53 protein-coding genes and 3 tRNA genes (2 of these 56 cut by a window edge) are annotated in these 55,921 nt (G+C 70.8%); 38 read left to right on the top strand and 18 right to left on the bottom strand.

The genetic code is table 11. The features are described from left to right. Positions 1-734, top strand: the 3' portion of a protein-coding gene (gene gltX, locus ACIBH4_RS20585; RefSeq protein ID WP_362508261.1) for a glutamate--tRNA ligase. The gene continues 598 nt to the left of window position 1, outside the view; only the last 734 of its 1,332 coding nucleotides appear in the window; the start codon falls outside the window, past its left edge; its stop codon occupies positions 732-734. A gap of 216 nt (positions 735-950) precedes the next feature. Here gltX and ACIBH4_RS20590 read toward each other — a convergent pair whose 3' ends face one another. Both ACIBH4_RS20590 and ACIBH4_RS20595 read right to left on the bottom strand, forming a co-directional pair. Continuing rightward, a complete protein-coding gene (locus tag ACIBH4_RS20590; RefSeq protein WP_362765719.1) occupies positions 951-2,657 on the bottom strand; it encodes a carboxylesterase family protein in 1,707 nt (568 codons plus the stop codon). Positions 2,658-2,874: 217 nt separating this feature from the next. After that, a complete protein-coding gene (locus ACIBH4_RS20595) occupies positions 2,875-4,857 on the bottom strand; it encodes a M3 family metallopeptidase (protein ID WP_362765716.1) in 1,983 nt (660 codons plus the stop codon). Between the two features lie 175 nt (positions 4,858-5,032). On the opposite strand from ACIBH4_RS20595, the gene ACIBH4_RS20600 reads away from it, so the two are divergent. The 3 genes from ACIBH4_RS20600 to ACIBH4_RS20610 all read left to right on the top strand — a co-directional run bounded on the left by ACIBH4_RS20600 (position 5,033) and on the right by ACIBH4_RS20610 (position 5,328). Further along, positions 5,033-5,104 (top strand) — tRNA-Gln (locus ACIBH4_RS20600). A gap of 62 nt (positions 5,105-5,166) precedes the next feature. Next, positions 5,167-5,242 (top strand) — tRNA-Glu (locus ACIBH4_RS20605). A 13-nt stretch (positions 5,243-5,255) separates the two neighbouring features. Continuing rightward, a tRNA-Glu gene (locus ACIBH4_RS20610) sits at positions 5,256-5,328 on the top strand. A 268-nt stretch (positions 5,329-5,596) separates the two neighbouring features. On the opposite strand, the gene ACIBH4_RS20615 is transcribed toward ACIBH4_RS20610, so the two are convergent. Together ACIBH4_RS20615 and ACIBH4_RS20620 are read right to left on the bottom strand one after the other, a co-directional pair. Next, positions 5,597-7,336 (bottom strand): hypothetical protein, encoded by a 1,740-nt coding sequence (locus ACIBH4_RS20615; protein WP_362765713.1) that lies wholly within the window; start codon positions 7,334-7,336, stop codon positions 5,597-5,599. 164 nt (positions 7,337-7,500) lie between these two features. After that, the gene (locus ACIBH4_RS20620; protein WP_350949369.1) at positions 7,501-8,217 is read right to left on the bottom strand and encodes an IclR family transcriptional regulator; all 717 of its coding nucleotides are present in this window, start codon (positions 8,215-8,217) and stop codon (positions 7,501-7,503) included. 70 nt (positions 8,218-8,287) lie between these two features. Here ACIBH4_RS20620 and leuC point away from each other — a divergent pair, with 70 nt between their 5' ends. The 4 genes from leuC to ACIBH4_RS20640 all read left to right on the top strand — a co-directional run bounded on the left by leuC (position 8,288) and on the right by ACIBH4_RS20640 (position 10,961). Then, positions 8,288-9,664, top strand: coding sequence for a 3-isopropylmalate dehydratase large subunit (gene leuC / locus ACIBH4_RS20625; protein ID WP_362507847.1), 1,377 nt, complete (start codon positions 8,288-8,290; stop codon positions 9,662-9,664). 12 nt (positions 9,665-9,676) lie between these two features. Continuing rightward, positions 9,677-10,264, top strand: coding sequence for a 3-isopropylmalate dehydratase small subunit (gene leuD, locus ACIBH4_RS20630; RefSeq protein ID WP_362507850.1), 588 nt, complete (start codon positions 9,677-9,679; stop codon positions 10,262-10,264). Beyond that, positions 10,243-10,497, top strand: coding sequence for a hypothetical protein (locus ACIBH4_RS20635; protein ID WP_362507853.1), 255 nt, complete (start codon positions 10,243-10,245; stop codon positions 10,495-10,497). The genes leuD and ACIBH4_RS20635 overlap by 22 nt, the downstream gene beginning before the upstream one ends. Positions 10,498-10,661: 164 nt before the next feature. Further along, positions 10,662-10,961 carry an HU family DNA-binding protein gene (locus ACIBH4_RS20640; protein WP_362507856.1) on the top strand — a complete coding sequence of 100 codons (300 nt, stop codon included), beginning with the start codon at positions 10,662-10,664 and terminating at the stop codon, positions 10,959-10,961. A gap of 151 nt (positions 10,962-11,112) precedes the next feature. Here the strand turns inward: ACIBH4_RS20640 and ACIBH4_RS20645 are convergent, their stop codons facing one another. After that, on the bottom strand, positions 11,113-11,316 hold the full coding sequence (locus ACIBH4_RS20645) for a hypothetical protein (protein ID WP_362507859.1): 204 nt from the start codon (positions 11,314-11,316) through the stop codon (positions 11,113-11,115). A gap of 9 nt (positions 11,317-11,325) precedes the next feature. After that, on the bottom strand, positions 11,326-11,985 hold the full coding sequence (gene cofC / locus ACIBH4_RS20650; RefSeq protein WP_399172596.1) for a 2-phospho-L-lactate guanylyltransferase: 660 nt from the start codon (positions 11,983-11,985) through the stop codon (positions 11,326-11,328). Between the two features lie 78 nt (positions 11,986-12,063). Between cofC and ACIBH4_RS20655 the strand changes: the two genes are divergently transcribed. The 4 genes from ACIBH4_RS20655 (at position 12,064) to ACIBH4_RS20670 (ending at position 16,494) form a co-directional block, all read left to right on the top strand. Beyond that, a complete protein-coding gene (locus ACIBH4_RS20655; RefSeq protein ID WP_362507865.1) occupies positions 12,064-12,786 on the top strand; it encodes a lysophospholipid acyltransferase family protein in 723 nt (240 codons plus the stop codon). Between the two features lie 285 nt (positions 12,787-13,071). After that, a complete protein-coding gene (locus ACIBH4_RS20660) occupies positions 13,072-14,082 on the top strand; it encodes an NAD(P)H-dependent glycerol-3-phosphate dehydrogenase (protein ID WP_362507868.1) in 1,011 nt (336 codons plus the stop codon). A gap of 28 nt (positions 14,083-14,110) precedes the next feature. Then, a complete protein-coding gene (locus ACIBH4_RS20665) occupies positions 14,111-15,325 on the top strand; it encodes an aminotransferase class I/II-fold pyridoxal phosphate-dependent enzyme (protein WP_362507871.1) in 1,215 nt (404 codons plus the stop codon). Positions 15,326-15,375: 50 nt separating this feature from the next. Further along, on the top strand, positions 15,376-16,494 hold the full coding sequence (locus ACIBH4_RS20670; RefSeq protein ID WP_362507874.1) for a D-alanine--D-alanine ligase family protein: 1,119 nt from the start codon (positions 15,376-15,378) through the stop codon (positions 16,492-16,494). On the opposite strand, the gene ACIBH4_RS20675 is transcribed toward ACIBH4_RS20670, so the two are convergent. Beyond that, complete coding sequence (locus tag ACIBH4_RS20675) at positions 16,477-16,923, bottom strand: DUF3515 family protein (protein ID WP_362507877.1); 447 nt, start codon at positions 16,921-16,923, stop codon at positions 16,477-16,479. The two genes, ACIBH4_RS20670 and ACIBH4_RS20675, sit on opposite strands and share 18 nt — an antisense overlap. Positions 16,924-16,996: 73 nt before the next feature. After that, entirely contained in the window at positions 16,997-17,230 is a 234-nt protein-coding gene (locus ACIBH4_RS20680; protein WP_350949356.1) for an Lrp/AsnC ligand binding domain-containing protein, read from the bottom strand. A gap of 51 nt (positions 17,231-17,281) precedes the next feature. Between ACIBH4_RS20680 and ACIBH4_RS20685 the strand changes: the two genes are divergently transcribed. The 3 genes from ACIBH4_RS20685 to thiD all read left to right on the top strand — a co-directional run bounded on the left by ACIBH4_RS20685 (position 17,282) and on the right by thiD (position 20,511). Further along, a complete protein-coding gene (locus ACIBH4_RS20685; RefSeq protein ID WP_362507881.1) occupies positions 17,282-18,238 on the top strand; it encodes a thiamine-phosphate kinase in 957 nt (318 codons plus the stop codon). A 224-nt stretch (positions 18,239-18,462) separates the two neighbouring features. Beyond that, entirely contained in the window at positions 18,463-19,425 is a 963-nt protein-coding gene (locus tag ACIBH4_RS20690; RefSeq protein WP_362765710.1) for a hypothetical protein, read from the top strand. 273 nt (positions 19,426-19,698) lie between these two features. After that, positions 19,699-20,511: a bifunctional hydroxymethylpyrimidine kinase/phosphomethylpyrimidine kinase gene (thiD, locus tag ACIBH4_RS20695; RefSeq protein WP_362507887.1), complete on the top strand. Its 813-nt coding sequence runs from the start codon at positions 19,699-19,701 to the stop codon at positions 20,509-20,511. Between the two features lie 247 nt (positions 20,512-20,758). Here the strand turns inward: thiD and rpmB are convergent, their stop codons facing one another. Further along, positions 20,759-20,944 (bottom strand): 50S ribosomal protein L28, encoded by a 186-nt coding sequence (gene rpmB / locus ACIBH4_RS20700; RefSeq protein WP_012894387.1) that lies wholly within the window; start codon positions 20,942-20,944, stop codon positions 20,759-20,761. Positions 20,945-21,243: 299 nt separating this feature from the next. Here rpmB and ACIBH4_RS20705 point away from each other — a divergent pair, with 299 nt between their 5' ends. From ACIBH4_RS20705 to ACIBH4_RS20750, 10 genes are all read left to right on the top strand, one after another. Next, on the top strand, positions 21,244-22,830 hold the full coding sequence (locus ACIBH4_RS20705; protein ID WP_362507891.1) for a DAK2 domain-containing protein: 1,587 nt from the start codon (positions 21,244-21,246) through the stop codon (positions 22,828-22,830). A 92-nt stretch (positions 22,831-22,922) separates the two neighbouring features. After that, positions 22,923-25,094, top strand: coding sequence for an ATP-dependent DNA helicase RecG (gene recG / locus ACIBH4_RS20710; RefSeq protein WP_362507894.1), 2,172 nt, complete (start codon positions 22,923-22,925; stop codon positions 25,092-25,094). A 406-nt stretch (positions 25,095-25,500) separates the two neighbouring features. Beyond that, positions 25,501-26,115 (top strand): 16S rRNA (guanine(966)-N(2))-methyltransferase RsmD, encoded by a 615-nt coding sequence (gene rsmD, locus ACIBH4_RS20715; protein WP_362507897.1) that lies wholly within the window; start codon positions 25,501-25,503, stop codon positions 26,113-26,115. Between the two features lie 15 nt (positions 26,116-26,130). After that, positions 26,131-26,607, top strand: coding sequence for a pantetheine-phosphate adenylyltransferase (gene coaD / locus ACIBH4_RS20720; RefSeq protein ID WP_350949349.1), 477 nt, complete (start codon positions 26,131-26,133; stop codon positions 26,605-26,607). Between the two features lie 66 nt (positions 26,608-26,673). Beyond that, complete coding sequence (locus ACIBH4_RS20725; protein WP_362507900.1) at positions 26,674-27,225, top strand: YceD family protein; 552 nt, start codon at positions 26,674-26,676, stop codon at positions 27,223-27,225. 1 nt (position 27,226) lies between these two features. Then, positions 27,227-27,406 carry a 50S ribosomal protein L32 gene (gene rpmF, locus ACIBH4_RS20730; RefSeq protein ID WP_012894381.1) on the top strand — a complete coding sequence of 60 codons (180 nt, stop codon included), beginning with the start codon at positions 27,227-27,229 and terminating at the stop codon, positions 27,404-27,406. A 244-nt stretch (positions 27,407-27,650) separates the two neighbouring features. After that, positions 27,651-28,355 carry a ribonuclease III gene (rnc, locus tag ACIBH4_RS20735; protein ID WP_362508264.1) on the top strand — a complete coding sequence of 235 codons (705 nt, stop codon included), beginning with the start codon at positions 27,651-27,653 and terminating at the stop codon, positions 28,353-28,355. Positions 28,356-28,389: 34 nt separating this feature from the next. Then, a complete protein-coding gene (gene mutM / locus ACIBH4_RS20740) occupies positions 28,390-29,256 on the top strand; it encodes a bifunctional DNA-formamidopyrimidine glycosylase/DNA-(apurinic or apyrimidinic site) lyase (RefSeq protein ID WP_362765707.1) in 867 nt (288 codons plus the stop codon). Further along, positions 29,253-29,528, top strand: a complete 276-nt coding sequence (locus ACIBH4_RS20745; RefSeq protein WP_362507907.1) for an acylphosphatase — start codon at positions 29,253-29,255, stop codon at positions 29,526-29,528. The genes mutM and ACIBH4_RS20745 overlap by 4 nt, the downstream gene beginning before the upstream one ends. A 191-nt stretch (positions 29,529-29,719) precedes the next feature. Next, positions 29,720-29,914: a hypothetical protein gene (locus ACIBH4_RS20750; RefSeq protein WP_089213397.1), complete on the top strand. Its 195-nt coding sequence runs from the start codon at positions 29,720-29,722 to the stop codon at positions 29,912-29,914. An 80-nt stretch (positions 29,915-29,994) separates the two neighbouring features. Here the strand turns inward: ACIBH4_RS20750 and ACIBH4_RS20755 are convergent, their stop codons facing one another. Continuing rightward, positions 29,995-30,795 (bottom strand): alpha/beta hydrolase-fold protein, encoded by an 801-nt coding sequence (locus tag ACIBH4_RS20755; protein ID WP_362507910.1) that lies wholly within the window; start codon positions 30,793-30,795, stop codon positions 29,995-29,997. A gap of 174 nt (positions 30,796-30,969) precedes the next feature. Between ACIBH4_RS20755 and smc the strand changes: the two genes are divergently transcribed. Further along, entirely contained in the window at positions 30,970-34,659 is a 3,690-nt protein-coding gene (gene smc / locus ACIBH4_RS20760; RefSeq protein WP_362765704.1) for a chromosome segregation protein SMC, read from the top strand. A gap of 175 nt (positions 34,660-34,834) precedes the next feature. Next, positions 34,835-36,022 carry a signal recognition particle-docking protein FtsY gene (gene ftsY, locus ACIBH4_RS20765; protein ID WP_362507916.1) on the top strand — a complete coding sequence of 396 codons (1,188 nt, stop codon included), beginning with the start codon at positions 34,835-34,837 and terminating at the stop codon, positions 36,020-36,022. Positions 36,023-36,031: 9 nt separating this feature from the next. On the opposite strand, the gene ACIBH4_RS20770 is transcribed toward ftsY, so the two are convergent. From ACIBH4_RS20770 to ACIBH4_RS20780, 3 genes are read right to left on the bottom strand one after another with little or no spacing between them, the layout of a single operon-like run. Then, the gene (locus ACIBH4_RS20770) at positions 36,032-36,829 is read right to left on the bottom strand and encodes an ABC transporter ATP-binding protein (RefSeq protein ID WP_362507919.1); all 798 of its coding nucleotides are present in this window, start codon (positions 36,827-36,829) and stop codon (positions 36,032-36,034) included. Continuing rightward, the gene (locus ACIBH4_RS20775; RefSeq protein ID WP_362765701.1) at positions 36,826-37,911 is read right to left on the bottom strand and encodes an iron chelate uptake ABC transporter family permease subunit; all 1,086 of its coding nucleotides are present in this window, start codon (positions 37,909-37,911) and stop codon (positions 36,826-36,828) included. The genes ACIBH4_RS20770 and ACIBH4_RS20775 overlap by 4 nt, the downstream gene beginning before the upstream one ends. Beyond that, complete coding sequence (locus ACIBH4_RS20780; RefSeq protein ID WP_362507925.1) at positions 37,908-38,960, bottom strand: iron ABC transporter permease; 1,053 nt, start codon at positions 38,958-38,960, stop codon at positions 37,908-37,910. The genes ACIBH4_RS20775 and ACIBH4_RS20780 overlap by 4 nt, the downstream gene beginning before the upstream one ends. A gap of 94 nt (positions 38,961-39,054) precedes the next feature. Between ACIBH4_RS20780 and ACIBH4_RS20785 the strand changes: the two genes are divergently transcribed. After that, positions 39,055-40,080, top strand: a complete 1,026-nt coding sequence (locus tag ACIBH4_RS20785) for an iron-siderophore ABC transporter substrate-binding protein (RefSeq protein WP_362507928.1) — start codon at positions 39,055-39,057, stop codon at positions 40,078-40,080. A gap of 500 nt (positions 40,081-40,580) precedes the next feature. Beyond that, on the top strand, positions 40,581-41,177 hold the full coding sequence (locus tag ACIBH4_RS20790; protein WP_362507931.1) for a sigma-70 family RNA polymerase sigma factor: 597 nt from the start codon (positions 40,581-40,583) through the stop codon (positions 41,175-41,177). A gap of 117 nt (positions 41,178-41,294) precedes the next feature. On the opposite strand, the gene ACIBH4_RS20795 is transcribed toward ACIBH4_RS20790, so the two are convergent. Then, positions 41,295-42,233: a sensor histidine kinase gene (locus ACIBH4_RS20795; protein ID WP_362765698.1), complete on the bottom strand. Its 939-nt coding sequence runs from the start codon at positions 42,231-42,233 to the stop codon at positions 41,295-41,297. Between the two features lie 69 nt (positions 42,234-42,302). Further along, positions 42,303-43,139 (bottom strand): DMT family transporter, encoded by an 837-nt coding sequence (locus ACIBH4_RS20800; RefSeq protein WP_362507937.1) that lies wholly within the window; start codon positions 43,137-43,139, stop codon positions 42,303-42,305. 85 nt (positions 43,140-43,224) lie between these two features. Between ACIBH4_RS20800 and ACIBH4_RS20805 the strand changes: the two genes are divergently transcribed. The 4 genes from ACIBH4_RS20805 (at position 43,225) to ACIBH4_RS20820 (ending at position 46,138) form a co-directional block, all read left to right on the top strand. Beyond that, positions 43,225-43,803: an XRE family transcriptional regulator gene (locus ACIBH4_RS20805; protein WP_362507940.1), complete on the top strand. Its 579-nt coding sequence runs from the start codon at positions 43,225-43,227 to the stop codon at positions 43,801-43,803. Between the two features lie 253 nt (positions 43,804-44,056). Beyond that, positions 44,057-45,070, top strand: a complete 1,014-nt coding sequence (locus ACIBH4_RS20810) for a polysaccharide deacetylase family protein (RefSeq protein ID WP_362507944.1) — start codon at positions 44,057-44,059, stop codon at positions 45,068-45,070. 91 nt (positions 45,071-45,161) lie between these two features. Further along, positions 45,162-45,689, top strand: coding sequence for a sigma-70 family RNA polymerase sigma factor (locus tag ACIBH4_RS20815; protein ID WP_362765695.1), 528 nt, complete (start codon positions 45,162-45,164; stop codon positions 45,687-45,689). Then, complete coding sequence (locus tag ACIBH4_RS20820; RefSeq protein WP_362507952.1) at positions 45,686-46,138, top strand: hypothetical protein; 453 nt, start codon at positions 45,686-45,688, stop codon at positions 46,136-46,138. Before ACIBH4_RS20815 ends, ACIBH4_RS20820 begins: the two co-directional genes overlap by 4 nt. Here the strand turns inward: ACIBH4_RS20820 and ACIBH4_RS20825 are convergent. After that, the gene (locus ACIBH4_RS20825) at positions 46,080-47,513 is read right to left on the bottom strand and encodes a phospholipid carrier-dependent glycosyltransferase (protein WP_362507954.1); all 1,434 of its coding nucleotides are present in this window, start codon (positions 47,511-47,513) and stop codon (positions 46,080-46,082) included. The two genes, ACIBH4_RS20820 and ACIBH4_RS20825, sit on opposite strands and share 59 nt — an antisense overlap. A gap of 152 nt (positions 47,514-47,665) precedes the next feature. Here ACIBH4_RS20825 and ACIBH4_RS20830 point away from each other — a divergent pair, with 152 nt between their 5' ends. Both ACIBH4_RS20830 and ACIBH4_RS20835 read left to right on the top strand, forming a co-directional pair. Continuing rightward, entirely contained in the window at positions 47,666-48,322 is a 657-nt protein-coding gene (locus ACIBH4_RS20830) for a response regulator transcription factor (RefSeq protein ID WP_362507958.1), read from the top strand. A gap of 2 nt (positions 48,323-48,324) precedes the next feature. Beyond that, entirely contained in the window at positions 48,325-49,473 is a 1,149-nt protein-coding gene (locus ACIBH4_RS20835; RefSeq protein WP_362507961.1) for a HAMP domain-containing sensor histidine kinase, read from the top strand. Positions 49,474-49,754: 281 nt separating this feature from the next. Here the strand turns inward: ACIBH4_RS20835 and ACIBH4_RS20840 are convergent, their stop codons facing one another. Continuing rightward, positions 49,755-50,405 (bottom strand): superoxide dismutase family protein, encoded by a 651-nt coding sequence (locus ACIBH4_RS20840; protein WP_362765692.1) that lies wholly within the window; start codon positions 50,403-50,405, stop codon positions 49,755-49,757. A gap of 264 nt (positions 50,406-50,669) precedes the next feature. Continuing rightward, the gene (gene typA / locus ACIBH4_RS20845; RefSeq protein WP_362507967.1) at positions 50,670-52,523 is read right to left on the bottom strand and encodes a translational GTPase TypA; all 1,854 of its coding nucleotides are present in this window, start codon (positions 52,521-52,523) and stop codon (positions 50,670-50,672) included. Between the two features lie 407 nt (positions 52,524-52,930). On the opposite strand from typA, the gene ACIBH4_RS20850 reads away from it, so the two are divergent. From ACIBH4_RS20850 to ACIBH4_RS20860, 3 genes are all read left to right on the top strand, one after another. Further along, positions 52,931-53,707 carry an alpha/beta fold hydrolase gene (locus ACIBH4_RS20850; RefSeq protein WP_362507969.1) on the top strand — a complete coding sequence of 259 codons (777 nt, stop codon included), beginning with the start codon at positions 52,931-52,933 and terminating at the stop codon, positions 53,705-53,707. 148 nt (positions 53,708-53,855) lie between these two features. Next, positions 53,856-55,901 carry a phosphate acetyltransferase gene (pta, locus tag ACIBH4_RS20855; RefSeq protein WP_362765689.1) on the top strand — a complete coding sequence of 682 codons (2,046 nt, stop codon included), beginning with the start codon at positions 53,856-53,858 and terminating at the stop codon, positions 55,899-55,901. Beyond that, on the top strand, positions 55,898-55,921 hold the 5' end (the start) of the coding sequence (locus tag ACIBH4_RS20860; RefSeq protein ID WP_362507975.1) for an acetate kinase. The gene runs 1,302 nt beyond the window's last position; the window shows 24 of its 1,326 coding nt (coding positions 1-24); the start codon lies at positions 55,898-55,900; the stop codon falls past the right edge of the window. The genes pta and ACIBH4_RS20860 overlap by 4 nt, the downstream gene beginning before the upstream one ends.

Below are 55,921 nucleotides of genomic sequence, written 5' to 3' on the forward strand. Positions count from 1 at the left end.
ACACCCCGCCCACCTGGGCGCACGTGCCGGTCATCGTCAACGAGAAGCGCCAGAAGCTGTCCAAGCGACGCGACAAGGTCGCCCTGGAGTCCTACCGCGAGGAGGGCTACCTGGCCGAGGCGATGGTCAACTACCTGATGTTGCTCGGCTGGGGCCCCGGCGACGACCGGGAGATCATGCCCTGGTCGGAGATGGTGCCGTTGTTCAAGCTGGAGGACGTCAACCCCTCCCCGGCGTTCTTCGACGAGAAGAAGCTCCGCGCGTTCAACGGTGAGTACATCCGGGCGCTGCCCCTGGAGGAGTTCGTCGCCCGATGCGAGCCGTGGCTGGAGCCGGGCTGGGACCGCGAGACCTTCGCCAAGGTCGCCGAGCTCGCCCAGACCCGCATCGCGGTCCTGTCCGAGATCACGGCGAACGTCGACTTCCTCTTCCTCGACGAGCCCGTCTTCGACCAGGCCTCGTGGGACAAGGCGATGAAGAACTCCGCCGCGGAGATCCTCACCGGCTATCTCGCCCGCATGGAGACGGTCGACATGGATCCCGAGTCGCTGAAGACCGCGCTGGAGGAGGTCGGCCTCGAACAGGGCCTCAAGCTCGGCAAGGCCCAGGCTCCCGTGCGCGTCGCCGTCACCGGCCGGACCGTGGGCCTGCCGTTGTTCGAGTCGATCGAGGTCCTCGGCCGTGAGCGCTCCATCGAGCGTCTCCGCGCCGCCCTCGCGAGGCTCCAGGCCTGATCGGGCTTCGCGGCTTCGGACGGGCTTTCGCAGCCGACCCGAGGCTTTGAGGGACCCGGAAGAGAATGAGGCCCCGGGCCCGGCCGGGCCCGAGGCTCTGGAAAGGCTTCCGGCCTGCCCGGCCTGAAAAGGCTGATGGCCCGCCCCGGTCTCTGCCCGGGGCGGGCCGCCGCTTTCTCTCGCCGGTTCCCCGCGACCGCGGTCACGGGAAGGATCTCAGGACGGGGAGCCCGAAGGACGTCCCCGTTCCGTGCCCCGCCCGGCGAGCTCGTCCCAGAAGCCGAGGTTGTGGGCCGAGGCGCGGTCGAAGGGCTTGATACCGCCCTGTCCCGGGGACAGCTCCTGCACGTACGGCGTGCCCTGTCCGGGACGCACACGCTTCCAGACGGGCAGTCCCGGCCGGTTCGGGTCGCCGACGGCGGCGAACCGCGACCAGTAGTCGATCATCGTGTCCCCGAGTCGCCGCTGCGCGGGGGTGAGCGGGGCGGACTCCCAGCCGACCCCGAAGAGGAACGACAGCTCGGAGCCGTGCGAGGCGAGCGGCCTGATCCCGTTGGGCAACGGGAAGAGCTCGGGAGCCGTACGGTCGGTGAACTCGTAGGAGAAGGTCGGCACGTGCCGGGCGAGCAGCAGGTCGGTGTCGCGCGCCGGCCACGCCCAGTCGAGATCGCTCATGACGGCCGAGACCGCCTGGAGGGGCGAGCCGCCGTGGGCGCTCAGCGGGTAACGAGCCAGGATGTCGGGTCCCGCGGCGCCGTACCTGTCGTTGACGGCGGTCTCGTACTCGGCGGCCGTCATCGGCGGGAATATCAGCGAGGTGAACAGCGTGCCCTCGTCCCGGGTGATGCCCGTCAGTACCGGCACCCGGTGGAATCGGCCCTCCTGGAACACCTTCGCGGGGTCCTCGGGCAGCACCGCGTTGCCGTACCCCGGCAGCGGGAGGGACTCCTGGGCGAGCAGGTCGGCCACCGGCCTGCCCCGTAGGCAGGCGAGCGCGGTCGCAGGGTCGGCGCACCCCAGCCCGGTGGCGAGGAACTGTCCGTAGCCCTCGTGGGAGGCTCGGGGCACCCAGAGGGGCACGTCCAGGACCGGCCTCAGCGGAGTCCCCTCGAAGCCTCCCGCGTCGCACGGGGAGCTCTGGGTGATCGCCCGGTGGAACAGCCCGGCCGCCGTGGGGGAGGCGAGCTGCGCGCACACCGAGTGCGACCCCGCGGACTCACCGGCCAGGGTGACGTTGCGCGGGTCGCCGCCGAAGGCCGCCGCGTTGCGCCGCACCCAGCGCAGGGCCGCCTGCTGGTCCTCGATCCCGAACGCCCCCGAGTTCTCGAGCCCGGGATACCCGAAGAACCCGAAGATCCCCAACCGGTAGTTCACCGTCACCACCACGACGTCGCCCCGCACGGCCAGCCTGCGGGCGTCGTAGTCGCTGCCGGCCCCCTTCGTCAGGCTCCCGCCGTGCAGCCACACCATGACGGGCTTGGGGCGTTTCCCGCCGCTCGACGCCGGCGCGGTCACATTGAGGTAGAGGCAGTCCTCCGCCTCGCTTCCCGGCAGTCCCCAGACGTCGGCGGTCTGCGCGCACCGGTTGCCGGGCGCGGTGGCGTCGCGCACCCCCTGCCACGGGGTGACGGCCCGCGGTGATCGCCAGCGCAGTTCCCCGACCGGCGGCGCGGCGTACGGGATGCCCTGAAAGAGCCGGTGATCTCCGGCCTTCACACCCTTCACCCAGCCGGCGTCGGTGCGCACCTTCACATCCCCGCCCGGCCCGCCCGTACCGGCGGGGGCGGTCGAGACGGCGGGGGTGGCCCGCGGTGTCCCCGCAGGCTTCTGCTGTGCCGTCACCGGGGTCGCCGTTCCCAGCAGAAGGGCGCCTGCCAGACCGGCGACGAGCACGACGCCCGTCCTTCGCTGTAGTCGTCTCATGGCGTCCACGATGCCCGTCGCCCGCGTTCTCGCGCATTGGGTCTGTGGTCCCGGCCGGGGTGTGGGAAGCCACACCCCGGCGCTGCGCCGAAGCATAAACCGGCAGGTCATCCCCTCGAAGCCCTCTCGAGGACCTCGGGTGATCCTTGAGGAACCTCCGCGACGCGGACGCCGCACGGGGTGAGGGGGCCGACGGCGGAGCTTCCCGAGGGACCGGTTACGGGGCCAGCAGTCCGCGGCGCTTCAGCAGGGGCTCGATGCGCGGGTCGCGCCCACGGAAGTCGCGGAAGGCGTCCATCACGTCCCGCGAACCGCCGACCGACAGCAGGGTGGAGCGGAAGTGATCGCCGTTCCCGCGTTCCAGGCCGCCGTTCTCCTTGAACCAGTCGACGCTCTCGGCGTCGAGCACCTCACTCCAGATGTAGGAGTAGTAGCCGGCGCTGTAACCGCCCACCCCACTGAAGAAGATGTGGGCGAAGTAGTTGGTCCGGTAGCGGGGCCTGACCAGCTCGAAGGCGATCCCGTTGCGCTCCAGGGCCGCGTTCTCGAACGCCTCGGCGTCCTCGACGCTCTCGCCCGCCGCCAGCTTGTGCCAGGACCAGTCGAGCAGCGTCGCCGCGAGATACTCGACGGTGGCGAAGCCCTGGTTGAACTTCTCGGCGGCCTTCATCTTCTCCAGGAGCTCGGCGGGCACGGGCTCACCGGTCTCGTGGTGCCTGGCGAAGTTGGCGAGGATCGACGGCCAGGTGGCCCACATCTCGTTGACCTGCGAGGGATACTCCACGAAGTCGCGCGGCACCGCCGTGCCGGAGACCCGGGGGAAGCGCACGTCGGAGAAGAGGCCGTGCAGGGCGTGGCCGAACTCGTGGAAGGCGGTGTTGACCTCGTCGAACGTGAGCAGCGTCGGCCCCTCGGTGGGCTTGGTGATGTTGAGGTTGTTCATCACCACGGGCCGTTCGCCGAACAGGTGCGACTGCTCGACCAGGGCGTTCATCCAGGCGCCGCCGCGTTTGGTAGGCCGGGCGTACGGGTCGAACAGGAACAGCCCGAGCGGCGAGCCGTCGGCCTCGAACACCTCGAAGACCCGCACGTCCGGGTGGTATCCGGCCAGGTCGTCCCGCTCGGAGAAGACGACCCCGTACAGCTCGCCCGCCGCGTGGAAGACGCCGTCGCGCAGCACCCGGTCCAACTCGAAGTACGGACGCAGGTCGGCGCCGTCGAAGTCGTACCTGGCCTTGCGCACCCGCTCCGCGTAGAAGGACCAGTCCCACGGCTCGATGGGGAAGCCGGCCTGCTCGCTCAGCGCCTCGGCCTCCCGGCGGGCGTTGGCCACCGCGGGTCCCACCAGCTTGCCGAGCATCTCCTCGACGGCCTCGGTGGTCTTGGCCGTCTGGTCGGCGACGGAGTAGGCGGCGTGGCTGGGGTAGCCGAGCAGCGCCGCCCGCTCGGCGCGGAGCGTCGCCATCCTGGCCGCCAGCTCGAAGTTCTCAGGAGCCCGGCCCGTGGACAGCTCGTACAGCCTTCTGCGGGTCTCCCTGTTGGTCAGCTCAGCGAGGGCGGGCTGGTTGGTGTGGTTGAACAGCGCCAGGACGTACGAGCCGTCCTTCTCGATCGCCTTGATCGCGCTCTCGGAGAGCCCGTCCAGCAGCGTGGCGTCCTCGACGACGAGCGCCGAGTCCGTGGAGGCCGCGAGAAGGTTCTGGGTGAAGGTCGTGGAGAGCTTGGTCAGCTCCTCGTTGAGCTCCCTGAGACGCTCCTGGTCGGCCTCGGACAGGTCGGCTCCGGACCTGACGAAGTCGACGCGGTATTTCTCCAGCAGCCACGCCTCCTCTGCGTCGTCGGTGGTCACCTGCTTGATCCGGGCGTACAGGGAGCGGTTCAGACGGATGGAGTCGGCGTGCTGGGTGAGCCTGGGGGAGATCTGGGTCTCGATCTCCCGGATGCCGTCGGTCGCGTCCGAGGCGGAGAGGCTGGAGAAAACGACCACGGTCCGATGGAGGATGCGTCCCGAGAGCTCCAGGGCCTCGATCGTGTTGGCGAACGTCGGGGCCTCCGGATTCTCGGTGATCTCCCGCACCTCACGCAGTTGGTCGGCCATGCCGCGCTCGAAGGCGGGAAGGTAGTGCTCCTCCCTGACCAGGGCGAACGGCGGCAGCCCGTAGGGCAGCTCGCTGGGGGTGAAGAACGGGTTGTCGGTCAAGGTGGAAACTCCTCACATGCGGCTGGATCTCCCCAGCAGCGTTACACGGTGGACCTTCGTGGCGACAGCCCGGTGATACCGCGATTGGGCCTACGGCAATCGTTTTGGTCTTGACCCCCAACCTGGGCTATTCTTTCGGAGTCGCCAGGGAGCCCCGCAAGGGAGTCCAGTGCGGTGGGGTATGGTGTAATTGGCAACACGGCTGATTCTGGTTCAGTTGTTCTAGGTTCGAGTCCTGGTACCCCAGCTGCATCTTCTCAGGAAGATGTTGCGGGTTCGGTCCCCTCCGAATCCGATGACAGTGTGTAGGGTCCCGTCGTCTAGTGGCCTAGGACGCCGCCCTCTCAAGGCGGTAGCGCCGGTTCGAATCCGGTCGGGACTACCACTGTCTCTCGCAAGGCTCCGTCGTCTAGTGGCCTAGGACGCCGCCCTCTCAAGGCGGTAGCGCCGGTTCGAATCCGGTCGGGGCTACATCACGAACCCCGGAAGCGACCGCTTCCGGGGTTTTTGCATTTCCGGATTTCTCGAATTTCCCACGCACCCGCTCGCGAGCGTGCACGGCGACCATCTCGCCGCCCCGCTCGATTTACCTCACGGATTCCCGGGCCCGCTCCCGGCCCTCGGTCATCCGGGCCCCGGGAACGGGGCCGGCCCCTGGAGGCTTTGAGAGCCTCGGAGAACGAGACCGGGCTCCAGGCTCCGAAACGGAGCCTGGAGCCCGGTCTTCGGGAACGTGGGGTTAGTTCTGCCCGGAGCGGGCCTTGAAGAGGGCCCGCTTGGCGGCCTTGCCCACCTGCTTGTCCGGGTGTGCCTTGCCGATCGCCTCCAGCAGCTCCTCAAGATGCGGGTGCGGCACCTTCCAGATCACTTCGAGCAGGCTGACGAGATTCGGCACGTTGCCGATGTCGTCAAGGCTGCTGACGAACTCCGGGCGGCCGAGACCCGCGGAGATGGTCAGCATGTCGAGGATGAGCCAGTGGGTGTCGGCCTGGGTGGGCGTGGGGGCGTCCTCGACGCCCAGCTGGGCGAGGTGGGTGGCCGCGTACGGGCGCAGGGACGGCTCGTCGAGGGCCTCCCGCCACGCGGGCACGGCCACGTCACCGAGCGAGCCGACCATGCTGGCCGCCTGGACCCGGATCAGCGCGTCCGCGTCGTCCTCGGCCGCGGCCTCCAGCAGGTCCCTGGCGGCCTGCTCGGGGGCGCGCAGCTCCATCCAGGCCGCGAACTCGGCGTCCGCCTCCTCCTCGGGAAGCTCGGCGCCGAAGGAGAGCAGGTCGAGAGCCGTCATCGCGTCGATGGCCGGCCGGGCGTCCAGCTCGATGTCGGCGTCGTCCACGAGGTGGACCACGCCTTCCATACCGAGCGGCGTGAGCCGCACCTGGTCGTGCTCGACCTCGACCATGCCGTATCCGATCAGCCAGTCGAGCACGGGGTTGAGCGGGTCGCCGTACTGCGCGGTGGCGTCGGCCCAGGCGTCGGCGCCCAGGTCGTCGTACTCGGCGGCGGCCTCGGCCAGCTCGGTGCGCAGCTCGGCCAACGGCTTCGAGCCCGTCGCCAGCAGCACCCGGACCAGCAGCGCCCTGGTCAGCCCGGACAGGGCGATCGTGGCCTCCTCGTCCTCCAGCTCGGGGTCGCCGTAGTCGATGGAGTGCAGGCCCGCCATCCACGCGTCGAGGGCGTCGTCGTCCTCCTCGAAGGGCCACTCCGCGGTGTCGGCGTCGACACTCACGGTGTCCTCCCCCTCGGGCTGGAGGAAGTCGAGGTCGATCGCGAGGTTCCAGATGTTCCAGAGCGCGGGGACGGAGTCGGCGAGCGAGGCGCCGGGCTTCTCCGGGACCGGGAGCCCGAGGACCGCGAGGGCCTCGGTGATCTCGGTGTCGTCGAGCAGGCTAGTCTCGCCCACCCGGCGCTCGGAGCCGACCCAGACCGCGAGGTCGCGGGCCTTGGTGATCAGGGCCGCCTCGCGGGTGGCCGCGGCCAGCTCGCTGTCGGGCCGGAGCCTGATCGTCGGCAGCTCGGAGAGCTCGTCGGCGAACGGCTCGAAGTCGCCGAGCCCTTCGGACTCCTCCTCGTCGTACTCCTCGTCCTCGTCCTCCTCGACGACGAGCTCCTCCATGGCGTCGACGAAATCGTCTTCGAGGCGGTCGAGCTCGGAGAGCAGGTCGCTCAGCGAGGCCGAGCCCTTGGTGAGGCGGTCGGACTCCGACAGGAAGGTCAGGTAGGCGCGGATCGCGGGCACCATGCCGTCGGCGGCGGCGTCGGGATCCTCGACGACCTGGGGCATCCGATCGAGGAGCACCGTGCGCAGGTCGGACTGCTTCCACCGGCCGACGTCGTCGGAGGCGATCAGGCGGTGCCACAGGGCGACGGAGCCCACCAGGTTGGAATCGCTGCCGGGCGCGTTCTCACGCGCCCAGAGGATGAAGTTTTGGAGCAGGGGACGCAGTTCAGCCGCGGCTGCCTCGATGCGATCTGTCACCTTCCCAGCCTAGGGGGCCGCGGGGGTGCTCGCCTCCTCATATCGCCCGCCGGTCGGCGGGTGTCAACCGGCGCGCGGCCCGGGCCCGGTCTCCGGTCCCGCGATCCGGCCGTCGAGGGCCGAAACCGCCCTCACCGCGGCGAACGGCGGTGATCCGCTCGCCCTCAGTTGGCGCGGCGCATCGACTCGGTGATCCGCTCGGCGGCGGTGACCACGGGGGCGGCGTGGAGGCGGCCGGGGGTGCGGGTCAGGCGCTCGATCGGGCCGGAGACCGAGACCGCGGCGACCACCTTGCCGCCCGCGCCCCTGATCGGCGCCGAGACGCTGGCCACGCCCTGCTCGCGCTCGCCGACGCTGTGCGCCCAGCCCCTGCGCCGTACGCTCGCCAGCGTGGCGGCGGTGAACTTGGCCCCGCGCAGTCCCCGGTGCAGGCGGTCGGGCTCCTCCCAGGCGAGCAGGATCTGCGCGGCGGAACCGGCGAGCATCGGCAGGGCCGAGCCGACGGGCACGGTGTCGCGCAGCCCGCTGGCACGCTCGGCGGCGGCCACGCAGACCCGCTCGTCACCCTGGCGGCGGTAAAGCTGCGCGCTCTCGCCGGTCAGGTCCCTCAGCTGGGTGAGAATCGGGGAGGCGACGGCGAGCAGCCGGTCCTCACCGGCGGCCGTGGACAACTCGGACAGGCGCGGGCCCAGCACGAACCTGCCCTGTGTGTCGCGGGAGACGATGCGGTGGTGCTCCAGCGCGACGGCGAGCCGATGGGCGGTCGGCCGGGCCAGGCCGGTGGCCTGAACGAGCTGGGCGAGGGACGCCGGTCCCGCTTCGAGGGCATTGAGCACGAGGACGGCCTTGTCCAGTACGCCGACTCCGCTAGAGTTGTCCATACACCGATACTGCAGTCTCGACATATGAGAAAGCAAGTGGGAGTGGGACAGCCGATCGCAAGGAGGCGACATGGGCCGCACGCTCGCGGAGAAGGTATGGGAGCAGCACGTAGTACGACGTGCCGAGGGAGAACCCGACCTGCTCTACATTGACCTGCACCTCATTCACGAGGTGACGAGTCCGCAGGCGTTCGACGGCCTGCGCATGGCCAATCGCCCCATCCGGCGTCCCGAGCTCACCATCGCCACCGAGGACCACAACGTCCCGACCGTGCGCGGTCCCATCGACGACCCGGTGTCGCGGGTGCAGGTCGAGACGCTGCGCAAGAACTGCGCGGAGTTCGGTGTCCGGCTGTATCCGATGGGCGACGCGGGGCAGGGCGTGGTCCACATCATCGGCCCGCAGTTCGGTCTGACCCAGCCCGGCATGACGATCGTGTGTGGTGATTCTCACACCTCCACCCACGGCGCCTTCGGCGGCATCGCGTTCGGCATCGGCACCTCCGAGGTCGAGCACGTGCTGGCCACCCAGACGCTGCCCGCCTACCGGCCGAAGACGATGGCGATCGAGGTCTCCGGCGAGCTGCCGACCGGCGTCACGGCGAAGGACCTGATCCTCGCGATCATCGCCAAGATCGGCACCGGTGGCGGCCAGGGCTACATCGTCGAATACCGCGGTGAGGCGATCCGCAGGCTCTCCATGGAGGGCCGGATGACCGTCTGCAACATGTCCATCGAGGCGGGCGCCCGCGCGGGCCTGATCGCCCCCGACGAGACCACCTTCGAATACCTCAAGGGCCGTCCCCACGCGCCCTCCGGCGCCGACTGGGACGCCGCGGTCGCGTACTGGAAGACGCTGGTGACCGACGAGGACGCCGTCTTCGACACCGTCGTGGAGATCGACGCCTCGACGCTCACCCCGTTCGTCACCTGGGGCACCAACCCCGGCCAGGGCGCCCCGCTGGGGACGTCCGTGCCGCGCCCGGAGGACACCGGCGACCCGGCCGCCGCCGCCCGTGCCCTGGAGTACATGGGTCTGACCGCGGGCACCCCGCTCCGCGAGGTGCAGGTCGACACGGTCTTCGTGGGCTCCTGCACCAACGGGCGCCTGGAGGACCTGCGTGCCGCGGCCGACGTGCTGCGCGGGCGCCAGGTCGTCACGCGCACGCTGATCGTGCCCGGCTCGATGCTGGTCAAGCTCCAGGCCGAGCAGGAGGGGCTGCACGAGGTCTTCAAGAACGCGGGCGCCGAATGGCGCGAGGCGGGCTGTTCCATGTGCCTGGGCATGAACCCCGACACCCTCGCCCCCGGCGAGCGCAGCGCCTCGACCTCCAACCGCAACTTCGAGGGGCGTCAGGGCAAGGGCGGCCGTACGCACCTCGTGTCCCCGCAGGTCGCCGCCGCGACCGCCGTCACCGGCAAACTCACCGCGCCCGCCGACCTGTAAGGAGTCCTCGCGATGGAAGCGTTCGTCACCCACACCGGCCGGGCCGTGCCGCTGCGCCGCAGCAACGTGGACACCGACCAGATCATCCCCGCCGTCTGGCTCAAGCAGGTCAGCCGGACCGGTTTCGAGAAGGGCCTGTTCTCCGCCTGGCGCGAGGACCCCGACTTCGTCCTGAACAACCCCGCCCACGAGGGTGCCACGATCCTGCTCGCCGGACCCGACTTCGGCACCGGTTCCTCCCGCGAACACGCGGTCTGGGCCCTGCAGCAGTACGGTTTCCGTGTCGTGATCGCGGCCCGGTTCGCCGACATCTTCCGTAATAATTCCACCAAGATGGGCCTGCTCCCGGTCGTTCTGCCCGGCGAGACCGTCGAGGCCATGCAGGCCGCGGTGGAGGCGGACCCCACCCTGGAGATCACCGTGGACCTGGGGGAGCGCCAGGTCCGCTGGGGCGGGGAGACCGTCGCGTTCGAGATCGACGACTACACGCGCTGGCGGCTCATGGAGGGCCTGGACGACATCGGGCTGACCCTGCGCAACGCCGATGCCATCGGGACATACGAGAATGGTCGGCAGCCATGGCTGCCGACGACCGTCTGACGCGTTCAGAACACGAGCTGGCGTGGCGGTTGCGCGAGGCGCACCGCCACGTCCGGTCTCTGCCCGTCCCCGCCGAGGAGAGAAAACGTCTCGCCCGGCGTCTTCTCTCCATCTGCGATATGGCCAAACGCGACCTCGAACACGCCGCCGGGCGCCTTGATTTGTTCCTTCTCAGTATTGATGTCGTGGTTTCGGATACGCCGAGCACTGGAAACATTGCGGAAGGTGATTGAGTCATACGGCTCCGTCCCCTAATTTCAAGCGGGCAAGGGGTTTCTCGTCGTGATCGTTGATGAGAGATCTGTGATGAGACCCCTCGCCGTGACAAATCGGGTGAGACGGGTTTTCTGCCTCGTGACCCACTCCCGGACATCGGTAAGCAGGGGGAGCAACCTTAATGAACAAAAAGGAACTCGTCGACGCCATCGCGGATCGGGTGGGCGACAAGAAGACGGCCACCGAGGCCGTGAACGCGGTGCTTGACGCCATCCAGACCGCCGTCGCGAGTGGCGACAAGGTCTCGATCACGGGGTTCGGCGCCTTCGAGATGGTGCACAAGCCGGCCCGCACCGCCCGCAACCCCTCCACGGGTGCCGAGATTCACGTCGCCGAGAGCTGGGGGCCGAAGTTCCGGCCTGGCTCCGACTTCAAGGAACTCGTCAACACCGGCGGCAAGAAGTCGGCGAAGAAGCGGTAGGTCTCGGGCGCGGGCGCCCGGACTCCCGTGACGGGAGTCCGGGCGCCCGGCTTTTCCGCCGTGCGGCCCGCCCACCCGAGAGTTTTCCCGAAGCCCTGTCCTCGTCTTCGCGGCCGATTCGCGACCGAGCTGCGAGGGTCGTCTTTCCGGACTATCCGGGCAGCGGAAAGGTCGAGAGGGTGACGTAGGTGACGTCGTCGCCGTCCATGACGATGTTGACCCGCTGGCCCGACCTGAGCAGCCGCAGCGGCCCCGCGTCGAACGCCGCCGCCTCGAACGGGATCGGGGTCCCGTCGTCCAGGAAGACCGACCCCGACCGGGTCGCCGGATCGAAGTCCCGCACCGTCGCCTGCATCCGTCCAGCCTAACCGCCGTCCCGGTTCGACGCCGAGATCCTCCGCGCCATCGCCAGCGTGCGGGGGCCGACGCCGAGGGCGAGCGCGAGGCGCAGGTCGTCCGGGGTGTCCACGTCGTGGCGGACCGACTCCACGTCCTGCACGGAGAGTTCCTTCGCGCCGCGCCGCAGGTGCCGCTCCCGCGACTCGCCGCCGAAGCCCGGCGTGAACGGCACCGTGGGCCGTACGCCGTAGAAGGTGGTGCCGATCTCGGTGGCGTCGGGCAGGAACGCCTGGTCGAACTCCGCGGCGGCGATCAGCACGCGGGCCAGTTCCGCCGGACGCAGGGCGGGGAGGTCGGCCTGGAGGGCGCCGACGGGGTCGCCGGGCGCGAGCCGCGCCGCCTCCAGGGCTCCGTGCCGCAGGGCGGCGTTCAGTCCCGCCTCCGGATCGCCGACCACGTGCGCGCCGACCTCGCCGAGTGCCTCGGCGGCCACCGGGTCGCCCGTCACCACGACCACCCGCGCGACGAGTGCGCAGCTCAGTGCCGCCTCGACGGTGTCGCAGGCGATCGCCACGGCCAGCGCGGCCCGGTGCGGGCCCGCCGCGGCCGACAGGCGGGTCTTGGCGGCGACCAGTGTCTTGACCGGGACGACGAGGGTCCAGCCGGAGCTATCCGAAGCAGACATAGCCTTAAGCATCCCGCCTCGACATCCCCCGGAGCGAACCGGGAGACTGAGGCGCATCCCGCTCAGATGGAGGAGCCCATGAGACGCCCCGGATGGCCTTCGCGATTCTGGGTGGCCTTCGCCGTCGTCATCGTCAAGCCGATCTCGTGGCTCCTGGTCAAGAAGGACTGGCGTCGCAGCGACCGCCTTCCCAGGACGGGCGGGATCATCATGGTGACCAACCATCTGTCGTGGCTGGATCCCATCCTCGTCGCGCACTTCCTCTACAACCACGGCCGCTGGCCGGTGATCCTCGCCAAGTCGGGTCTCTTCTCCGTGCCGCTCGTCGGTCACCTGGTGAGGGTGATGCAGGCCATCCCGGTCTACCGGGGGAGCGCCGACGCGGCGCGCTCGCTGGAGGAGTCGCGGCGGCGGCTCGCCGCCGGGGCGTGCGTGATGTTCTACCCGGAGGGCACCTGCACCCGCGACCCGGACTTCTGGCCGATGGAGGGCAAGACCGGCGCGGCCAGGCTCGCGCTGGCGACCGGCGCGACGGTGATCCCCGTCGCCCACTGGGGAGCCCAGGAGATCCTGCCGTACGGCGCGAAGAGGCCCCGCCTGCTGCCGCGCAGGACCTTCAGCGTGCAGACGGGGCAGCCGGTCGACCTGTCGAAGTACGCGGGAGATGAGGGGGAGTCGCCCTCCGCCGACGTCCTGCGCGAGGCGACCGCCGACATCATGGCGGCGATCACGGCCCAGCTGGCCGAGATTCGCGGGGAGAAGGCACCCGAGACGCCGTTCAGGCGACCGTCCGACAACTGACTTCGGCGTACGGTGTTGACATCCCCCCTCCGTAAGGGGAGGGGGTTCCCACGGTCGCCCGTGAGAGTTCCTGATTCACCACCGGTCGCCCGCCAGGAGAAATCCCTTGAGGTCCTACAGCAACTCCGCAGGCGTTTCGCCCCTCCGCCGTCCTGGTGGTGAGGGCGCCGCAGGTCTCCCCCGTGGTGGCCTGGTCATCGCCGGACCCGGTGCGGAGCCGTACGGCGCCGCGCCGCGCCTTCCTGCCCGCCCCGAGGCGGAGGTTTCCACGCCCGAGGAGAACCGATGACCAAGGCGGCCGTGTTCGGCACGGGCTCGTGGGGGACGACCTTCGGCATGATCCTCGCCGGGGCGGGCACCCGGACGACGCTGTGGGGACGCAAGCCGGAGATCGTCGAGGCGATCGACCGGCGGCACGAGAACCCCGACTACCTGCCGGGCGCGGTGCTGCCCGAGACCCTGCGCGCGACCGTCGACCCCGCCGAGGCCCTCGAAGGCGCCGACTTCGTGGTGCTCGCGGTGCCCTCCCAGACCCTGAGGGAGAACCTGACCCGCTGGAAGCCGCACCTGCCGCCCGACGCGGTGCTGGTCAGCCTGATGAAGGGCATCGAGCTGGGCACCACCAAGCGGATGAGCGAGGTGATCCGCGAGGTCGCCGAGGTGCCCGAGGAACGGGTCGCGGTGGTGTCGGGACCCAACCTGGCCGGTGAGATCGTCCGGGGCCAGCCGGCCGCCACCGTGGTCGCCTGCACGGACGAGCGGGCGATGGAGCGCCTGCAGGAAGCCTGCTACCTGCCGCCCTGGTTTCGCCCGTACACCAACCCCGACGTCATCGGGGTCGAGCTCGGTGGGGCCGTGAAGAACGTGATCGCCCTGGCGGTGGGCATCTCGGCGGGGATGGGACTCGGCGACAACGTCGGGGCGATGCTGATGACGCGCGGCCTGGCCGAGATCTCCCGGCTCGGCGCGGCGCTCGGCGCGGACCCGCACACCTTCGCGGGCCTCGCGGGCATGGGTGATCTGGTGGCGACCTGCACCTCCCCATTGTCCCGGAACCGTACTTTCGGTGAGAATCTTGGGCGAGGCATGACGCTGACGGAGGTCATCGCCGCCACGAAACAGACCGCCGAGGGGGTCAAATCCTGCGAGTCGGTGCTCGAACTGGCGAGAAAACACGATGTGGAGATGCCGATCACCGAGGTGGTGGTGGCTGTCGTCCACGACGCGATGCCCCCCAGCGAGGCCGCGGTGCTGCTGATGTCGCGGACTCCCAAGCCGGAACGGTACGGCCTGTGAACGGACGGCGTGGTCGATGAACAGACGGATGCGCAGACGCAAGGGCGAGAACACCCGGTCGGTGCACCTGCCCGCTCCCGAGCCGCCGCCGCAGGACCCGCTCGGCCCTCCCGTGTGGCGCAGTTCCGCGTGGTACTTCGGTGACTCCGCCCAGTACGCGGAGGCGTTCGACGACAAAAGCCCCGGATACGCCTACGGCCTGGCCGACAACCCCACCACCGCCTCCTTCGCCTCGGCGGTGGCCTCCCTGGAGGGTGCCGCGGCGCCCGAGGACGTGGCGGGCCAGGCGTTCGCCTCGGGGATGGCCGCCGTCAACGCGGTCCTGATGACGTTCCTGCGCGCGGGCGCGCACATCGTGGCCCCCACCCCGCTGTACGGCGGGACCCACTCGCTGATCACGAATGTGCTGGCCAGGTTCGGGGTCGGCGCGGACTTCGTCGGCTACGGCGAGCTGTCCCGGGTGCGGGCGGCGGTCAAACCCAACACGAAGATCATCTACGCGGAGACGCTGTCCAACCCCACCATGGCCGTCTCCGACATCCGGGGCCTCTACCGGATCGCCCGCGCCGCCGGGGCGCTGCTGGTGGTCGACTCCACCTTCGCGACCCCGATCGTGTGCCGTCCCCTCGAACACGGCGCCGACCTGGTGATCCACTCCGCGACCAAGTATCTCGGCGGCCACGACGACTGCGCCGGAGGCGTGGCGGTGGGCCGTCCCGACCTCATCGCCCAGCTGCGCGAGGTCAGGATCGACACCGGGGGCACCCTTTCTCCCGACGACGCGTTCCTGCTCCGCCGGGGTCTGGAGACCCTGACGCTGCGGGTCCGCCGGATGTGCTCCACCGCGATGGTCTTCGCCGCCGCCGTGGCCAAGCACCCCGCCGTGCGCCGGGTCGACTACCCGGGACTGCCGGGACACCCCGGCCACCAGCTCGCCAGGCACCTGTTCGACTCGGGCCCCGAGGGCACGAGATACGGCGCCTGCGTGACGATCACCCCGCGCGGCGGCTACGACGCGGGAGTGGCCCTCGCCGACGCGCTCAAGCTCGTCCCGATCGCCACCTCCGCCGGAGGGACACGCACCAAGGCCGCGCACGTGGCCTCGGCCGCCCACGGGCGACTCGGTGAGGGATCCGGGGTCGACGCGGCGGCGGTGCGCTTCTCCATCGGGCTGGAGGACGCCGAGGATCTGATCATGGACGTGACCAAGGCGCTCGACTCATTACCCCCATCGGGTAGGTAGGCGCGTCTAACAGCTGGATTGCCCCCTAACAGGGGGTAGATTCGGTCATCATGAGTGAGCAGCACGAACCTCTACCGAGGGTCGCCGTCGTCTTCGGCGGTCGCAATTCCGAGCACGCCGTCTCCATTCTCGGGGCGGGAAGTGTGCTGGGGGCCATCGACAGATCCAAGTACGAGGTGGTCCCCATCGGGATCGCCCAGGACGGCCGGTGGGTGCTCGCCTCGGGGGAGCAGCGCTACGAGATCGAGAGCGGCGAACTGCCCGCCGTCGACGCGGCGGGGGCGACCCTCGCGCTCGCCGCGTCGACGGCGGGCGGCGGCTCGCTGGTGGCGTACGACCCCGGCAGCATTCCCGTCGAGCTCGGCCAGGTCGACGTCGTCTTTCCCGTGATGCACGGCCCCTTCGCCGAGGACGGCACGATCCAGGGGCTGCTGGAGATGGCGGGGGTCCGCTACGTCGGCTCCGGGGTGCTGGCGAGTTCGGTCGGCATGGACAAGTCCTACATGAAGCTGGTGCTCGCCGCCGCGGGCCTGCCCGTCGGCCCGTACGTCACGATCCGCGACCGCGACTGGCAGGCCGACCGCGGCCGGGTCCTCAAGGAGGTCCAGGAGCTCGGCTGGCCGGTCTTCGTCAAGCCCGCGCGTGCCGGGTCCAGCCAGGGCATCTCCAAGGCCGCCAACCTGGAGGAGCTGGAGCGGGCGATCGAGTTCGCCCGCGAGCACGACCCCAAGGTGCTGGTCGAGGCCGCCGTCACGGGCCGCGAGATCGAGTGCGCGGTGCTGGAGTCGCCGGGCGACGAGGCACCCAGGGCGAGCCTGCCCGGCGAGGTGCTGGTCCACGGGGACCACGAGTTCTTCGACTTCGAGGCCAAGTACATCGGGAGCGACATGTCCTTGTCCGTGCCCGCCGACATCCCCCAGGAGACCGCGGAGGAGCTGCGTGCGATGGCCGTCCGCGCCTTCGAGGCGCTGGGCTGCGAGGGCCTGTCCCGGGTCGACTTCTTCTTCACCCCCGAGGGGCGGTTGATCGTCAACGAGATCAACACGATGCCGGGGTTCACCTCGATGTCGGTCGCGCCACAGCTGTGGGCCGCCACCGGGGTGCCCTACGCCGAGCTGGTCGACCGGCTGATCCAGCTCGCGCTCGAACGCTCACCCGGTCTGCGGTAGGGCGCTCTTGATGGGGGCCGCGAGATCGATCAGCACGTTCTGCGGGGTGTGCTCCCGCGCGATCGTCACCTCGACGTAGGCCTCCCTGCCGATCGCCGTGAACAGCGTCGGCCTGGCCGGGTCGGCGTACCACGCCACCCCGTCGATCTCGGGCACCTGGTCGGTCGGTGACATCCTCACCGGTCGCGGCACTCCGCAGCGCAGGGCGATGCGCGCCTCCCCCCACACGGCGACGTAGGGGGAGGCGGGGGTGGACTCCGTACGGTCCGCGCCGTCGAGCGTGCGCGGGAGCCGCTCGGCGAGCGCCCGGCACGCGGCGGCGGCCGGCCCCTCGGGAGTCGGTGGCTCGACCCGGACGGCGCCGCCGCAGCCCGCCAGGATCAGCAGGGCGCAGGCGCACGCCGTCCGGCGGGCGAACCGCAGTGGCATGTCACGTTCCATGGGTCGGATGCGGGAGCCGGGAACCCGGATGTGAGACCGGGCGCCGACTCGATTCGCGAACTCAGATGTGGACGATGGGACACGTCAGCGTACGCGTGATCCCCTCCACACCCTGGATCTGCGCCACCACGAGCTTCCCCAGCTCGTCGACGTTGCGGGCCTCGGCGCGCACGATGACGTCGTACGGCCCGGTGACGTCCTCCGCCTGGGTGACACCTGAGATACCGGAGATCTCCGACGCCACGTTCGCGGCCTTGCCGACCTCGGTCTGGATAAGGATGTAGGCCTGCACCATAGCGACCTCCCGGGCGATTGGATCAGTGCCGAAGGGCCACCGTACCCTGTGATGAACGGGAGGTGTGTCATCACAGTCGGAGATCTCGGCGAATTCGGGGTTGTTGCACGTATTGCCGGACGTTTGCCACAAGGTAGGACCGTATTGCTCGGTCCTGGGGACGACGCCGCGGTGGTGAGCGCTCCCGACGGACGGGTCGTCGTCACGACCGACCTATTGATTGAGGGTAGGCACTTTCGCCGCGATTGGTCCAGTGGCTACGACATCGGCCGCAAGGCCGCCGCGCAGAATCTCTCCGACGTCGTGGCGATGGGGGCCGATCCCACCGGTCTCGTCGTCGGTCTCGGACTGCCCGCCGACGCCACCACCGACTGGCTGGACGACCTCACCGACGGCTTCCGCGACGAGTGTGATCTCGTCGGCGCCGCGGTGGCGGGCGGCGACATCACCCGCTGCGACCTCGTCGTGGTCGCCGTCACCGCGCTCGGCGACCTGGGCGGCCGGGCACCGGTCACGCGCTCGGGGGCCCGGCCCGGTGACGTGGTCGCCTTCGCGGGCCGTCTCGGGTACGCCGCGGCCGGGCTCGCACTGCTTCGCGCGGGATCGACAGGACCGGCGGAGTTGATCGACGCCCACCGCCGTCCGCTGCCCCCCTACGCACGGGGCCCGGAGGCCGCCGTGCTCGGCGCGACCGCGATGCTCGACGTGAGCGACGGCCTGCTCCAGGATCTCGGCCACGTGGCGGCGGCGGCCGGGACCGCGCTCGTCCTCGACCCGGAGGCGTTCGCCGTCCCGCCGGCGATGCGGGAGGCCGCCCGGCTGCTCAACGTCGATCCGCTGGAGTGGATTCTCTCCGGCGGCGACGACCACGCCCTCGCCGCGACCTTTCCGGCCCACCTACGGCTCCCGGAGGGCTGGAACGTGGTGGGTCACGTCGTCGAGGGGGAAGGTGTGCAGGTCAAGGGCCTTCTGCTTGATCGCGGAGGCTGGGATCACTTCCGGGAGTGACATGTACCACTTCCTGTGATGTTTGTGAAAATTGCGACAAACGGTTATCTAACTGGTATGAAGATGGGCGGTCGAGATTCCCTCGAGAAAGGGGCCATATGGGCCGCCACGGCGCGAATGGGGAAGAGGCTCTCCCGAACCGGGGTAAACGCAGGCCGGAGTCCACTCCGGAACCGGGCCCCAGGGACGAGCCGCTCGGGCGCCGGCTCCGTCCCGAGGAGTCGGTGAGCACCGAGACCCGGACGGGTTTCCTGGGATCGGGATGGACTTCGGAGTCCGAGCCTTCCGACACGTCCGCGACGTCCGTGACCTCCACCGCGCTCGACCCGTGGCCCGAGGACGAAGAGGGGGCCGGCGGGCGGGTCAGGAAGGCGCTGCTGATCGTCGCCGCGGTGGCCGTGGTGCTCGGCGGGACCGTGGTCGGCGTCCGGGCCCTGGCCGGTTCCGAGAGCCCTGCCGACTGCCCGCCCGCCGGTTGCGTCGCGGCGTCGAACCAGCCGTTACCGGAGGCGGACGACACCGGCCTCGCCGAGGAGCCCGCCGAGGAACCGACGCCGGACGACGAGCCCTCGGAGACGGGCGACGAGACTCCGGAGCCCGAGGACGGGAAGGCGAGGCCCACAGCCGCACCTGACCGGCCCTCCCCCCGCAGGGGGGACGGAGGCACCACCTCCACCCCCCGGCCCACGCCGACGCCGAAGGCCACCCGCGCGCCCCTGGACGTCGACGCCCGGCCCGACGACTCGTCGCCCACCGACGAGCCCGGCTCCGCCCCCGAGCCCCTCGTCGTCGGCGAACAGACCCCCGCCCCCGCCGAGCAGCCCCTGAGCAGCGCCGGACCCGATCCCGCGCCCAGTGAGACGACCTTCGTCGCGCCCCCGGCCGCGGGAGGCGCCGCGATCACGGTCGGCGCCGGCGTGGTGCGGGAAAGGTCGCGGACCTACACCGTCGAACTCGTGGTCGCCGCGAACGAGAACGTCGCGAACCTGACGGTGAGCGTGCCGGTCAGCGGTGAGGTCTCCTCGGTGAGTGGGGCCGGCTGGGAGCAGGTCGACGGCGACCTGGTGATCGAGTCGCGCAAAAGCCTGAGGGCCGGTGAGAAATTCGTCGTCACCTTCACCGCGAGCGGTGACGCGGAGATCCCGGCGAGTTGCCGGAGCGACCAGGGAGAGTGCTCCATCGCCTGACCGGGGTGTCGCTCATGGCGCAGCCCTCTCAATCGCCCACACAGCCCCAACAGGGCCGTAGACGGCCGTTTGTCTCCGTAAACCGGCAGAGGGGCGCTCGGAGGGCTCTGGGGCGGCGAGAACCCCCAGGGGCAGGGAGCCCTCGGACGTCGAGAGGTCCCGCGCCGGGGACGGGGAAACCAGGGGAGCGCTTCGCGGCCGGAGCGACGCCGCGTGGACGACGCCGCGTGGACGACGCCGCGTGAACGACGCCGGTTGGGCGCGACTGGTTGGATGGGAAACATGACCGTTTTGACTCCCCCTCGCGTGCTGACCGTCGCCGGCTCCGACTCCGGAGGCGGCGCGGGCATCCAGGCCGACCTGAAGACCATGCTGGCTCTCGGCGTACACGGCATGAGCGTGATCGCCGCGGTGACCGCGCAGAACTCGATGGGCGTGCAGGGCTACTGGGAGCTTCCTCCCGAGGCGGTACGTGCCCAGCTCGACTCGGTGCTCGGTGACATCGGGGCACAGGCGATCAAGACCGGCATGCTCGCCTCACCCGTACTCGTGGAGACGGTGGCCGAAGTGCTGGCGAGGCTGGACGTGCCCGTCGTGGTCGATCCCGTCGGGGTCTCCAAGCACGGTGACGCGCTCCTCGCCCCCGAGGCCGTGGAGACGGTGAAGTCGCGCCTGCTGCCCACGGCCACGGTGGTCACCCCCAACCTGTGGGAGGTCCTGCAGCTCACCGGGGTGAAGGTCGAGGACGAGGCCGACCTGCGCCGGGCAGCGGACGCGATCCTGGAGCTCGGGCCGAGGTGGGCGCTCATCAAGGGGGGCCACCTGCCGGGAGCCCCGATCGACCTGCTGACCGACGGCACCCGGGAGTTCCGCTTCGGCGCGGAGCGCCACGACAACCGGCACACCCACGGCACGGGCTGCACGCTGGCCTCCGCGATCGCCTCCCACCTCGCCCTCGGCGAGGACGTCCCGGCCGCCGTGGAGAAGGCGAAGGCGTACGTCACCGGCGCGATCGCGCACGGTTTCCCGCTGGGAGCGGGCATCGGTCCCGTGGACCACGCCTGGCGCCTGCGCGTCTCCCCCTGACCCCCACGCCCTCTCATGCGGGGACGGCCTCGAAAAAGCAGGGCGGCTTCCGAGGCGGGGCGCTCCCGAACGATCGAGTGCTTCTCAAGGCCAAGTGTGGCGAGCCGAACGCGAGGGCTCGCGAGGCGGGGCGTTCCCCGAACGGGCGGCCTCGACCGGAAGGGCCTCGGCAGCAGGAGGGAAGCCCTCGGGGAACGACGAAGCCCGCCGCCCTGTCGAGAGGGCGGCGGGCTTCGCGAAGGTCTGGCTAGCGGGTGACCTTGCCGGCCTTGATGCAGGAGGTGCACACGTTCAGCCGCTTCGGCGTGCCGTTCACCACTGCGCGCACGGGCTGGATGTTGGGGTTCCAGCGGCGGCGGGTGCGGCGGTGCGAGTGGGAGACGTTGTTGCCGAAGGTCGGCTTCTTAGCGCAAACGTCGCAGACGGAAGCCACGGTTCGCTCCTTATATCAGTCGAGAGGCTCGATCCGCCGCACTGGCGGCGGTCATCGGGCACGCCGGGACGACCGGCTGGCCACACGAGGATATCCGATGTCCGGCCCTGCACGCGAACGCGAACCGCGGCGAACGGTCGAACGGGGATAATCTCCGGAGGCAACCGTAGCGCATCACAGGACGAGCGCGAGCAGAAGCGGGTTTTGAGCTGGAACATCGGCCGCTTTCCGCTCTCCAAGGGGCAGAAGGCGCGTTCCAGGACGGGCGTGAGCAGGTGCGGGAGAGCAGGAGGGCAGGAATGCTGCAGGTTCTCGACCCGCCCGCGGTGCGCAGGTGGTCACGGCTCGCGGCGGAGACGCTGGGAAGGGCGCGTGAGGAGATCGACGCGCTCAACGTCTTCCCCGTACCCGACGGCGACACCGGCACCAACCTGCACCTGACCATGCTCTCCGCCGCGGAGGCGCTCGACGGGCTGCCCGCCGACGCCGGTGCCGAGGCCACCTGGCGGGCGTTCGCGCAGGGGGCGCTGCTCGGCGCCCGGGGAAACTCAGGAGTGATCGTCAGCCAGGCGCTGCGCGGCCTCGCCGAGGTGCTCAGGGAGGCCGAGGGACGCGGCGCGGACCTCGGGCGGGGCCTGGTCAGAGCCGCCGAGCTCGCCCGAGCCGCGGTCTCCAGACCGGTCGAGGGCACGATCCTGAGCGTCCTGGCGGCCGTGGCGACGGTGGTGCGCGACGGGCGGGAGGACCTCGCCTCGGTCGCGAGAAGAGCGGCCGGGGAGGCGCGCTCCGCGCTCGGCCGCACCACCGGGCAGCTCGACGTGCTGGCCCGTGGCGGGGTGGTCGACGCGGGCGGCGCCGGTCTGACGATCATCCTGGAGAGCCTCGCCGCCGTCGTCACCGACTCCTACACCGGGCGGGTGGACATCCCGGCTCCGGCCCACCGGGTCGTCCCCGAGACCGTGGCGCGGGCGGGGGAGGGCGCGGACGGGCCCGGCTACGAGGTCATGTATCTGCTGGACGCCGGGGAGGAGGAGGTCGCCGCGCTGCGCGGGGAGCTCGACGCGCTCGGCGACTCGCTGGTGATCGTGGGCGGGGACGGCCTGTGGAACGTTCACGTCCATGTGAACGACGCCGGCGCGGCGATCGAGGCGGCGACGAGGCTGGGCCGCCCTCACCGGATCAAGGTGACGTACCTGGTCGGCTCGGGCAGGATCCACCCGGCCGCGCGGGGGAGGGGCGTGGTCGCGGTGGCCGCGGGACCCGCGCTGGCGGCGGTGTTCGAGGAGGCGGGGGCCGTGGTCGTCCGGCGCGAGCCCGGATCGAGCCCTCCGCTGGCGACGGTGCTCGCCGCCATCCGCGAGGCGGGCTCCGAGGTCGTGGTCCTGCCCAACGACAGCGGGACGCGCGAGGTCGCGGCCGCCGCGGCGGAGATCGCGAGGGAGGAGGGCCTGGTGGTCGGCGTGCTCCCGACCAGGGCCTCGGTACAGGGCCTGTCGGCGCTCGCCGTCCACGACCCGCTGCGCCGCTTCGACGACGACGTGGTGGCGATGACCGAGGCCGCCGCGCACACCCGCCACGGGCACGTCTGGGTGGCCGACCGCGAGGTGATGACGAGCGCGGGCCTGACCTCGCCCGGTGACGTCCTGGGGGTGGTCGACGGCGACGCCGCGCTGATCGGCACGGACCTGGTGGCGACCGCGCTGGAGGTCGTACGCCGTATGGTCTCGTCGAGCAGTGAGCTGGTGACCGTCCTGGAGGGCGTCGACGCGCCGGAGGGGCTCGCCGGCGCCGTGGCGGACCACCTGGCCGAGACCAGGCCGGACATCGAGGTGGTCCGCTACGAGGGCGGGCAGGGCGGCTACCCGCTGCTCATCGGCGTGGAGTGAGACGGCGCCGAGCGGCCTGTGAGCGGCACAGTGAGCGGCCCGGTAAGTCGTGCCGGGTGAATTCTGTCGCCTCGGCACGGTAGAAAACGGGGGTGACGAGCTTCGACGAGCCGCTGGCGAAGGCGCTTGACCCCAAGACGGCCAAGCTGCTGGAGAGCGTTCTCGACCTGCGCACCGTCGGCGACCTGCTGCGGCACTACCCGCGGCGCTACGCCGAGCGGGGCGAGCTGACCGATCTCGACGACCTGCGGGTCGACGACCACGTCACCGTGGTGGGAGAGGTCACCAGGGCCATGCGCAGGCCGATGCGCAACAAGGGCGGCACCTGGCTGGAGGTCGAGGTCGCCGACGCCCGGGGCAGCAAGATCTATCTCTCGTTCTTCGGCAAGACGTCCCACATCGCGGAGACGCGGCTGAAGCCGGGCAGGCGCGGCATGTTCGCGGGGAAGGTCGGCGCCTTCGGCCAGGGCGAGAAGCGCAAGTGGCAGCTCTCCCACCCCGAGTTCGAGATGATCGAGGAGAGCGAGGCGGGTGCGGAGGACTTCGCCGCCGCGCTCGTGCCGATCTACCCGGCGGGCAAGGACGTGACGCCCTGGGCGATCCGCAGGGCACTGGGCGTCGTCCTCGACACGATGGGCGAGCTCGACGACTCGCTCCCCGCGGAGCTGCGCGCCCGGCACAGGCTCCCAGGCCTGTCGGAGGCGCTGCTCGCGATCCATCGCCCCCGTGACCACGCCGACGTGGCCAGGGCGCGCAAACGGCTCAGGTTCGACGAGGCGTTCCTGCTCCAGGCGGTGCTGCTGCAGCGCCGGATGGCCGCGGCCTCCTGGCCCGCCACGCCCCGGCCCGCGATCTCGGGAGGGCTGCTCGCCGACTTCGACGGGCGGCTGCCGTTCGAACTCACCGAGGGGCAGCGCGACGTGGGCGAGGAGATCGCGGCCGACCTGGCGCTGCCCCACCCCATGCACCGGCTGCTCCAGGGCGAGGTCGGCGCGGGCAAGACCATCGTCGCGCTGCGCGCGATGCTCCAGGTGGTCGACGCCGGAGGGCAGGCCGTGCTGCTGGCACCCACCGAAGTGCTCGCGCAGCAGCATCACCGGTCGATCTCGGCCATGCTCGGAGACCTGGCCACCGGCGGCATGTTCGGCGGCACCGCGGTCGCCCTGCTGACCGGCTCGCTGGGCGCCGCGGCCCGCCGCTCGGCCATGCTCGACGCGGCCTCCGGCGCGGCGGGCATCGTCGTCGGCACCCACGCGGTCCTGCAGGAGCGCGTCCAGTTCGCCGACCTCGGCCTGGTCGTGGTCGACGAACAGCACCGGTTCGGCGTCGAGCAGCGCGACGCGCTCCGCGAGAAGGCCGGGGGCGGCCGCCCGCACGTGCTCGTCATGACCGCCACGCCCATCCCGCGCACCGTCGCGATGACGGTCTTCGGCGACCTCACGGTCTCCACGCTCTCCCAGCTGCCCTCCGGCCGTGCCCCGATCACCACGCACGTGGTCCCCGCCGCCGAGAAGCCGCACTTCCTCGACCGGGCCTGGACGCGGCTGCGCGAGGAGATCGAGCTGGGCCGCCAGGCCTACGTCGTGTGCCCGCGCATCGGCGACCTGGAGGGAGACGAGGGCGACATGTCGAAGGCCGACGACGAGCGCAGACCGCCGCTGGCGGTGCTCGACGTGGCCGAGGCGCTCTCCGGGGGGCCGCTGCACGGGCTGCGTACGGAGGTGCTCCACGGCAAGCTGCCGCCCGAGGAGAAGGAGGCGGTGATGAGGGCCTTCGGCAGGGGGGAGATCGACGTGCTGGTGGCGACCACGGTCATCGAGGTCGGCGTCGACGTCCCCAACTCCTCGGTCATGGTCATCATGGACGCCGACCGCTTCGGCGTCTCCCAGCTCCACCAGCTCCGCGGCCGGGTCGGGCGCGGTGGGCTGCCCGGTCTGTGCCTGCTGGTGACCGACTCTCCGGGGGGCACGCCCGCGAGGGCACGGCTCGACGCCGTGGCGGCCACCCTGGACGGCTTCGAGCTGTCCCGTGTCGACCTGGAACAGCGCAGGGAGGGTGATGTGCTCGGTGTGGCCCAGTCGGGGCGCAGATCGTCGCTGAAGATGCTCAGGCTTCTGCGCGACGAGGACGTCATCCACGCCGCGCGCCTGGACGCCGAGGCGATGCTGGAGGCCGACCCCGAGCTCGCGGGTCATTCCGTGCTCCGCGCCGAGATCGACAGGCTCCTCGCGGACGAGCGCGCGGAATATCTGGAGAAGACCTGATGGGGCGGGTGGCGAGGTGTCCGCGGGTTCTTCTCGAAGCCGGGGGCGTGCACCGGCCCCTGTGCCCAACTGCGGGGACGGCCTCCCCCCGAATGCCGTCCCCGCTTGGGCCCACTCCCGGGTCAGGTGCCGAGAGCACCGGCGTGCGGAAGGGCTCACGATCACGCCGGTCGGCCTCCCCCTGGGTCACTTGGAGGCCGCAGGAATCATCATGCAAGGGACCGGCACCGGACGGAACGACCCTTACGCTTTCGTCGCCACTCCTTGCCCACTCTTGACCTAGATCACCTATCAGGACCCTTTTGACCTGCGGTTATGTGATGCGTCGCGACACGCCGGGGTGCGTACGACGCCCCTGGGCCCGCGGCGTGGACGACGGCGGGAACGGCACTGAGAGGATGGCCGGGTGAGCCGAGTCATCGCGGGAAGCGCAGGAGGACGGCGGCTGGCCGTGCCACCGGGGCGGGGGACCCGCCCCACCAGTGACCGGGCGAGGGAGGGGATCTTCTCCACCGTGGGGTCGCTGATCGGCCCGCTGGAGGGGTGCCGGGTGCTCGACCTCTACGCGGGCTCGGGGGCGCTCGGGCTTGAGGCGCTCTCCAGGGGAGCGGATCACGCGCTCCTCGTGGACTCGGACGCGAAGGCGATCCGGACGATCAGGCAGAACATCGCCTCGCTGGGACTGCCGGGAGCCGAGGTCGCCGCCGACAGGGTGGAGCGCCTGCTGGCGAGGGGCCCGGGGGGCACAGGAGACGCCGGAGACGCCGGAGACGCAGAGGGCGCCGGGAGACCTTACGACCTCGTCTTCGCCGACCCGCCGTACGCGCTGGTCGCCGAGGAGGTGGACGCGATGCTCGTGTCGCTGCGCGACCGGGGCTGGCTGGCCGAGGACGCGCTGGTCGCGGTGGAGCGGGAGAGCAGGGGGAAGGGTCTGGTCTGGCCCGCGGGGTACGAAGAGGAGAGGGTCCGTCGTTACGGCGAAGCGTCCGTTTGGTACGGTCGCGCCGCCGGGAATCCTTAGAGCAGGGGGTCCACCTTGCGTCGCGTTGTCTGTCCGGGATCCTTCGATCCCGTCACGAACGGTCATCTGGACATCATCGGCCGGGCTTCCCGGCAGTACGACGAGGTTGTCGTGGCCGTACTGATCAACATCGAGAAGAAGAGCCTCTTCACGGTGGAGGAACGCATCCAGACCCTCCAGACGGTCACCAAGGAGTACGGGAACGTCCGCGTGGACAAATTCCACGGCCTCCTGGTCGACTACTGCAGGCAGCAGGAGATCCCCGCCATCGTGAAGGGGCTGCGCGCGGTGAGCGACTTCGACTACGAGCTCCAGATGGCGCAGCTCAACTACCGGATGTCCGGGGTGGAGACCCTGTTCATGGCCACCGGGCCCGAGGTCTCCTTCCTGTCGTCCAGCCGCATCAAGGAGATCGTCAAGTACGGTGGGGACGTGGCCGGGCTGGTTCCTGATCTTGTACAGGAACTCCTGGTCGAACGGCTCAGGGGCTAGGCCCTGCTATTCTCTTGTTTCGGCCTTGCACGACGGCGATGATGCGCCATGCCTAACGAGAGCGAAATGACTCAGCACCTTGACCCCCGCGCCCCATGGGTGATCTCCACCCATGATCTTGGGCGGCGACCAGGGTCGATGCGCCGGATGAATCTCGCGCTCCCGGCACCGGCGGACATCGGCGTCGACATGATCGGCGTCCCCAAGGACGCCGACGTCGAGCTGGACATCCGGCTTGAGGCGGTCATGGAGGGTGTGCTCGTCACGGGCACTGCGCAAGCCCCGCTGCGGGGGGAGTGCGCACGCTGCCTGGAGCCGGTCATCTCGCGCAGCGAGGTGGACTTCCAGGAGCTGTTCTTCTACTCGGCAGAGGATGCTGCCGAGAGTGACTCGCTTCTCGACGGTGAGCTTCTCGACCTCGAACCCGTGTTTCGCGACGCGGTGGTGCTCACACTGCCGTTGAGCCCGGTCTGCAGTGAAGACTGCGCCGGGCTCTGCGTGGAGTGCGGTGTCAGGCTGGCCGATGCCGAGCCTGACCACGGCCACGAGGTGATCGACGCCCGCTGGGCGAAGCTGCAAGGTCTGGTTCCGGAACATAACAACGATCAGGAGAGCTGACGTGGCTGTCCCCAAGCGCAAGATGTCGCGGAGCAATACTCGCTCCCGCAGGTCGCAGTGGAAGGCCGCCGCGGTTTCGCTCGTGAGCTGCCCCCAGTGCCGCTCGCCGAAGCGTCCGCACGTGGCGTGTCCGACCTGCGGCACTTACAACCGCCGTCAGGTGATCGAGCCCTCCGCCTGATCGCATTCTGACCGACGGATGCCGACCGGGCCCTCCACGGGTCCCGGTCGGCGTCAACGTCTGCGCCCTCTGCGATGGCGGTCCGCCCGCGGCTGTGGTGGACGCCGGGGTTCGCGGTAGAACGCGTGCCCTCCCGGCGCCCACCACATCTTCGGGCATCTTCCTTTCCCTACCTTCGCCATCGCGCATTCGCTGAGAGAACGTGCGAGGAGAAGTCGTGGGTACAAGCGTCAAGCCTGTCGCCGTGGAGTTCGTCAAGGAAGAGCTGGAGCGCATCCTTCTGGTGCGCCTCGACATCGCGATCCTGGAGCGGGCGCTGACGCACCGCTCCTACGCGTACGAGAACGGCGGCCTGCCGACCAACGAGCGCCTGGAGTTCCTCGGCGACTCGGTGCTGGGCCTCGTCGTCACCGACACCCTCTACCGCAACCACCCTGACCTGCCCGAGGGGCAGCTCGCCAAGCTCAGGGCCGCGGTGGTCAACATGCGCGCCCTCGCCGACGTGGCCCGCACCCTGGGTCTGGGCCGCTTCCTGCGGCTCGGCCGGGGCGAGGAGGGTACGGGAGGGCGTGACAAGTCCTCGATCCTCGCCGACACCCTTGAGGCGCTCATCGGCGCGGTCTATGTGAACAGGGGCCTGGACGAGGCGTTCCGCGTCGTCCACCTGCTCTTCGACCCCCTCATCACCCGCTCCGCCTCGCTCGGCGCCGGGCTCGACTGGAAGACCTCCCTGCAGGAGCTCACCGCGTCCGAGTCGCTCGGCGTGCCCGAATACCATGTTGAGGAGAGCGGTCCCGATCACGCCAAGTCCTTCACCGCGGTCGTCCGCGTCGGTGGCGAGGCCTACGGTTCGGGGGCGGGGCGCTCGAAGAAGGAAGCCGAGCAGCAGGCCGCAGAGGCCGCCTGGAACCGCATCCGCGAGGACCGCGAGCGGCGCGAGGCCAGCTGATCCGTCGGCTGATCCGTCGCCAGAGGAGGGACGCATGCCCGAGCTGCCCGAGGTCGAGGTGGTACGCCGAGGCCTGGAGCGGTGGGTCTCCGGCCGGGTCGTCGCCCGCGCCGAGGTGCTCCACCCGAGGGCGATCCGGCGGCACGTCCCCGGCGCCGCGGAGTTCTCCGCCCGGATGGAGGGCCGCACGATCGGTCCCGCCGAGCGCAGGGGCAAATACCTGTGGCTCCCCCTGGGGGGCTCGGACGCGATCCTCGCCCACCTCGGGATGAGCGGTCAGTTGCTCGTCGTGGAGCCGGACTCGGCGCCGGAGAAGCATCTGCGCGTCCGGATCGGCTTCGCCGACGGCGGTCCCGAGTTGCGTTTCGTCGATCAGCGGACCTTCGGCCACGTGCTGGTGACCGGTATGACCCAGGCCGGCGGCCGTGCGGTGCCCGAGCCGATCGCGCACATCGCGGCCGACCCGTTCGAGAGGCACTTCGACGACGACGGGTTCGCCCACCGGCTGCGCGCCAGGCAGACCGAGGTCAAGCGGGCGCTCCTGGACCAGTCGCTGATCAGCGGTGTCGGCAACATCTACGCCGACGAGGCCCTCTGGCGGGCCAGACTGCACGGCGCCCGTCCCACCGCGACGCTGACCGGACCGAAGGTGGCCGAGTTGCTGGCCGCCGCCCGGGGGGTGATGTCCGCGGCCCTGTCGGAGGGCGGCACATCCTTCGACAGTCTTTACGTGAATGTCAATGGGGAGAGCGGTTATTTCGACCGTTCCCTCGCGGTTTACGGTCGGCGCGACGAACCCTGCTCCCGGTGCGGTTCCCCGATCGTCCGCGAATCGTTCATGAACCGTTCCTCCTACAGTTGCCCCCGCTGCCAGCCCAGGCCCGGGAAGGTCGCGGCATGACGGAGGTACGGCTCACCGCCTGGGTGAGGGGCCGGGTGCAGGGGGTGGGTTTTCGCTGGTGGACGCGTGCGAGGGCGCTCGAACTCGGTCTGGTCGGCTGGGCGCGCAACACCGAGGACGGCCGGGTCGAGGTGGTCGCGCAGGGTCCGGAGAAATCGTGTGCCAGGCTGCTTGAGCTCCTCAGGGGCGGTGAGACTCCCGGTCACGTCGCCGGAGTCGTCGAACGCTGGAGTGAGACCAAGGGGGGTGTCGAAGGTTTTGTCGAGCGCTGACCGCTTCCCCAAACCGCCCAAAATGAGGTATAGTTGACTGTCGAGAGTGCCTACTGGTGCATCCACCTGGAGCGTTCAGCTTGACCGTCTCCCTCACCGGTGCGACTCTTGATAAAGAACCACGCGCACCCCTCCCGCGGCAAAGAAGTGCGCGAACCAGTCTGGTCACTCAGCGTGGAGGACCCTTTACTATGGCGAAGGCTCTACTCGGCCACGTCGGCGGTCCCGACCCTCGTATGGTCTCGGAAATGCGCCGCCTTCAGCAGCGCATCCGTGATCTGGAGGGAGAGCTCACCCGGCTCCAGGCCCAGAACGACGAACTCGCGGCCAACACCCGCGATGAGGAGTTCAACCGTCTGCAGGATCGCGAGCCGGCCCTCACCTAACGGGGGCCGGGGCGGAACACACTGTACAGGGACGCCTCGTCGGGGCGTCCCTTGTCATAGCGATACGCACGTCACATCCGTTACGTGCGCTGTACATGTCGTGCCAGGAAGGCCAGCTGCTCGGGTAACACCCTGCGGCGGTAGGCCGTGTCCTGGCACCCTTCTGTGATGCCGCCTTCGGCGGTGGCGCCCAGTGCCTTCAGGCCCTTCAGCATGGTCTGGGTCTGCCGGGCCCACGCGTCGCGCTCACCGCAGCCCAGCCAGACCGGGATGTCCACGAGCTCGCGCAGTGGCGCCTGCGCCGCGCTCACCGTCGGCGACGCCGCGACCACCGCGGCCACCTGCTCAGGGCCGAGCTCCGCGGCGAGCCTCAGCGCCCCGGCGCCGCCCGACGACCACCCCATCAACCCGATCTTCGTGGTGTCCATCCCGTTCGTGTTCAGGTACGGCAGCAGCGTGCCGGGGATGTCGGCGGAGGGCCAGTCGTCGATGGAGACCACCGCGAAGCGCCCGCCTCCCGCGGCCAGGTAACGGTCGATCGCGTACACGTCGAACGGCGTGCGCGCGTCACCCGCGGCCCCGTGAAGCATGATCACCGCGGGGAGCCCGTCCCCCGCCCCTGGCGGCAGCCCGATGATCACCCGCCGCCGGTCGACCCGGCTGCGTTGGAGCGTTCCAGGAGAGGTCACCGGGGGCTCGGGGACCGCACCGCAGACGATCTGGGCGTACGCGCCCCGGATGCCGTCGGGGCCGGCCGCCAGGGCGGCGCCACCGAGGCCGAGGGCGGTCAGCCCGCCCACGAGGAAGGCGCGTCGCCTGAGATGTCCCCTGTCGCCCGATGGGTGTGATGGAGCCTCGTCCCCGCCGCGTTCCGCGTCCATGCAGGGCACGATAGGCGGTGCGCAGGCGGGCGCGGGTGAAGAACGGTAGTCTTCCCGCGTGACCGCAGCAGTGGGCTGACAGTGGGCTGACAGGGGCAGACGCGTTCACCGGTGCCCGGGACGCGGCGCGTGACACGCCGGTCGGCGCGGCCGCGCCATGAATGGGGGGGTTCGTTGTATCTCAAGACCCTTACCCTGCGCGGGTTCAAGTCCTTCGCCTCGGCCACCACGCTCCGGTTCGAGCCGGGCATCACCGCCGTCGTGGGTCCCAACGGATCCGGCAAGTCCAATGTGGTCGACGCCCTGGCCTGGGTCATGGGCGAGCACAGCGCCAAGTCGCTGCGCGGCGGCAAGATGGAGGACGTCATCTTCGCCGGCACCTCCTCGCGGGCCCCGCTGGGACGCGCCGAGGTCACGCTGACCATCGACAACACCGACGGCATGCTCCCGATCGACTACACCGAGGTGACGATCAGCCGCCTGATGTTCCGTGCGGGCCAGAGCGAGTACGCGATCAACGGTGACACCTGCCGCCTGCTCGACATCCAGGAGCTGCTGTCCGACTCCGGCATCGGCCGCGAGATGCACGTCATCGTCGGGCAGGGCCAGCTCGACCAGGTGTTGCACGCGGGACCCGAGGAGCGCAGGGCGTTCATCGAGGAGGCAGCGGGTGTCCTGAAGCACCGCAAGCGCAAGGAGAAGGCGCTGCGGAAGCTCGACGCGATGCAGGCCAACATGACCCGGGTCCAGGACCTCACCACCGAGCTGCGCCGCCAGCTCAAACCGCTGGGCCGCCAGGCCGAGATCGCCCGTAAGGCCGCCGTCATCCAGGCCGACCTGCGTGACGCCAGGCTCCGGCTGCTCGCCGACGACGTGCTCACCCTGCGGACCACCCTGGAACGGGAGATGGCCGACGAGGAGGCCGTCCGCACCCGCCGCGCCGAGGTGGAGACGGAGCTGGAGCAGGGCCAGGTCGCCGAGTCGGAGCTGGAGTCCGCCGAGGCCGAGGCCCAGCCGCGCCTCGCCGCGGCCCAGGAGACGTTCTTCCGGCTCTCCTCCCTGCGCGAGCGCCTCAGGGGCCTGGCGGGGCTCGCCGCCGAGAGGCACCGGCACGCCACCGAGACCGCCGTGGAGCGGCGCGGGCGCGACCCCGAGGACTTCGAGCGCGAGGCCGAGGAGGTCCGCGAACAGGAGCGGGTCCTGGCCGAGTTGCTCGAAGGGGAGCGGGAGTCGCTCGCCGAGGCGGTGGCCAGGCGTGCCGAGACCGAGGCCGCGCTCGCCGCCGAGGAGCGGCGACTCGCCGCCGAGGCGAGGGCCGCCGCCGACCGGCGCGAGGGCCTGGCCAGGCTCAGGGGGCAGGTCGGGGCCGCGCGCAGTCGGGCGGGGGCCGCGGAGGAGGAGATCGGCAGGCTGAGAAACTCGCTGCGGGAGGCCGAGCAGCGCGCCGAGGAGGCCCAGGCGGAACACGAAGGCCAGGAGCGCGCCGAGCCGTCCGCCGACCCCGCTCTCGCCGAGGAGCTGGAGATCGCCCTGGAGACGGTCGAGCAGGCGAGGGAGTCCGTCGAGTCGGCCAGGGCCGGCGTCGAGGAGGCGAAGGCGGCCGTCGCGGGCCCCAACTCAGCGCTCGGCGCCGCCAGGGCCGCCCTCACCGCCGCACGCGAGGCCGACCAGCGGGCGCAGCGCGAGGTGGCGGCCCTCGGAGCGAGGTTCGAGGCGCTGGAGATGGGCCTGGCCGGTGGTGCCGACGGCGGTGCCGCGCTGCTCGCCGCCGACCTGGCCGGGGTGCTCGGCCCGGTGGCGACCATGCTGTCCGTGCGCCCGGGCGCGGAGGTGGCCGTCGCCGCCGTGCTCGGGGCCGCGGCCGAGGCCGTCGCCGTCGATTCGCTGCGGAGCGCCGCCGACGCCATCGAGTTCCTCAGGGGCCACGAAGGAGGCCACGCCACCCTCGTCATCGCCTCCGGCGGGGCGGGGAAGACCCCGGCGGGCTCGCCGGTGCCGGTGACCGGAGCCGAGTGGGCGATCGACCTGGTCACGGTCTCCCCCGAGCTGCGGGCCGCCGCCGCCCACCTGCTCGCGGGCGTTCTGGTCGTGGACGACCTCGCGACCGCGAGCAAGGCGGTCGAGCAGTGTCCCGAGCTGCGGGCCGTCACCCGCTCCGGTGACCTCCTGGGATCCCACACCGCCCGCGGAGGCTCCGGGGGCGGCACCTCCGCGTTCCAGATGCGGGCCGCCCTCGACGAGGCCGCCGCGGACCTCGCCGAGGCCAGGGTCGCCGCCGAGCTGGCGGGAACGGAGCTGGAGGAGACCGCGGAGGCCGAGGCGGAGGCGCAGCTCGCGGTCGAGGCCGCACAGGCGCGGGTCGCCGAAGCGCAGACGGGCGTGCAGAACGCGCAGGCGGGGGTGAACGCGGCGCAGGCCGCGCTGGACCGGGTGAGGGCGAGGCAGCGCGAGGCGGACCAGAAGGTCGCCGCGGTGGCGAGGCGGCTCGCCCAGCTGGGCGCCGCCGCCAAGGCGGCCCGCGACGAGTGCGAACGTCTGGCCGGGGGCGTACGGGCCGCCGAGGAGGCGCGCGACCGCGACGCGGCGGGTCTCGCGGAGCTGGAGGAGCGGCTCGCCGCGGCCGACGGCGCCAAGGAACTGGAGACCGAGCCCAGCACCGACCTTCGCGACGAGCTCGCCGAGATCTGCGCGACGGCGAGGCAGGACGAGATGGAGCTCCGCCTCGCCGTACGGACGGCGGAGGAGCGGGTCAGGGGCATCGAGGGCAGGGCCGACGAGCTGACGCGCGCCGCCGAGCGTGAGCGCGAGGAGCGTTCCAGAGCGGCCGAGCGCCGCGAGTGGCGGCGCAGGCAGGCCAGGACGGCCCAGGCGGTCGTCCGGGGCGCCGAGCTGGCGCTGCGCGCGCTGGAGACCTCGCTGGAGGCCGCCGCGGGCGAGCGCGACGAGGCGGAGCTCGCACGCGGGCAGATCGACGCCTCGCTCAAGGCCGTGAGGATCCGGGTCAGGGAGCTCTCCGGTGAGCTGGACAAGCTGGTCAACCGGGCGCACGGCAGCGAGGTGGCCCGCACCGAGCAGCGGCTCCGCCTGGAGCAGCTGGAGGGGCGGGCGGTGGAGGAGTACGGCGTCGAGGCCGACACCCTCATCGCCGAGTACGGCCCCGGCGAGCCGGTTCCGACGGCCGACGGCGACCCCGTTCCCTACGACCGCGACGAGCAGCTCAAACGGGCCAGGGCGGCCGACCGCCAGATGTCCCAGCTCGGCAAGGTCAACCCGCTCGCGCTTGAGGAGTTCGCGGCGCTTGAGGAGCGGCACTCGTTCCTCACCTCGCAGCTGGAGGATCTCAAGAAGACCCGCCGTGACCTGTTGCTCGTGGTCAAGGAGGTCGACGACCGGGTCGAGCAGGTCTTCGGCGCCGCCTTCGCGGACGTGGCCCGCGAGTTCGAGACGATCTTCACGCGGGTGTTCCCCGGCGGTGAGGGCAGGCTGCTGCTCACCGATCCGGAGAACATGCTCACCACCGGCGTCGAGGTCGAGGCGAGGCCGCCGGGTAAGAAGGTGAAGCGGCTCTCGCTGCTGTCGGGCGGTGAGCGGTCGCTGACGGCGGTGGCGTTCCTCGTGTCCATCTTCAAGGCGCGTCCCTCGCCGTTCTACGTGATGGACGAGGTCGAGGCCGCGCTGGACGACACCAACACCCAGCGCCTGCTCACCCTCTTCGAGGAGCTCAGGCAGACCTCGCAGATCATCATCATCACCCACCAGAAGCGCACCATGGAGATCGCCGACGCGCTGTACGGGGTGTCGATGCGCGGGGACGGCGTCACCCAGGTCATCAGCCAGCGCCTGAGGGAACACGAGTCCGTCTGAGGGTGCTGTCGAGGAAACCGGTGGCGTTCGCGGAAACCGAGGGAAACCCGGGAGAAAAGGCCCGCCGACCGGTCGGGGAGCGTGAGCCGGTCCCGGGCGTCGGCCAGGAGCGTGAGCCCGGTCCTGAGCACCGGGGTGTCGGAGCATCCCGGGGCGTCTGGAAAACTGTGGTCTTGTGGAAGCCTATCTCGGCATAATCGCGATCATCGTCGTCATCGCCCTGCTGGCGGCGGGCGGCATGCTCCTGCTGTTCAGGTCAGGGGGTAGGACCGCGCCGCCGCCGGTCCGGCCGCCGGAGGCGCCGTCGATCCCCGAGGAGACGAAGGCCCCCGGCCGGGGCTCGGTCGTGGACGACGACGCGACGACGACCACCGTGCCGCCGCCCGCCAGGCCGGTCGAGCCGGAGGTCACCGTCGTCGCGCCGGTGATCGAGATTCCGCCGCCGTCGGCAGGACGGATGGCACGGCTCCGCGCCCGGCTGGCCAGGTCACAGAGCACGCTGGGCAAGGGGCTCCTCGAGCTGCTCTCCCGCGACCGTCTCGACGACGACACCTGGGACGAGATCGAGGAGACCCTGATCACCGCCGACGTCGGCGTGGCGCCGACCCGGGCGATGGTCGACGAGTTGCGCACCCGGGTGAAGGTGCTGGGCAGCCGGACGCCGCAGGAGGCGCGGGCTCTGCTCAGGGAGCAGTTGCTCGTCCAGATCGGCGCCGACATGGACCGCACGCTGCACGTCACGCCGCACGGCGAGCGTCCCGCGGTGGTCCTCGTGGTCGGCGTGAACGGCACCGGCAAGACCACCACCACCGGCAAGCTGGCGCGTGTCCTCATCGGCGACGGAGGCAAGGTCGTGCTGGGCGCCGCCGACACCTTCCGCGCCGCCGCCGCCGACCAGCTGCAGACCTGGGGAAATCGTGTCGGAGCCGCGGTCGTGCGCGGACCCGAGGGCGGCGACCCCGCCTCCGTGGCCTTCGACGCCGTCGCCGAGGGCATCGCGGAGAAGGCCGACGTGGTGATCGTCGACACCGCGGGGCGGCTGCACACCAAGACCGGCCTGATGGACGAGCTCGGCAAGGTCAAGCGCGTCATCGAGAAGAAGGCCACGGTCGACGAGGTCCTGCTCGTCCTCGACGCCACCACGGGGCAGAACGGCATGCGTCAGGCGCAGGTGTTCGCCGAGGTCGTCAACATCACCGGCATCGCCCTGACCAAGCTCGACGGCACCGCCAAGGGCGGCATCATCATCTCCGTCCAGCGCGAGCTGGGGGTCCCGGTCAAGCTGGTCGGCCTCGGCGAGGGACCCGACGACCTGGCCCCGTTCGACCCCGAGGTCTTCGTGGACACGCTCCTCGGAGAGTGAGGGGAGGGGTCAGCGCGGAGGGCGCTGCGGCAGGGTGCCGATGGGGACGACGAGCGGGGTGCCGGTCACCGGGTCCTCGATGACCTTGGCGTCCAGCTCGAAGACCTCCGCCAGCAGGGTCTCGGTGAGCACCTCGGCCGGAGGGCCCGCGGCGACGACCCTGCCCTCCCGCATGGCGACCAGGCGGTCGGCGTAGCGGGCGGCGAGGTTCAGGTCGTGCAGGACCATCACCACGGTGCGGCCCAGCTCCCCGTGGAGCCTTCGTACCAGCTCCAGTACCTCGATCTGGTGGGCCAGGTCGAGGAAGGTCGTCGGCTCGTCGAGCAGCAGCAGGTCGGTGCCCTGGGCGAGGGCCATGGAGATCCACGCCCGCTGCCGCTGCCCGCCGGACAGCTCGTCCAGCGGGCGCTCGCCCAGATCGAGCAGTCCGGTCATGGCGAGGGCTTCGCCGACCGCGGACTCGTCGTCGGAGGACCACTGGCGGTACCAGGTCTGGTGCGGGTGCCGTCCCCTCGCGACCAGGTCGGCGACGGTCAGTCCCTCGGGAGCCGAGGGAGCCTGCGGCAGCACGCCCAGGATCCTCGCGACCTCCCTGGAGGGCATCTTGTCGATGCGCTTGCCGTCGAGCAGCACCTCACCGCCCGACGGCCTGAGCAGTCGTCCCATGGCGCGCAGCAGCGTGGACTTGCCGCATCCGTTCGGCCCGATGATCGTGGTCACCGTCCCGGCCTCGATCCCGAGGTCGAGACCGTCGACGACGACGCGGTCCCCGTACCCCAGCCTGACGTCGAGGGCTTGCAGTCTCACTGGCGGGCCTTTCTGCGCACACGGACGAGGAGATAGATCAGGTAGGGGGCGCCGAGGACCGCGGTGACCACGCCCACCGGAAGTTCGACGGGGGTGAACGCGGTCCTGGCGACCAGGTCGGCGCCGGTGGTGAGGACCGCGCCCATGAGGGCGGAGACGACGAGCGGGGGCTGTGCCACTCCCGCCAGGCGCAGTGCGATCTGCGGGGCGGCGAGGGCGACGAACGCGATCGGCCCGGCCGAGGCGGTCGCCGTCGCCGCGAGCAGCACGGCCGCGAGGATCATCACACCCCTCGCGAGGTTCATCCGTACGCCCAGGCCGGTCACGGTGTCGTCGCCGAAGCGCAGCGCGCCGAGTGAGCGGGTGCCGAGCAGTGTCGCCGGGACGAGGAGGGCGAGCGCGAGCGCGACCGGCACCACGTGCTCCCATCCCCGGCCGTGCAGCGAGCCGCTGATCCAGACCATGGCCCGGCTGCTGTCGTTGACGTCGCCGACGGTGAGCAGCCAGTACTTGAGGTTGGTGCAGATCGCCGAGACCCCGATGCCGATCAGGACGAGGCGGTAGCCGTCCAGGCCGTCGCGCCAGGCCAGCGCGTAGACGGCCAGCGCTCCGGCCAGCCCGCCCAGCAGGGCGACGAGGGGGATGCCCACCTCGGCGAGGGCGCCGCTGGTGCCGCCCCAGGTGTTTCCCGCCGCCACGATGACCGCGACCACGGTCACGCTCGCGCCGGTGGTGACGCCCAGGATGTCGGGGCTGGCCAGCGGGTTGCGGGCGACGGCCTGGGTGATCGCCCCGGCGAGGGCGAGCGCCGCGCCGACGAGGGCGCCGGTGAGCGCGCGGGGGAGCCTGAGCTCCATGATCACGAAATGGTCCGGGCCGTCGCCGGTGATCGCGCGAAGGACGTCGAGAACGCTCATCGGGATGTCGCCGAGCCGCATGCTGAGCGCCATGAACAGCGCCGTCATCGCCAGCAGGACGAGCGCCGCGACGGTGGAGCGCGGCCGGAGCGGCCAGGAGGCGGGTCCGACGCGCAGGGCGCGTCGTCGGGAGGGTCGAGGGGAGAGCACGGTGGGGGCGGTCACAGCCGCACCGGCTTCCTGCGTCGCACCAGGACGATGAAGAACGGCGCCCCGGCGAGGGCGAGGACCACGCCCACCTCCAGCTCACCGGGGAAGGCCACCACGCGGCCGATCACGTCGGCGAGGAGCAGGGCGGCGGCGCCCGCCAGGCCCGAGTACGGCAGCAGCCAGCGGTGGTCGGGGCCGGAGAGCGGCCGGGTGAGGTGCGGCACGATCAGGCCGATGAAGGCGAGCGAGCCGCAGGCCGCCACGGAGGCGCCGCTGAGCAGGGTGATGGCGGCGATGCCGACGGCACGGGTGAGGGTGATGTTCTGCCCGAGCGCGCGGGCGACGTCCTCGCCCAGGGAGAGGGCGTTGAGGCCGGGCGCGTTGAAGAGGGCGAGGAGCAGGCCGGCGGCGACGAACGGGAGCACCTGCCAGGCCACGTCCGCCCCCCTGGCCGCTATGGAGCCCGCCTGCCAGAAGCGGAAGACGTCCATGGCCTGCTCGTCCAGGAGGACGAGTGCCGAGGTGAGTCCGTACAGGAACGCGCTGACCGCGGTGCCCGCGAGGGCGAGGGTCACCGGGGTGGGGCCGCCCCTGCCGCCGGCCATGCCGAGGGTGAAGACCCCCGCGCTGGCGACGAGGGCTCCGGCGAGACCGAACCAGATGTAGCCGTACGGGCTGGTGACGCCCAGCGTGATGATGCTGAGGACCATCGCGAACGCGGCACCCTGGGTGACACCGAGCAGCCCGGGATCGGCGAGCGGGTTGCGGGTGTGGCCCTGCATGAGGGCGCCCGCGACACCGAGGGCGATCCCGGCCATGACGCCGATGGCGGTCCTGGGGATCCGCAGCGACCGCACGACGATGTCGTTCTCGGTGCCGGTGGGGCCGGTGAGCGCGTGCCAGACGTCGGCGGGAGGCACCGGTTTGGCGCCGACGGCGAGGCTCAGCACGACCGCCGCCGCGAGGACGGCGAGCGATGCGGCGAGGACGAGCAGGCGGCGCCGACGGGTTTTACCCGGACCCGCGAGGGGGGCGGGTCGTGCGACGGCCACCGCGTTGATCACCTGACCTCCCCTTTCTTGCCCGAGCCGGTACGAGTATGCCAGTTTAGGTATGGCTAAGCTAAATAAGGCTGACCTTAATTTGAAGAAGGAACCGATGAAGATGAGAGCGTTGCGCGTCCTGGCCCTCGGAGTGGCGGGAGTGGTGCTGTCCGGCGGTCTCGCCGCCTGTGGTTCGACCACCTCGGGAAGTGCGGGGGAGACCTCGGGAGGCGCGGGCGCGTCCGCGACTCCCGGGGCGAGCGACGCGGCGGCCTACCCCCGGACGGTGAAACACGTCATGGGGGAGACCGAGATCCCGGCCCAGCCCAAGCGGGTCGTCGCCCTCGACCAGAGCTTCGTCGACGCGGTGCTGACCCTGGAGACCGACGTCGTGGGGTTCACCAGCTACCGGGGCATCGACGACAAGCTGCCGGGATATCTCGCTCCGGTCCTCGGTCACGCAAAGGAGGCCACGTCGGTCGGGACCCTGGAGCAGCCGAGCCTGGAGCGGATCGTCGCGCTCAAGCCCGACCTGATCATCTCCGCCAAGGTCCGCCACGAGGCGCTGTACGACAAGCTGGCGCAGATCGCGCCGACGGTCTTCAGCGAGACCACGGGGGCGATCTGGCAGGAGAACCTCAAGCTCGTGGGCGAGGCCCTGGGCAAGGAGGATCTCGCCGAGCGCAGGCTCACCGAGTATCGGGACCGCGCCGCCAAGATCGGCGAGTCCATCAAGGCCAAGGAAGGCGAGCTGCCCACCGTCTCCATCGTCCGCTTCGCGGGCGAGCCGACCGTCCGCCTGTACGTGGAGAACTCCTACTCGGGACTGGTGCTCAAGGACGTCGGCTTCCCGCGTCCCGAGGACCAGCCGACCGTGACCGACACCATCATGGTTCCGATCAGCCAGGAGAACATCTCCCAGCTCGACGCCGAGCACATCTTCGTCGCGGCCTACGAGGACCCGGCGGTGAAGCCGGTGAAGGAGAAGTTCGAGGCCAACCCGCTCTGGGGCAGGCTCAAGGGCGTCAAGCACGACGTCGGCGACACCACCTGGATGAGCGCCGTCGGCATCCAGGGAGCGCACTCCATCCTCGACGACCTGGCGACGTTCTTCGAGGTCGACCCGGCGAGGGCCGCCTGACCTCCCGTCCGGCGCCGTGATCGGCGGTGGGCCCGCGAGCCGAGACGGGGCGTTCGGGTGAACCTGGGGGTGTGCCGATCCGTCTCTTAGGGAGAGATTAAGTCCCCAACGTGCGGGAAGCGGGGAGACGTGGAGATGGGTGTCGGAGTTTCTCGGGGCGGGGGTCTCGTCCCGCCGGTCGGCCTCGGCCGTCCGGCGGCGGGTGCCCGGGCTGTGGCGGTCGACGTTTACCCCCACCCAAAATGGGCTGCTACCTGGGGTTATGTGATGATAGACACATCTCCTACCGAATCGGGAGAACGATGTTACGATACTGAGACTTGTCCGGCTGTAGGGCGTGTCGCACCCGCCGTTGGCACAGCCAAAGATCAACCCCCTGACCACGTGAAGCTTTTAACGGCCTCCTTACGAGGTGCCTGCGAGCATCGGATACGCCGTCAGAAGGGGTGCGTCACCACTTTGCCGGACAGTAATTGGGGGGAAAGCGCGAGGGGGGTCCAATGATCACGATGACGGAAGAGCAGCGCCAGGACTGGTTCGAACGCGACGTCGTGCCGGTCACCAGTCAGCTCTACGCATCCGCGATGCGTCTGACCCGTAACACCGCCGACGCAGAGGACCTGGTTCAGGAGACCGTCACCAAGGCGTTCACCTCCTACCACCAGTTCCGCGAGGGCACCAACCTCAAGGCGTGGCTGCACCGCATCCTGACCAACAACTTCATCAACGACTACCGCAAGAAGCAGCGCTCACCCAAGCTCTCGGCCACCGAGGAGATCGAGGACTGGCAGCTCGCCGCCGCCGAGTCCCACACGTCCAGCGGTCTCAAGTCCGCCGAGACCGAGGCGCTGGAGCAGCTGCCCGACAGTGCGGTCATGAACGCCCTGCGCTCCCTGCCCGAGGACTTCCGGGTGGCCGTTTACCTGGCCGACGTGGAGGGCTTCGCCTACAAGGAGATCGCCGAGCGGATGGGCACCCCCATCGGCACGGTCATGTCCCGCCTTCACCGGGGCCGTCGCCAGCTTCGCACGATGCTCGAAGACTACGCCCGCGAGGAGGCCGGTCTCCGCGTGTCCGAGGAGGTCCAGGCGGCCTGACGGCCTCTCCGCTTCCGATCCTTCCCGCCGTACGGCCCGCACCCCACCGGGGTGCGGGCCGTACGCGCGTCCGGGGGTCCCGGTCCCGCGTATCCGGGTGCGTCGGCGAAGAAGCGGTCAATCCAGCGTCATGTGGAGCCTCACCCGCAGCTCCCCGTCCACGCCGCGCACCTGCACCAGGTCGCAGAGCTGGCGGCTGATCCAGAGCCCGTAACCGCGTGGTGACCCCGGCTCGGGCGGGAGGTAGCCGGGCAGCGGAACGTCCAGGTCACCGCCGCCGGAGTCGGCGATCTCGCACACGATCTCCCCGCCGGCCGTCCAGATGGACGCCCGGCCGTGTCCCGCCCCGTGCTCCACGCTGTTGGCCGCCATCTCCGAGACGCTCAGCACGAGTGAGGCGATCAGATCGCGTCCCAGACCGGCCCGGCTCGCGTGGTCGGTGACGAGCGTGCGCAGCCGTCCCAGCTCTTCCAGGGTGAAGTGGGTGACCACCGCGGACGGCGGCGTGTCGGGGAGGGGGAGGTCGTCTCCCGGCAGGGTGAACCGCTCCGGGGGGACGTAGCGGTCACTTTTTCGCAGGCCGGCGCCGGTCAGCTCCGTGGGATGGGTGCGGAGGACATGATCGAGCGCCGGCGTCTCGTCGTACAGGCACCACATGCTGACTGGGACCCCGGCGAACGCGGCGTTGAGCACCGACTCGTAGCGGATCCACTCACGAACCTGCCGCTCGGTCCAGCCTGACCACACCGGCTCCCCGATGACCAGCGGCCGCTCCCGCTGCCGGACGTAGTCGTGGAAGGCGGCGAGGGTCCGCGTCGGGTGGGTGTACCACTCCTCGGCGGGGCGGCGGTCGATGAGGCGGGCGTCCGCGCCGAAGGCGTCACCGATCAGGTCGAGTGCGCGCTCGCCCGTGACGACCAGGATCCGCCGGCCCTCGCGGAGGGCACCGGCGATCAGGGGCTGGAGGAGTCCAAGAAGGCCGGAGTCGGAACCGTACGCGACAGCCGTGTGCGCGAACGGCCCGCCGGAGTCGAGGAACGCCCGCTCGGGCTGCACGGGGATGACCGTAACAAGCGCCCGGCTTCAACACAACAGAGTCAGTTCGCGACATCTCGCGACATCGTGTCAACCGGACGCGATCAGCGCGACCGCGGTGAGGGTGAATCCGATCCCCACCATCTGGACCGTGTTGAGCCGCTCTCCCAGGAAACGGCGGGCGAGCAGCAGGGTGCTCGCCGGATAGAGCGAGACCAGGACGGCGACGAGGCTGAGCATCCCGCGCTGCTGGGCGAGTACGAAGAGCACGTTGGCGGCCATGTCGAGCACTCCGGCCGCGAAGATGACGGGCAGCGTGCCGGGTCCGGGACGCGAGAGGCGGCCGACGGCGAGGGCCGACAGGGCGATGAAGGTGACCGAGATCAGGCGCGCCCCGAAGAGCGGCCACATGCCGCCGTCCGCCGGAGCCTGGGCGATGATGATGAAGAACCCGCCGAAACCCGCGCCGGCGGCGAGCGAGGCGAGGATCGGGCGGTACCCTCCGCTCGCCTCCCCGTCCGAGGAGCCGCGGCTCACCAGCAGGACCGCGAGCAGCGCGAGGACCACCCCGGCCAGCGCGACCGGTTCGGGGCGCTCCCCGACGGCGAGCCCGAACAGCACGGGCAGCGCCGCGGAGAACGTCGCGGTGATCGGCGCCACGACCGACATCACGCCGCCTGCCAGTGCCCGGTAGAACAGCACGACCCCCGCCGTGCCGCAGAGGCCGGAGGCCGCGCCCCAGGCGAGGGCCGCGGGTGAGGGGCGCTCGGGCAGGAACGGCAGCAGCGCGGCGATCAGGGCGAGCCCGGCGAGCTGGGAGAGGAGCACCACCGCGAGTACCCGTGATCTGCGGGTGGCCAGCCCGCCGAGGAAGTCGGCGGCGCCGTACACCACCGCGCAGGTCGTCGCCAGCACCACAGCCGTCACAGGTCACCTCGGTTCAATGGAGTGTACTGAAAGTACAATATACGTAGTGCAATAGACTGCAAATCGGGTTCACTACACTGAACTCATGGACCCAGAGACGATCACCGCCGCGGTCGCCAACAACGTGCGGGCGCAGCGGGCGCACCGGCAGATGACCCTCGACGAGCTCGCCGCGCGCTCGGGAGTGAGCCGGGGCATGCTCGTCCAGGTCGAGCAGGGCAGGACGAACCCGAGCATCAGCACGCTCACCCGCATCGCCGACGCGCTCGGGGTGACGGTCGCGCGAATGGTGGAGGTCTCCGACACCCCCGTGGTCCGGGTGGTCAGCGGCGCCGACGTCGTCACCTTCCCGCACGGCGTCTCCAGCACCGCGCGCCTGCTGGTCGGCACCGACGCGCCCGCCATCCTGGAGCTGTGGGACTGGCGGCTCGCTCCCGGCGACCACCACGACGGCGACGCCCACCCTCCGGGCACGCGTGAGATGCTGACCGTCCTCGAAGGGCGGCTCACCCTCTCGGTGTACGGCAAGAATCACGTCGCGGAGACGGGCGACGCGGTCGTGTTCAGCGCCGACCGCCCGCACCGGTACGCCAACGAGGAGGACACCCCCCTGCGGTTCATGATGGTCGTGACCGAACCCCGCGAGACGCCCGACCGCTCCTGAGCCGTCGAGCGGACCGGCCCGCACCCCGCCCGGCCGACACCCGACCGTTTCCGAGGCCCGGCAGGCGCGTGCCGCACGATGTCCTGGCCACCTCGCATATGTGCGGTCCGCCTGCCTTGGGCACTTTGAAGCTCTAACCGGCCCCATCGGATGAGACGGCCACCAGGTGCGTATCTCTCCGGATCTGGCGTGAAGTGGCGCGTCGGTACGGGTAACCGGCGGTCGATGCCCCATCCTGGTGGAATACCCGGTCATGATCTTGCGGGGGGACCCGGCCGGGCTGCTCGCTGTCCCCGCGATGCTTTCGGGGGGAAGCATGCGGGTATGGCGGGTGTGGATCGTGCCGGTGGCGTCGCTGCTCGCGCTCTGGGGATGCACCTCCCCGGTCACCATGGTGGGTTCGGTGGAACGGGCGACCGTGACGTCTCCCGCCCCCACGGGACCGGAGAAACCCGCTCCTGCCACCGTCCCCGGGCTCGGACCCGGCGCGGCACGGCGGCACTGGGCGTGGGACGACCTCCCCGTCTCTCCCCGGGCGCGCCGCATCGACTGCGAGCGAAGCAGGTGCGTGGCGCTCACCTTCGACGACGGGCCGGGGACCTACACCGAGTCCCTGCTCGACATCCTCGCCAGGCACCGGGCCAGGGCGACCTTCTTCGTCGTCGGACGCATGGCCCTGGGGGACGGCGAGAACACCCTGCGCAGGATGGTGGCCGAGGGACACGAGCTGGGCAACCACACCTGGGACCACCCGCAACTGCCCCTGCTGTCACAGGCCGGGATCAGGGAGGAACTGGGCCGTACCCAGTGGCTCGTCAAGCAGGCGACCGGGGTCGCGATGATCCTCATGCGCCCGCCGTACGGGTTGACCGACACCCGGGTCGCCACCGAGAGTCGCTATCTGGGGCTCGCCCAGATCATGTGGGACGTCGACACGCTCGACTGGCGTGACCACGACCCCGCGGTCATCGCCCGGCGCGCGGCCCAGGCCGAACCGGGCTCCATCGTGCTGATGCACGACATCCACCTCTCCACGATCCAGGCCGTCCCCCGGATGCTGGACGAACTCGCCGCCAAGGGCTACAGGTTCGTGACGCTGTCCGAGTTGTGCGGCGGACGCCCCAGGCCGGGGAGGAAGTACTACACGAGCCGGGACGGCCACACCGCCGACGAGGAACCCGAGGAGGAAAGGGGCGGAAAGCTCCTGGGAGAGTCCGGCGAAGAAAGGGGCGAAAGGCGCGGGAGAGTCCCGGGGAGGGAGGGGTGACGCGCCAGGGAGAAAACTCGGTGGAAGGCCCGGCGGAAGAGGCGTGAACCTTTCGCACCCGTTTCCCGACTGTCCAGGGCGAGGAGGCAGGGTGACCGACGAATTGCTGGTGGTCCGGTGCCGGCTCGGCGAGCGTGAGGCGTTCGCGGAGCTGGTGAGGGCCTGGCACGATCCGGTGTGGAACTACGTGCGGCGCATGCTGGGGCCCTCGCGGGCCGACGACGTGGCTCAGGAGGTCTGGGTGGCCGTGGTGCGCGGGCTGCCGCGCCTGAAGGAGCCGGGCAGGTTCGTGCCCTGGCTGTTCACGATCGCGAGGCGCGCGGTGGCCGACAGGCTCCGCGAGGAGTACGCCAGACCCGAGATCCCGATGGAGGAGGAGCGGGCGTCCGCCGATCCCGTCGATGCCGTCGCCGCCCTCGTGGACCGTGCCGACCTGCTCGCGGGTCTGGCGGACCTGCCGGTCAGGGAGCGGGAGGTCCTCGTGCTGTTCTACCTGCAGGACCTCTCCCTGGAGGACTGCGCGCAGGTCTGCGCCGTCCCCGTCGGCACGGTCAAGTCACGCCTGTCCCGCGCGCGGCGCATGCTGCGCGAACAGCTCACGGAGGAGGGATACCGATGAACCCCGATGACATGATCGCCAGGCTGTCCGGCCCGTTGTCGCTGCGCCGCCGGATCGCCCACGTCGTGGCGCTGCTCGGAGGCCTGGGCGGGGCGCTGTTCGTCGGCCTGCTGTGGGCCACCGAGCCCGCCCTGCCCGGCCGTACGCACCTCGCCTTCGGCGCGCTGGTCGCGCTCGGCCTGGCCTGGGCCGGTTACGGGGCCTGGGCGCTGAGCCGCAGGACCCCGCTGTTCGCCCTCGACCGGGTGATCGCCGCCTGGCTGGCGGTGGCCGCGACGGGCCTGCTGACGGCGGGAACGGCCGTGGTCGCCGTCAGCAGGGGCACCTGGACGGGCATGGCGGGGGTCGCCGTCGCCGCGACGCTGACCGTCCTCGCGGTGGCCCTCCTGCTCAGGGCCCGCGCCGACCGCGCCGCCCTGCTGCGACGTAAGCGCGAACTCGGCGGCTGAGGCCCGCCGCGGCGAGGGCCGCGGCGAGGCAGGCCATCGGGACCGACGGAAGAACGTAGCGGTGATCGAAGTCGAGCACCGCGACCGGGGCGAGGAGCAGGAAGACGGCCGCGGCCCATGGCAGCAGGGCCGGGCGCCGCCGCCCGACGGCCCCGACACCGCCCAGCAGCAGGAGCGCGCCGAGCAGCGGGCCGTGCAGGACCCCGGGGTAGTGATAGGCGCCGAGAAGGCTCCCGTAGGGCTCGACCGACGACATCCCCCGGATGTCGCCGTCGTACTCCCGGCGCACCTGGTCGATGAGCGGGAAGGCGGGCAGCGGCCAGGAACCGACGGGGAACGTGAGCGCGGGGGAGACCCGCAGGGGATGGCGCACCGGGGTCGCGGCGAAGGTGAGCGAGGTATCGCGGACGACCTCGCGGAGATAGTCGAGCGGCTGCGCGGCGATGGCGCGCAGCGCGAAGGACCTGGCCAGGTCGTTGTGGGCGAACCGGCCTCCCGGCAACCTGTTGAGTGAGGCGTCGGCGGCCCAGACGTACTCGGAGGCGGCGTCGACCACCGTGCCGTTCGGGCAGAGCACCGCCTCCCTCGCCGGTGGTCTGATCACCGAGCAGTCGGCGAACGTCATCGTGCGCGCCCACAGCGCCACGCCGTCGGAGCCGCTGAGTGCGAACCGCCCGTGGTGCTGCTGGTACCAGCCCGCGTAGGCGGCGAGCGGCAGCAGCCCGGCGGCGGCCAGCGCGACCACCCGCTTCCAGCCGGCCCGCCGCAGGAGCAGGTGGAGCAGGACCAGACCGAGCAGCGGCACCGCGACCGTGCGGGTGAGCCCGGCCAGCGCCAGCAGCAGGCCCGCCACGGCGGCCGCCCGCGCCGAGGGCCTCGCCCGCCACATCAGGACCGTGAGGGCCGCGGTGATGAGGAAGATGAGCTGGGTGTCGGAGAGCACGGCGTGTTCGAGCCGCAGGAACGCGGGGTTGAACAGCAGGGGCAGGGTGGCCAGCGCCGCACCCCACCCGGGGAGCGCGTGACGGCGCAGCACCAGATAGATCATCAGGGCCGTGCCCAGGCCCATCAGGTGCTGCAGGCCCGCGACGAGCCAGACGCTGTGGAAGGGCAGCAGCAGCCTGAGCAGGAAGGAGTACCCGGCCGGGTGGAACGCGCCGGACGGCTCCAGATGGACCGCGGTGTTGAGGTAGGTGAAGGAGTCGTACCAGTAGAGCTGGGCGGTGTCGTAGCCGAGCATGACGAGGACGCGGAGCCCCGCCGCCAGCGCGATCGCGACGGCGAACGGCAGGTGACCGCCGAGGAGGCGGTTACCCGGCGCGCTCGGTCCTGGCGCTGTGGGTACGGTCGTGACGCCGCCGGGTGAGGCGAGCATGGCTGGTTCCCCCGATTCAGGGCCGGAGAATTCCGGCACGGTGGGAGCAGTCCAGCGAGTGATCGATAACCTTGACGTCACCGAATCCGGTTATGCCCGCGTTATGCGGCCTGTGGCACGCTGGCGCGATTCGGCCCAGGGGGAGGCACACTGTGCGGGTTTTGGTCGTCGAGGACGAGAGAATGCTCGCCGACTCGATCGCGGAAGGGCTGCGCGGGGAGGCGCTCGCCGTCGACGTCGCCTACGACGGGGAGGCGGCGCTGGAACGGCTACGGCTGCACGCCTACGACGTGCTCGTCCTTGACCGGGACCTGCCCGGCCTGCACGGCGACGACGTGTGCAGGACCGTGGTCGCCGAGGGCGGCGAGGTGCGGATCATCATGCTCACCGCGGCGGGCGACGTGCGCTGCAGGGTGGAGGGACTCGCCCTGGGCGCCGACGACTACCTGCCCAAGCCGTTCGCCTTCGAGGAGCTGACGGCCCGCGTCCACGCACTGGGCCGCCGGGTGCGTCCCGCCGACCCGCCGGTGCTGGTACGGGCCGGCATCAGCCTGGACCGGGCGCACCGGCAGGTGTTCCGCGACGGCCGCTATGTGCCGCTCGCCCGCAAGGAGTTCGGCGTGCTGGCCGAGCTGCTGCGCGCCGGAGGGGCGGTGGTCTCCAGCGAGACGCTCCTGGAGAAGGTGTGGGACGAGCACACCGACCCGTTCACCAACACGGTGAGGACGACCATGATGAAGTTGCGCCGGAAGATCGGCGATCCGCCGGTCATCGAGACCGTCACGGGAGTGGGATACCGCATTCCATGAGGATGAGCGTTCGTTTCCGGCTCGCCGTCATCTGCGGCACGGTGACCCTCTACATCGGCGTCATGCTGGTCGGAGGGCTCGCCTTCCTCGTACGGCAGAGCCTGGAGCCCCGCGACGGGTTGCGGCATCCCGCGTACATCCGGGTCGCGGCCTTCGACTACAGGCCGGAGCATTCCGAGTACCGGGTGGCGGAGCAGCGCGTCGCGCAGGTGAGGCGCGTCTACCAGGCCGACACGATCAACAAGGTCCTCACCCTGGGCGGCCTCGCGGTGTTCGTGAGCGCCGGGATCGCGACGGTGACCGGCTGGCGGGCCGCGACCTGGGCGCTCCGCCCCGTCAGGGAGGTCACCGCGAGCGCGCGGCACATCGCCCAGAGCCATGATCTCAGCGGGCGCATCACCTACGCCGGGCGCGACGACGAGGTCAAGGAGCTCGCCGACATCGTCGACATCATCGTCGGCCGCCTCGCCCGCTCCTTCGACGGTCAGCGGCGCTTCGTCGCCAACGCCTCCCACGAGCTGCGCACCCCGCTCACCATCAACCGCACCCTGGTGGACGTGGCGGTCAGGCGGCCCGACGCGACGGAGGACGTCAAGCGGCTCGGCGAGTCCCTGCTGCTGGTCAACGCCCGCCACGAGAGGCTGATCGACGGCCTGCTCGCCCTGACCGAGGGCGAGCAGGCGGTCCTCGACCGCCGCCCCTTCGACCTGGCCGACGTGGTCGAGCACGTGCTCGACCTGGCGGGCAAGGAGGCGGGAGAGCGCGAGGTGACCATCCACCGGTTGCTGGACCCCGCGCCGACCGCCGGTGAGCCGGTGCTGGTCGAGAGGCTCGTGCAGAACCTTGTGGAGAACGCGATCCGGCACAACCACGCCGACGGCGAGGTGTGGGTCTCCACCCGCTCGCGCGCCGACCGGGTGGAGTTGGTGGTGGCGAACACCGGGTTGCCGGTGCCGCACTACGAGATCGAGACGATCTTCGAGCCGTTCCGGCGGCTGCACGGCGACCGGCTGCGCTCCGAGCGTGGCAGCGGTCTGGGATTGTCGATCGTGAGGGTCGTCGCGGAGGCCCACGGCGGCACCGTGACCGCGAGCTCCCGGGAGGAGGGCGGTCTGACGATCGCCATCGAGCTGCCGCGCGAGAGTCCCTGACGCCCGGTCGTCGTACCGGGCGCGATTCCGCGACCGGTTCCTTGGCGTGGGGAGTCCTCCCCGAGGCCTTTGGGGGCCCGATTTGGGTTGGTCCGGTATGGCTCCTTCTCCCCACGGGAGCCGTACCGGACGAAGACGTCAGGTGAGCAGTGTCACGAGCGCGGTGAAGGCCACCCACGCGAGCAGCAGGGCCAGGTGCATCCGGCCGGTCAGGACCTGCATGGCGATCCCCCCTTTCTACCGGGGATCCTGCCCGGCCGCTCTTGGAAGGCGGTTGGGAGTCACCGGTTCCCGGTGATCACGCCGCAGGCGATGCGCCCGCCGGAGTCTCCCGCCTTGAGGGTTTCCGCGTCCGGACCGGTGCCGGGGGTCGGGTCGGCCGGGTGGCTGTAGCGGTCGGGAATGTTGGAGTGGTTGTCCGGCAGGGCGTGGATGACGATGGCACTGCCGTCGCCGTCGAAGAGCTGTCCCACCTTGAAACGATCGGTCACGACGGTCGCCGCACCGGTGCCGTCGGCGGCGACGAGGAGGTTGGGCAGGTCACCGGAGTGGTTGCTGTGCTTGACCGGCGGGATGGTGAAGTGCGGGCCCGCGCTGGCGAAGGGGCTGCCGGTGACCGGGTCGATCGACTTCGGGTCGCAGACGCCCTTCATGTGAACGTGGAAGCCGTGGTATCCGGCCGACAGGCCGCCGACGGTGATCGTCAGCTTGGACTTGCCGTCCGGCTGCTCGACGATGCTCAGGGAACCGACGTTCTTCCCCGCGGTGTTCTTGATGACGGCTTTGGCCGACGCCTGGGGCCTCGGCGACGACATCGGTGAAATCTGCGACATATGTGACATGTGCGACATCTGCGATGTCGCCTGGGCGGCCGGAGCCGGCACCGTCGTCCCAAGCGCGACGGCCAGGGCGAGACAGGTTCTGTGAAGCATGAGATATCCCCCCGTACGAGTCCCGGGCTCCCCGAGGCGGCGGGGAGACCAGTACAGGCTTCCTACCCCAGGTGAGGGCGGGAACCGGGGGCACCACGCCGTCTCATCGGGCAAAGCCGTGCCGCGCGAGGCCGTCCGGCGCGTGACCGGGCCGTACGGAGGCGTGCCGCCCGAGGCCGCGTCGGACGAGCGCGACGAGGAGGTCGTACGAGACGAGACCGTCCCGCCGGGGCCCGGCGGGACGGGGGTGGTGAGCGGTGAGGATCAGTTGGCGCGCTTGGCGCGGGCGGTGGTGCGGGCGCGGGTCGAGGCGTCGAGGACGACCTTGCGGATGCGCACGTTCTCCGGCGTGATCTCCACGCACTCGTCCTCGCGGATGAACTCCAGCGCCTGCTCCAGCGAGAGCTGACGCGGCGGGATCAGCGTCTCCGTCGTGTCGCTCGTCGAGGAGCGCATGTTGGTGAGCTTCTTCTCCTTGGTGATGTTCACGTCCATGTCGTCGGAGCGCGAGTTCTCACCGATGATCATGCCCTCGTAGACCTCGGTGGTCGGCTGGACGAACAGGACACCGCGCTCCTGCAGGTTCAGCATGGCGAACGGGGTCACCGGGCCCGGCCGGTCGGCGACGAGCGAGCCGTTGTTGCGGGTGCGCAGCTCGCCGAACCACGGCTCGTAGTCCTCGAAGACGTGGTTCACGATGCCGGTGCCGCGGGTCTCGGTGAGGAACTCGGTGCGGAAGCCGATCAGGCCGCGGGCCGGGACCACGAATTCCATGCGGATCCAGCCGGTGCCGTGGTTGGTCATGTGCTCCATGCGGCCCTTGCGGACGGCGAGCAGCTGCGTGATCGCCCCGAGGTATTCCTCCGGGCAGTCGATGGTCACCCGCTCGACCGGCTCGTGGACCTTGCCGTCGATGAGCTTGGTGACGACCTGCGGCTTGCCGACGGTGAGCTCGTAGCCCTCGCGGCGCATCTGCTCGACCAGGATGGCGAGCGCGAGCTCACCACGGCCCTGCACCTCCCACGCGTCGGGGCGGTCGGTCGGCAGGACGCGCAGCGACACGTTGCCGACGAGCTCCTTGTCGAGCCGATCCTTGACCATGCGGGCGGTGACCTTGGAGCCTTTGACCCTGCCGACCAGCGGAGAGGTGTTGGTGCCGATGGTCATGGAGATCGCGGGCTCGTCGACCGTGATGAGGGGGAGCGGGCGCGGGTCCTCGGGGTCGGCGAGGGTCTCGCCGATCATGATGTCCGGGATGCCGGCGATCGCGATGATGTCGCCGGGACCCGCCTCCTCGGCGGGCTTGCGCTCCAGAGCGTCGGTCATCAGCAGCTCGGTGATCTTCACCCGCTGGATGCTGCCGTCGGTGCGGCACCAGGCGACCTGCTGGCCCTTCTTGATGGTGCCCTGGTGGATGCGGCAGAGCGCGATCCTGCCCAGGTAGGAGGAGGCGTCGAGGTTGGTGACGTGTGCCTGCAGCGGGGCCGTCGGGTCGTACACCGGGGCCGGGATCGTGTTCTTGATGACCTCGAACAGCGGCTCCAGGTCCTCGGAGTCCGGCATCGCCGCGTCCTCGGGACGGTTGATCGAGGCGCGCCCGGCCTTGGCCGAGGCGTAGACGATCGGGAAGTCGATCTGCTCCTCGGTGGCGTCCAGGTCGATGAAGAGCTCGTAGACCTCGTCCACGACCTCCTTGATCCGGGCGTCGGGGCGGTCGACCTTGTTGATGCACAGGATGACCGGCATCTTGGCGGCGAACGCCTTGCGCAGCACGAACCGGGTCTGCGGCAGCGGCCCCTCGGAGGCGTCGACGAGCAGCACGACACCGTCGACCATGGACAGGCCCCGCTCGACCTCACCGCCGAAGTCGGCGTGGCCGGGGGTGTCGATGATGTTGAGCGTCATGCCGCCGTGCTTGACGGCGGTGTTCTTCGCGAGAATGGTGATCCCCTTCTCGCGCTCAAGGTCGTTGGAGTCCATGACGCGGTCGTCCACGTCCTGGTTGACGCGGAAGGCGCCCGACTGCCAGAGCATGGCATCCACGAGAGTGGTCTTGCCGTGGTCGACGTGCGCGATGATCGCGATGTTCCGCAGGTCGTCGCGGCTGTTCAAAGGCATGATGGAGTCTCACTCTGTGATCGTGGAGGCTGACCGCGGACTGTGCGGCCCTCCTATTTTAGTTGATCCGGACAATCGCTCTCACGTGTCCGGCAGATGAAGGGCGTCAATTCACCCGCAGGACACCCTCCGACCCTCCGGCGGAGGGCTGCGGGAGGTACGGCGGATCGCGGCTTGGCCCTGCCACGGCGAGGGGGCGACCGGGCCGGGGGGTGACCGGGGCGCGGACGGGGGTGACCGAGGCGGACCGGCCGTGACGGGGGCGGACCGGTCGTGACCGGGGGGCGGAAGGGGTGCGCGCGGGGCGCGGACGGGGCGCGGAAGGGGGACAGGCGGGGCACGGACGGGCGCGGAAGGGGGACAGGCGGGGCGCGACCGGGCGGCCGGCACTGCCTAAGCTCGGATCCATGCCTCTCGCACCCTCGTTTCCCGCGATGCTCAGAACCCGGGACAACCTGCGGATAGACGCCGCCCACACCCCCTCTCGCGGCGCGGCCGATCTCGGGATCGTCCTCGCCCACGGCTTCACCGGATCGCTCAGGGAACGCGCCACGCGCCGCATCGCCCACGTGCTCAGCGGGTTCGGCGGGGTGGTGGCGTTCGACTTCAGGGGACACGGCCGTTCCGGAGGCATGTCGACCGTGGGAGACAGGGAGATCTTCGACGTGGAGGCGGCGGTACGGCACGCGCGGGCGATCGGCTACCGCAGGGTCGTGACCGTCGGGTTCTCCATGGGCGGGGCGGTCGCCGTACGGCACGCGGGGGTGCTGGGCGGCGTGGAGGCGGTGGTGTCGGTGAGCGCGCCCGCCCGGTGGTACTACCGGGGGACCAGGCCGATGCGCCAGGTGCACTGGGCGATCGAGAGGTCGGCCGGGCGGCTCGCCGCGCGGTTGGGCAAGCGCACCCGGATCATGAAGGGCGTGTGGGACCCGCTCCCGCTGGCGCCGTACGAGGCGGCGGCGAAAATCTCACCGGTGCCGCTCCTGGTCGTGCACGGCGACGCGGACCGGTTCTTCCCCCTCGACCACGCGTACCAGATCTACGAGGCCGCGAACGAGCCGAAGGAACTGTGGATCGAACCCGGTTTCGGCCACGCGGAGACGGCGGCGACACCGGACCTGGTCCGTCGCGTCGGGAGATGGGCCGCGACCCGTTCCGGCCCCCCGGAATGTCTATCCTCATGAGGATTGACCGTATGGCGAAGGCGACGTGACGAAGGCGACGTGACGACAGCGGGCAGAGACGACGGCCGCGGGTAGTGGCCTGGGCAGCGGCGCGGGCAGTGGCCCGGGACGGCGGCGCGGGCAGCGGCGAGGGGACGGGGCAGGACGCATGCGAAGCATCTACGTTGCGGGTCTTGGGCGGGGAGACGGCAGACAGATCGTCGAGCTCGGCATGATGGAGCTGCTGAGCGGGCGGGCCGACCGCACGGGGGTGTTCCGGCCGATAACCGGTGGCGGCGAGGACCGGGTGATGGAACTGCTTCGGGCCAGATACCGTCCCGCGGCCTCGGCGACCGGGGTGAGCGCGGAGGAGGCCGCGGAGATCTACGCGGAGCGGGGCGCCGAGGAGCTCATCGGCCGCCTGGTCGCCCGCTTCCACACCCTGGAGCGCGAGTGCGACGCCATGCTGGTGCTCGGCAGCTTCTTCGACACCGACGACCTGCCGCGCGAGCTCGCCTTCAACGCCCGCCTCGCCGCCGAGTTCGGCGCCCCGATGATCGTGGTGGTGGGCGCGCACGGCGACGACGCCGAGGAGATCGCGACGGAGATGCGCACCGGCTACCAGGTCTTCTCCGACCTGGGCTGCACCGTGCTCGCGGTGATCGCCAACCGGGTGCCCGAGGGCACGGTCATCGAGTGCGACCTGCCGGTGCCCCACTACGCCGTGCCGGAGCACCCCTCGCTGTCGGCGCCGACCGTCGGGCAGGTCATGCGGGCCGTGGACGCCGAGCTCATCCAGGGCGCCGAGGACGGCCTGCTCCGCGACGTGCTCGGGTTCGTCTTCGGCGGGGCCACGCTCCCGGTCTTCCTTGAGCACCTCGTAGACGGCGCACTCGTGATCACACCGGGCGACCGCGCGGACCTGCTGCTGGTCTCGCTCGCCGTCGAGGCGGCCGGTACGGCGAGACCCGCCGGAGTCGTCCTCACCGTGGGGGAGCGGCCCAGCGAGGCCGTGATGGAGCTCACGGCCCGCCTCGCGCCCGGCGTGCCGGTGCTCGCGGCCAAGGAGGGCAGCTTCGCCGTGGCGACCACCCTCGCCGAGCTGGAGGGGCGGCTGACCGCGGACAACCCCCGCAAGATCGAGACGGCCCTCGGCCACTTCGAGGCGCACGTGGACGCGACCGGTCTCGCCGACAGGATCGAGCTGACCCGCTCGGAACGGGTCACCCCGATGATGTTCGAGCACACCCTGCTGGAACGGGCGCGGGCCGACCGGCGCCACATCGTGCTGCCCGAGGGCGAGGAGGACCGCATCCTGCGAGCGGCCGACATCCTCCTGCGGCGCGGCATCGTCGACCTCACCCTCCTCGGCAGGGAGGACGTGGTGCGGCGGCGGATCGGCGACCTCGGCCTCGACCTGTCCGGCGTGACCGTCGTCGACCCGCTCACCTCGCCGCTGCGGGAGTCGTTCGCCGAGGAGTACGCGGCGCTGAGGGCGCACAAGGGGATGACCTTCGAGCCGGCCATGGACGTCGTCGCCGACGTCAACTTCTTCGGCACGATGATGCTGCACCGGGGCATGGTGCACGGCATGGTCTCCGGAGCCGCGCACACCACGGCCGCCACGATCCTGCCCGCCTTCCAGATCATCAAGACGGTGCCCGACACCTCGATCGTCTCCTCGGTCTTCTTCATGTGCCTGGCCGACCGGGTGCTCGTCTACGGCGACTGCGCGATCAATCCCGACCCCGGCGCCGAGATGCTCGCCGACATCGCGATCTCCTCGGCCCGTACGGCGAGGCGGTTCGGCGTCGAGCCGAGGATCGCGATGCTCTCCTACTCCACCGGAGAGTCGGGCAGCGGCGCCGACGTCGACAAGGTCCGCGCCGCCACCGCCCTGGTCGCCGAAAGGGCACCCGACCTACTGGTCGAGGGGCCGATCCAGTACGACGCGGCGGTGGACGCCAGGGTCGCCGCCGCCAAGCTGCCCGGGTCGCGAGTCGCCGGCCGGGCGACCGTGCTGATCTTCCCGGACCTGAACACCGGCAACAACACCTACAAGGCCGTGCAGCGCTCGGCCGGAGCCGTCGCGGTCGGGCCCGTCCTGCAGGGACTGCGCAGGCCGGTCAACGACCTGTCGCGCGGAGCCCTGGTCACCGACATCGTGAGCACCGTCGCCATCACCGCCGTACAGGCGCAGGAGGTCACCGAATGAGCGAACGAGTCGCGCGGACG

The organism is Streptosporangium sp. NPDC050284 (assembly GCF_044459525.1).
Classification (GTDB): domain Bacteria; phylum Actinomycetota; class Actinomycetes; order Streptosporangiales; family Streptosporangiaceae; genus Streptosporangium.

Coding starts and splice junctions, on each gene's coding strand:
- ACIBH4_RS20640 (WP_362507856.1), top strand. CDS start 10,662: ATGAACAAAAAGGAACTCGTCGACGCCATCGCGGATCGGGTGGGCGAC.
- ACIBH4_RS20850 (WP_362507969.1), top strand. CDS start 52,931: ATGCCTCTCGCACCCTCGTTTCCCGCGATGCTCAGAACCCGGGACAAC.
- ACIBH4_RS20705 (WP_362507891.1), top strand. CDS start 21,244: ATGCTGCAGGTTCTCGACCCGCCCGCGGTGCGCAGGTGGTCACGGCTC.
- pta (WP_362765689.1), top strand. CDS start 53,856: ATGCGAAGCATCTACGTTGCGGGTCTTGGGCGGGGAGACGGCAGACAG.
- thiD (WP_362507887.1), top strand. CDS start 19,699: ATGGGAAACATGACCGTTTTGACTCCCCCTCGCGTGCTGACCGTCGCC.
- ACIBH4_RS20745 (WP_362507907.1), top strand. CDS start 29,253: ATGACGGAGGTACGGCTCACCGCCTGGGTGAGGGGCCGGGTGCAGGGG.
- leuC (WP_362507847.1), top strand. CDS start 8,288: ATGGGCCGCACGCTCGCGGAGAAGGTATGGGAGCAGCACGTAGTACGA.
- ACIBH4_RS20590 (WP_362765719.1), bottom strand. CDS start 2,657: ATGAGACGACTACAGCGAAGGACGGGCGTCGTGCTCGTCGCCGGTCTG.
- mutM (WP_362765707.1), top strand. CDS start 28,390: ATGCCCGAGCTGCCCGAGGTCGAGGTGGTACGCCGAGGCCTGGAGCGG.
- leuD (WP_362507850.1), top strand. CDS start 9,677: ATGGAAGCGTTCGTCACCCACACCGGCCGGGCCGTGCCGCTGCGCCGC.
- ACIBH4_RS20790 (WP_362507931.1), top strand. CDS start 40,581: ATGATCACGATGACGGAAGAGCAGCGCCAGGACTGGTTCGAACGCGAC.
- ACIBH4_RS20840 (WP_362765692.1), bottom strand. CDS start 50,405: ATGCTTCACAGAACCTGTCTCGCCCTGGCCGTCGCGCTTGGGACGACG.
- ACIBH4_RS20820 (WP_362507952.1), top strand. CDS start 45,686: ATGAACCCCGATGACATGATCGCCAGGCTGTCCGGCCCGTTGTCGCTG.
- ACIBH4_RS20755 (WP_362507910.1), bottom strand. CDS start 30,795: ATGGACGCGGAACGCGGCGGGGACGAGGCTCCATCACACCCATCGGGC.
- ACIBH4_RS20665 (WP_362507871.1), top strand. CDS start 14,111: ATGCGCAGACGCAAGGGCGAGAACACCCGGTCGGTGCACCTGCCCGCT.
- ACIBH4_RS20825 (WP_362507954.1), bottom strand. CDS start 47,513: ATGCTCGCCTCACCCGGCGGCGTCACGACCGTACCCACAGCGCCAGGA.
- ACIBH4_RS20835 (WP_362507961.1), top strand. CDS start 48,325: ATGAGCGTTCGTTTCCGGCTCGCCGTCATCTGCGGCACGGTGACCCTC.
- ACIBH4_RS20620 (WP_350949369.1), bottom strand. CDS start 8,217: ATGGACAACTCTAGCGGAGTCGGCGTACTGGACAAGGCCGTCCTCGTG.
- ACIBH4_RS20810 (WP_362507944.1), top strand. CDS start 44,057: ATGATCTTGCGGGGGGACCCGGCCGGGCTGCTCGCTGTCCCCGCGATG.
- ACIBH4_RS20750 (WP_089213397.1), top strand. CDS start 29,720: ATGGCGAAGGCTCTACTCGGCCACGTCGGCGGTCCCGACCCTCGTATG.
- ACIBH4_RS20680 (WP_350949356.1), bottom strand. CDS start 17,230: ATGGTGCAGGCCTACATCCTTATCCAGACCGAGGTCGGCAAGGCCGCG.
- ACIBH4_RS20685 (WP_362507881.1), top strand. CDS start 17,282: ATGAACGGGAGGTGTGTCATCACAGTCGGAGATCTCGGCGAATTCGGG.
- ACIBH4_RS20660 (WP_362507868.1), top strand. CDS start 13,072: ATGACCAAGGCGGCCGTGTTCGGCACGGGCTCGTGGGGGACGACCTTC.
- cofC (WP_399172596.1), bottom strand. CDS start 11,985: ATGTCTGCTTCGGATAGCTCCGGCTGGACCCTCGTCGTCCCGGTCAAG.
- typA (WP_362507967.1), bottom strand. CDS start 52,523: ATGCCTTTGAACAGCCGCGACGACCTGCGGAACATCGCGATCATCGCG.
- ACIBH4_RS20805 (WP_362507940.1), top strand. CDS start 43,225: ATGGACCCAGAGACGATCACCGCCGCGGTCGCCAACAACGTGCGGGCG.
- ACIBH4_RS20635 (WP_362507853.1), top strand. CDS start 10,243: ATGGCTGCCGACGACCGTCTGACGCGTTCAGAACACGAGCTGGCGTGG.
- ACIBH4_RS20785 (WP_362507928.1), top strand. CDS start 39,055: ATGAAGATGAGAGCGTTGCGCGTCCTGGCCCTCGGAGTGGCGGGAGTG.
- ACIBH4_RS20675 (WP_362507877.1), bottom strand. CDS start 16,923: ATGCCACTGCGGTTCGCCCGCCGGACGGCGTGCGCCTGCGCCCTGCTG.
- ACIBH4_RS20670 (WP_362507874.1), top strand. CDS start 15,376: ATGAGTGAGCAGCACGAACCTCTACCGAGGGTCGCCGTCGTCTTCGGC.
- ACIBH4_RS20655 (WP_362507865.1), top strand. CDS start 12,064: ATGAGACGCCCCGGATGGCCTTCGCGATTCTGGGTGGCCTTCGCCGTC.
- ACIBH4_RS20645 (WP_362507859.1), bottom strand. CDS start 11,316: ATGCAGGCGACGGTGCGGGACTTCGATCCGGCGACCCGGTCGGGGTCG.
- ACIBH4_RS20725 (WP_362507900.1), top strand. CDS start 26,674: ATGACTCAGCACCTTGACCCCCGCGCCCCATGGGTGATCTCCACCCAT.